The organism is Gracilibacillus sp. YIM 98692, assembly GCF_010993965.1.
Classification (GTDB): Bacteria; Bacillota; Bacilli; order Bacillales; family Amphibacillaceae; genus Gracilibacillus.
Window position 1 is genome coordinate 1 of the sequence record NZ_WIXM01000010.1, and the last position, 57,671, is coordinate 57,671.

Sequence of the window (57,671 nt, forward strand, 5' to 3'; positions counted from 1 at the left end):
GATATTCAAAGAAAAAACTGTTCAAAATTAATGAGCAAAAAGTGTTCAATTTAACTTGACGGTTACATTACGATAAGTGTTCCGCTATTTTTACTTAATTTTACCGTTGCACAAAACTAATAAAACCGCTATAATCGTTATTGTTACAATGTTTTTATATTTTTGTTTTGTGATTCCGTAGCTCAGCTGGGAGAGCGCCACCTTGACAGGGTGGAGGTCGTTGGTTCGAGCCCAATCGGAATCATACCGTAGAACCCTTGATATGAGAGGGTTCTTTTGTTTTTTCTCACAAAACTGTTAGAGTAAGAATACCTTTAATTTCCCTCGCCTGTCACTTCCCGCATTTTGTTGAAAGGGGAGGGGGTGAGTGGTTAGCGATTTTAAGTACAGACTGTACACTTACTGACCATGAAATCATTCGTATTTATCGTATGCGCTGGGATATTGAAGTCTTTTTCAAAACAACAAAATCTCTTTTGAAACTCCAAAAAGAGTTCCAAGGTCGTTCGTATGACTGCCTAATTAGCCATACAACCATTGTTTTCGCACGTTATATTGTCCTCTCATGGCAAAATAGATGTAGCACAGACGAGCGAACACTTGGTGGCATGCTTTATGAATTATGTGATGAAATTAATGATCTCGATTGGGCTCTGGCATTACAGCAATTAATCGAGCTTCTTGAAGATGCCTTAAAAAGAGCAACAAGAAGGTACAAAAACTGATCAAAAGTCAACTACAACAATGGATCGCAGGATTACCCAACTACATCAAGGCGTACCTGCCTGTTTCAGTCTGCGAAAGTTGAGGAAATATGTTAAATTAAAAATGACACTGTACAGGTGACAACTGTATGTTGATAATCTATAATTAAGCTTAGAACCTTAAAAAAGGGTGGAATCATGAGCTTAATAGATGTATCAAGTTGGGAAGTTGATGAAAAAAGACAGGTTTCAGGAACTAGAGAGAAGTATTGGTTAGTCCACCCTGAGACAGAGCAACGTTTTCTTTTTAAAATTCCAAAAGAGAATACAGGAGAAGCCTGGGCTGAAAAAATTGCATCTGAAGTAGGAAAGGCTATGGGTCTTTCTACTATGGATGTCAATTTAGCGAAAAGAAATAACACAGTAGCAGTATTAGCAGCAAATTTTATAAATAAACAAGAAGAGTTATTTGAAGGTGGAGACCTTTTTTTTACAATTGCTGATGATTTCGATCGCTACAATCTCAAGTATTATGATTTTTTTAACATTATGAAAGTTTTATCTGAATTTCAATTAGAGCGTGATTTTATTAAAATTCCTGTTTTTGATGCTTTTATAGGAAATCAGGATAGACATTGCGACAATTGGGGAATAATAGATAGTAAAAGTGGATATAAGATTGCACCTATTTATGATAGTGGTGCATCCCTTGGCTTTCAGTTGAAGGAAGATAGAATCAACTTAATGTTTCAAGATCCAAATATGTTTAAGGCATTTAGTAATCGTAGCTTTTCATTAATTGGATTACCTAACAAAAAGAAACCTCGTTTTTTGGATTTGTTGGATGTTATTAAACAGCATTACCCTTCAGAGGTAAAAGAGACAATCCATTTAATTAATAAAGTGAATGAAAATTTACTTGAAGGAATAATGGAGTCGATACCAGAAGAAGTAATGGGTGTAACTTATAAAAAATGGGCAAAAAAGTTATTACTATATCGCAAAGAATGGTTATTAGATTGGTATAGAGGAGGTGTTTAAATGGAAAAGAAACCTTTTGTCTTATGGCTTATCTGGCAAAACCAGGAGACTAGGCAACGTTATCATGTAGGGAATTTATTTCATGAAGATGGTAAATATACCTTCACATATGAGTTGAGTGGTAAACGCCGAACATTAACTGAAGCAATGGAAAATGGATATAAGCCACATCTGTCATTTCGTGATGTAGAAAAGACATATGTTTCTAACCGTTTATTTGGACCATTTGCACGCCGATTACCAGATAAAAGAAGACCAGACTTTCATGAAATTTTGAAAGGTTACGGCTTACCTTTGGATTATACAGAAATGGATTTATTGCGTGCGACAGGTGGACGATTAGCAACTGATCCATACGAGTTTGTAGCTCCAATTAGTGTTATCGGAGACCATTTCTATTTTGACTTTTACATTGCAGGTTGGCGCTACTATGATGGAGATAAAATTGAGAGTCAGTTACAAGCAGGTTCTAATGTAAACTTTCAGTTAGAGCCTTCGAACAAAGAGGACAACAAAGCAGTAATTGTATTGTCTGATAATCAAGGACACAAGTTAGGGTATATTCCAGCCTTTTATAGTGAATTTATGTTCGATGTAATTGAAAACAATCAAAAATACGAAGCAAAAATTGAGAAGGTTAACTCGTATGCAAAGCCACAATTAAAAATCAATATTTCCATTGTTGGTCAGCTAATGAAAGGATATACAACGACTAACAGTGAAGATGTTGAACCATTACAATATGTTTAATCATTCTGAGTGCCTGTTAGTATAGGTTGCCTGTGGTCAATAACCCACCTTTTAGACAATAAATATTTCGACACAAATATTTCGACACATCTAGCTTAATTGGCAATTGAATGGCAGGTATTCTATTATGTGGTGCACTTCATTATGAGCTTGACATGGAGCCTCAACGAGAATGATTTATTAGCCGATGCACTAGGATATTCATTACATTGGTGCGCTGGAGAGCGTATCATTCCCGTCTTTCCATATAAAGTTGCTCATCGCTTGTGTAAGATCGATTGCTAGACTTCGTTCTATGCCACCATCCAATTGAAATATTGAGCAGGAGACATTCCCATTAGTCTCTTTTGATATCTTTGATTATTATAATAATCAATGAATGTTGATATCGTTTTGTAGGCTCCCTTAACTGTTTCACAAGGGAATAGAATAAAGGTCTCTGATTTAAAGTGTGAAAAGAATCCTTCTACGCATGCGTTATCTAAGCATGTACCTTTTCTTGACATGCTTTGGCGTAAGGTTATACTCTTTGATTAATTGATTATATTTATTGGAACGATACTGCATACCTTGATCACTGTGTAGAATGGTATCTGTATTCGTTCCTCCTTTTTTGAAAGCTTTCCGCATGGTATCCACTACTAGTTTGATATTGTTCTCCTGGCTTGCTTGATAGGCAACAATTTCGTTATTAAACAGATCCATAATGACAGATAAATAGATAATCTGATTACCTACCTTAAACTCTGTGATGTCTGTAACTAATTTTTGAAATGGTGTATCCGTATAAAAATCTTGTTTCAGTAGATTATCATAAACCCTTCCTGCGGTTGATTGACGATATATCTTCGTGTGTTTTTTCTTCCGAATCACAGCCTTTAATCCAAGTTTTTTCATAATCCGATGTACCTTTTTATGATTGATAACCCAACAATAATCTTGACGCAACCTTAACTCAATCCCACGTACACCAAGCACACCCTCATATTGGTGATAAATATAGGAAATAAGCTCTTCTTCATCTTTGTCCCTATTAGGACGCTTAAGATATTCATAGTAACCACTTCTGGAGACTCCCAATACTTCGCATAAAGAAGTAACAGGATAGTCTCTTTTAAGCTGATCAACCACTTGATACTTCTTTATCACCCCTTTTGGCGCAAGATTTCTAAATACTTTTTTAACGCATCAACCTCTAGCTGCAATCGATTGTGCCATGGCTAGCTAGTGCGTGGAACTAAAAGAATGGCACACATCCTTGATTCTGCCATATTGTTTTTTTATGATGTAGGGTGATTCTAAATGTTGTAAAAGAATAGAATATAGGATTCCATGCACTACTTGAATCTTATCGATAAATTGTTGTGGTAGTGGTTGTGTTTAAACATTGTCACATATGTACTTGATCATGCATTATTTCATTCGGTGTTTGTAAGCAGCACTATCCCAATCGCTCAAATAATACTTTTACCATTCCGGTTCTGTCATACTGTTTTTTCATAGTGTGGTGGGATATAGGGTATGTTTCCTTCTTTCCATTAACAAAGTGGATGACTAATTGTTGAGGTTCTGTTTGGTTAATAGATGCAATAGCATGGAAGAAGAGTCAGCAACATGTAAAGGATTTGGGTGATTCTGTTGGGAATGCATAAATACCTTTTGTAGGGTTAATGGGAATGGGTGTCTTTTGCTGAAAATCTAAATAATATTTTACGGAGGCTTGTCGCCCTTCATAAAATGCACCATAATGCAAGCAATTATCTTTGATAATGCTGATGGCAGAGGAAGTATGATATACTACTTCCTCTTGCTCGATGATTTTGACTTGATAGTGGATGTCTCTGCGGTGTCCGAGTGGAAGACATCGAAGACCCACACCTTTGATCAAAGCCCCCATGTATTTTTATTTAGGTTGCCTGTCACTTCCCGCGAAATGACATATTTTGTCGAACGAAAAGGGAATATAAGTTTGGTTAGTCGATGTAATTTTAATGGATAAATAGTATACTAGATTAGTAACTACATGGTGGGCGGTTGGCCATCTTCCTTGTGAAAGGGAGGTGGTATGAGTTCGAACAAATGAGTGCTATAAAGGAGCGTTCACAAATTATGTTGAATATTCCGTGTAGATGTGGAGGTTATGCAAAGCACCGGATTGGAAATGTAAAGCACTATATTGGTTCTAAGGTGATTACTGTAAAAAATGTTCCTCATTATTATTGTGAAACTTGTCAAACTTCTTCCTATGGCACTGATGTTAATGTTACCAACCTCTTAAAAGATGCTATTGTAAATGAACTTGATGTAATAACATATAACTAGATTGATTTGGGGTGTCTGTCGCCTCCCGGCTGCAAAGGCGATGAAAGAGCCGATTCAATCTAAAAAATTGCAGCGTCCCACTCGAGTTAGAATCTACGGTATTTGACGGATATTGAAACTTCTTTAAGTGAACCAAATCGATGCTGGCTTAGGAGGAGAATGCCGATCTTATGATGAGCTTTTTAGCCATACAACGATTGTTTTTACATTCTCCGTGTATTGAGCTCAAAAGTTAACTATATACTTGGTTGGCATCTTCACCTAATATGTCAAAGGTTGCTTAAGGGTTTCTTTGTGCGAAAGTTAAAGTGATAAGTATTAGTTTGGGTCAGAATAAAAATATTTTAATACAGTCTTAACGAACAACACAGTTGACAATGAATTATTGATGTAATATATTGTACTTCATTGTAAGCGCTTTATAATTTGGGAGGAGGCAATCATATGGAGGACAATATTTTAGGTACAAAATTTATAACCCAAGTTGCTATTGTTGTAGAAAATATTGAGAAAACATCGCAGGAATACGCAGATTTTTTTGGACTTAGAAAACCACCTATAAAAATTACAGATGTAGTAGAAAAAGCAGAAACAGAGTATAGAGGAAAAAAATCTCCAGCAAGAGCAAAACTAGCATTTTTTGAAATGGGATCTATACAGCTAGAGTTAATCGAACCGGATGAAAATCAAAGTATCTGGAGGGAATTTTTAGATGAAAAAGGTGAAGGGTTTCATCACATTGCCTTTGTTGTGGATGGGATGAAAGAAAAGGTGAAAATAATGGAAAAGAAAGGTATGCCCTTAATACAGAAAGGTGAATATACTGGTGGGCGTTATGCATATATGGATACCCAAGCTGATTTAAAAGTTTTGTTCGAACTTTTGGAAAATGATTAATTTAATTCAGATTTTACTTATTTTGATAACCCTTAGTTAAAATTATGAATTATCGTGGGAAAGAATAGATGTTCGGAAGATAATATTTTTCATGTATAAAATATGTAAGGATAATCATTGATTTTATGAAACCGATATTCATTTAACGCTTTAATATTGTTTTGTATAACAGTTATGAATATCGGTTCCATAATTTATTTTTTTGATCTATTGTATTAATTTGTGTTCGAGGGGTTTTTTATAAATAAAAAGTATAATTGTAGTATAAATGATTTGAGTAATTATGAAACCGGTACCGGATATCATTTTTTAGTGATTATGGGAAATTACTATTGAATAGTATTTGAATGCGTGTTATCATATTAATTAATAGCTTAATCGAGAGTTTAAAGATTTAAATTTTATGAAACCGGTATCAGTTTTGAAAGAAGGTTGAAGTGTGTGGTTAGTATTACAGATGTTGCAAAATATGCTGGAGTTTCTAAATCAACCGTTTCTAGAGTGCTCAACGGAAAAGTGCATGTTAATAAGGAAACAGAGCGTAAAGTTCTAGATGCAATTGATTTATTAGGATATAGTCCGAATGCCGCGGCAAGGACTCTATCCACAAAGAAGACAAATAGTATTGGGGTTGTCTTAGAGCGGCTACATGATCCAATTTTTGCTGAGCTAATTCAGGGAATAGGAGAGCAAGGTGGTAAGGATAATTACTATGTCATATATTCTGATGCTCAAGGGATGTTGGATGAGAAAAATAAATATATTGAGTTTTTAACGCATGGTCGTGTAGATGGTGTATTAATCTTTGGTTCGTATTTAACAGACAAAGCATTAATAAAAAAATTATCAGATCGTAACTTCCCATTCGTGCTAATTGAAAATGAATTCGATGATGTACCTACTAATAGCATTTTAATAGATAATGTTGGTGGTGCGCAAAAAGGAGTGAATCATCTTCTAGAATTAGGACATAAAAAAATAGGTCACATTACAGGGAATATGAATACAAAAGCAGCTTTGGATAGATTGAATGGATTTATTCTTGCAATGCAAGGTAAACAACTAATTATTGAAGGTGAACATATTGCATACAACTATAGCAAAAAGAGATTCGAAGATGGCTATAGAAGCATGACACAATTACTAAATGCATCAGAGAGGCCTACTGCTGTATTTATTTCAGATCAGATTCGATCTTATGGAGCAATCCAAGCAATTTATGATAAAGGGCTAACAGTACCTAATGATATAGCTGTTGTAGGTTTTGATGATCAAAAATTTTACGATAAACAGTATAATGGACCTGCATTGACTACAATTAGCCAGCCGTTTTTTGATATAGGTAAGGAAAGTGTTAGGGTACTCATAGATGAAATTGAAGAAAGAAATGAAAATCTAGTCAAAAAAACCTTTGATACAGAATTGATTATCCGACAATCTTGTGGAGCAAAACAAAAAGTTAAGTGATTTTATTTTTGAAAATGAGGAAATTTAGTTACTTAATTATAATCTAGTGATTTTATTTGCAATTGAAATTTTATAGATAAAAAAATTAAGCGCTTACAACATCTTGGTGATTTCTTGAAAGGGGTGAGGAAATTCTTTTAAGAAATATATTTGTGTCATCAAAAATTATATTTGAAGGTGTTTTCAGTTCATTAGGATGACAGCTATTTTAAAAAGTGGGGGGAAGAAAACATGTTTAAAGGGAAAAAAAGTATAGTAATGTCATTGGCTTTTTTACTATTGTTTTTGATTATAGCAGGATGTAATTCAAGCAGTAATAATGAATCCTCAGGTTCTAATACAGGATCAGATACAAATTCCGACGAGGGATCAGGTTCATCATCCAAGTCAGAGGAAGTAGTTGAACTAACTTATTGGGATGCGGATTGGAACGAGTCTATAGCACCAGAAGTAATAGACGAATTTGAAGCTGCTAACCCTAATATTAAAGTTAATGTTGAATTTTTCTCAATTGATGGAATGTTTGATAAATACTTAATTTCTTTAAGAAGTGGAAACGGTCCAGACCTTGTTAATATTGCAGCTGATTGGACTACTCCATTTGCAGCTGTTGGTGGCTTACTTCAATTAGATGATTATATTGAAAGTGACAATGTTGATTTAAATGATTTCTGGGAAGGTGCTTTATCAACGGTAAAAGTAAATGATGGGATATACGGATTACCATATCGAAGTGAAACACATGGCCTCTATTATAACGCAGATATGCTTGAACAAAGTGGTATTACTGCCCCCCCTGAAACATGGAATGATGTACTTGAAGCTGCCAAATTAATGCAAGAGAATGGTAATAATGGTATTGCTCTTGTTGGGGATCAATCTGGAAACTTGTCATATCAAGTTATTAACTTCATTAGAAGCTTTGGTGGTAGTGTTCTAAATGAAGATAATACTAAATCTTTATTACATGAACCAAAAGCATTAGAAGCTGCTCAATATTATGTAGATCTATACAAAAAACATCAAGTTACTCCTCAAAGTACAATGGATAATGATAACACGGACAACCGTAACCTGTTCTCAGCAGGAGAAGCAGCAATGTTCTTTAGCGGGAACTACGATATTCAGCCGATTAAAGATTCCAGCCCGGATCTTAATTTTAAAACAGCTTTGTTCCCGCATAAAGAAGGAGAAGACAAAGGTGTAATTCTTGGTGGGTGGAACATTGCTGCTACTTCATTCAGTGAACATCCTGAAGCAGCATGGAAGTTTGTCAATTTCATTGCATCTGCAGAAACTTCTGTAAAATATAGTAACACATTTTCCTCAAGAAAATCAGCTCTAGAGAATCCAAAATATCAAGATGAACTAGTTAAGCCATTTGGAGAGATGTTACAACACGGTAAACCTCTTACTCCTATTCCTCAAATGGGTCAAATAAGAAATATTATATTTAATAGAATTCAAGCGGCTATGGTAGGTGATGCTACCGTTGAAGAATCAATGAAAGCTGCTTCAGAAGAGATTGATGCATTACTACAAGAGTAATAGCTCAATAGTCTAATATTTCAGCTTGCTCTTTTAAGAGCAAGCTGTAAAAAGGAGTGAGCAAGGAAGAATGATCTCCAATTCCAGGTTAAACCGTAATTTAGGACTATCATTAAAACTTAAAAAACATAAAAACCCCGGAATTTTATTTGTTTTACCAGCTTTAATTGCGATCGCTTTTGTTCTGTTATACCCATTATTATATACATTTTATCTTAGTTTTTATAAAAGTGATTTGTATTCAGATAGTTTAGAGTTCGTTGGTTTTACGCAATATATAGAGTTATTTCAAAACGAATTATTTATCAATTCAATAAAGGCAACCTTTATTTGGACGTTTGGGAGTGTGTGCTTTCAGTTTCTAATAGGTCTTTTTGCGGCTGTCGTTTTGAGTCAAGAATTTATTAAGTATAAGACTCTAATTCGAATTCTTATCATGCTTCCGTGGGTTATACCGAGTATCATAGGTGTGCAAATTTGGGAATGGTCATATCATCCTGATTTTGGTATTATTAATCATTTTCTTCAGTCTGCCGGACTAATTTCAGAGGATATTAAATGGTTGTCTTCACAGAATACGGCACTGTTATCAGCGATTATTGTTAATGTGTGGAAAATGTTCCCTTTTGTGATGTTAATGATTGAGGCATCGTTGCAAAGTGTTCCTAATCAATTGAAGGAAGCAGCCCGAATAGACGGTGCTAATATTGTAAGGACATTTTTTACAGTTACGGTACCACATATATCGACAACGTGTTATACAGTAATACTTTTACTTGTAATTTGGACACTTAATGCATTTACGTTTATTTTTGCTCTTACTGAAGGAGGACCAGCCCATAGTTCAGAAATTTTATCCATGTTCATTTATATCTTTGCGTTCCAAAATTTTGAGTTTGGTAAAGCTTCGGCAGCTAGTGTAGTGTTGTTCTTATTTACTACTATGTTTGCAATTATCTATATAACTATGTTGATGAGAGGGGATGAGAAAAAATGAAGAAGCAAAAGCGTACTGACCTATTCATACGTGGTATAAGCTATTTGTTTCTAATAGCCATTCTATTTTTTGCTCTATTCCCAGCTTTTTGGATGTTTGCAACATCAATCAAACCAGAAACGGAAATATTTACTAATCCCCCTAGGTTTTTTACGGAAAATCCAAGTTTTTCAGGTTACAAGAGCGTAATATTTGAAAGTGACATACCAAGAGCTTTTATTAATAGCTTAGTTGTTTCAATTGGCACAACATTTTTTACATTAGTATTATCTGTTTTTGCGGCGTATGGTTTTGCTAGATTTAAGTTTCGCGGGTCAGGAGCATTATCAACTGGGTTATTATTTGGGCAAATGATGCCTACAGTAGTTATCGTAATGCCACTTTTCATGATGTTCAGTGAAATGAGTTTAGTTGATAATTATGGCGGTTTAATTCTAGCTAATATGGCAGTTACCATTCCGTTAGGTGTTATCATGTTACGTTCATTTTTTATAACCATTCCTAAAGAGCTAGATGAAGCAGCTTTAATAGACGGGACATCCCATATAGGTGCATTGTTTAGAATAATTTTACCTAACGCTATACCAGGGGTAGTTGCAGTAAGTATTTACACATTTTTACATTCGTGGGAAGAGTTTTTATTTGCATTAATTCTAACTAGATCCAGTTCATCCCAAACATTACCAATTGCAGTAAATGATTTCAGTGGAGAATTTGTCATAGATTGGTCGGGATTGATGAGTGCATCAGTAGTTGTTTGTATACCAGTTCTTTTGCTATTCCTATTGTGTAACAAATACTTTGTTAAAGGGTTATCAGAAGGTTCAGTTAAAGGCTAATTAGTAATAATTGAGTTTAAAGAGACTGGAGAAAAAGTAGGAGGAATTAGAAATGATTAAAAGAATAGGACATACAGCATTTACGGTTGAAAATATGGAAAAGTCGTTGGAATTTTATTGTGATCAGTTAGGATTTAAAAAATTGTTTGAGTTGAACAACCGAAATAATGAACCATGGATTGTATATGTAAAAGTATGTGATGGACAATTTATTGAATTATTCCATGGTGGTAAAAAGAAAAAAGAAATTAATGAAAGTACTATTGGATATCAACATTTGTGCTTAGAAGTAGAAGATATTAATGATATTGCAAATCATTTAAAAGGAAAAGGATTAACTTTAGATGTGGAACCGAAGCAAGGCTTAGATAAAAATTATCAATGTTGGGTGAAAGATCCTGATGGAAACCGAATTGAGTTTATGCAATTACATCCAGAATCTCCTCAATTAACTAATTAAAAACTTACCCTCAGTTGATTCAGAAAGGAGTATTCAATTGATAATAGAGAATGTGGAAACAATAGTAATTAAAAATCATAATCCTGAGCAAGGGGGAACATATTGGTATCTTGTTAAACTAACGACAGATGATGGCATTATTGGTTGGGGCGAAGTGAATATGCATTTTATCACTCGTAATCCAAAAGCTTTTCGTGCCATGCTCCTTGATATGGCAGAACAATTCTTAATTGGAAAGGACCCTTTTAAAATCGAATTAATGTGGCAGAACATTTTTCATAGATATTGCTATCAGCATGCAGACCTGTCAAAGATGACAATACTAAGTGCTTTAGAAGTGGCTTGTTGGGATATTATTGGTAAGTCACTGGATAAGCCTGTCTATGAATTACTTGGTGGATTGTATAACGAACGTCTTCGTTCATATACTTATCTCTATCCTGAGAATCCGATGGAGAACCACATGGAGTTATGGAAGAAACCAGAGGAATGTGCAAAAAGAGCACTTCATTACTGTGAACAAGGGTTTGACGCTATTAAGCTGGACCCTGTGATTGACTTTGATGAAGGGATTAATCCACCGTGGCAGCCATCTTTTAAAATATTGGATAGAGCGGAAAAAACAATTCGACTAATACGTGAGGCAGTAGGAGACCGCTGCGATATTATTATAGGAACACATGCCTTTCATACACCAGCTGGTGCACTTCGATTAGCAAAAAGGTTAGAGGCTTATGATCCACTCTGGTTTGAGGAACCCATTCCTGCAGAAAATCCAGAACAAATGGCGCGGGTAAATGATGCTACAAGTATTCCGGTATGTACAGGAGAGCGATTATCTACCAAATTTGAGCTAGGTGGTTTGTTAACGAGTGGTGCTGCTGAAATTGTTCAAGTAGATTTAGGTGCGGTAGGTGGAATATTGGAGTCCAAAAAAATAGCAGGTATAGCAGAAATGTTCCATGCTCAAATTACGCCACACTTTCATGGTGGGCCAATAATGTATGCTGCACAAGCACAAATTTCAGCGTGTTCACCTAATTTTCTTATACAAGAAATAATCGAACAAATGGATGGTTTTCATAAACAGCTTGTTAAACAACCGTTTGAGTTCGAAGATGGTTATATGATTCCATCTAAACTACCAGGTTTGGGGATTGAATTAGATGAAGAAGAACTCCAAAAACATACAGTTAATAGTTTATTTTACGAGTCTATTTAATGGGAGAAATGGAGGTTTTTTATTTGCGTTTAGGCGGACCGATTCAAGCGCAAAATCCTGAAGATTGGGCTGCAGAGGCATTGGAATTAGGATACAGTGCGGCTACATTACCTAAGAACGTAAGTGTGAATGATATAAGTTTGCAAAATGAATATGTTAAAACTGCTAATGCTGCTGATATTGTTATTGCTGAGGTTGGAGCTTGGAGCAATCCATTAAGTACAGATGAAAAGAAAGCTAAAGAAGCACTTCAATTTTGTAAAGATCAATTAGCGATTGCGGATAAAGTGGGTGCAAAATGTTGTGTCAATATAGTAGGTTCTAAAGGTGAAAAGTGGGACGGACCGCACCCTAACAACTTGACTGAGGACACATTTGCACTAATTGTAGATAGGGTTAGATCAGTTATTGATGCAGTAAAACCAAAGTATACTTATTATACATTAGAGCCAATGCCTTGGATGTATCCAAATGATATCGAATCGTATTTTCGATTAATCAAAGCAATCGATAGACCTCAATTCGGAGTTCACTTAGATCCAATTAATATGATTTCGAGCGTAGAAAGGTACTATAACAATAGTGAATTTATAAAAGAATGTTTCCGTAAATTAGGTCGATACATTAAGAGTTGTCATATAAAAGATATTATTATCCAAGATTCTTTGACCCTTCATCTTGATGAAGTACGACCTGGCCAAGGAACGCTTGATATTAATGTATATCTAGAGGAATTAAATAAGTTACCAAAAGACATTCCATTACTGTTAGAACATCTTCCAACTGACGAAGAATATAGACTTGGAGCAGAGTATATTCGTAAACTTGCAAAACAGAAAAATTATACCCTTTAGTTAAAAGATATTTTGTTTTTTAGAATTAGATTTTTTCGAAGGAGGTAAATAATTGACAACATTAAAAATACTGGTTACCGGAGCCAACAGAGGACTGGGTTATCACTTAACTAAAATGGGCCTCGATAAAGGCCATATTGTGATTGCAGGTGTTAGGAATTTGGATCAAGCGGATCAATTGACGCAATTAAAAGAGCGCTTTAAGGATTCTCTGCACCTAATAAAGCTAGATGTTACTTCTGAACAAAATGTAATAGACATTTCAAATCAATTAAAAGAAAAATATGGTTCACTTGATGTAGTGATTAACAATGCAGCTGTACTGTTAGAGAGAGAAAAGTTTATCGATGATTTAGATATAGATCAAGTACTAACTTCTTTTGAAGTGAATACTATCGGACCAATGAGAGTCATCAAGTATTTGTTACCACTCTTATATGCAGGCAATAACCAGAGTATTATAAATGTCTCTTCTGAGGCAGGGACAATATTGAATGCATTCCCAACAAATTATGCCTATAGTATGTCAAAAACGGCTCTTAATATGTTTTCGGAGAGATTAAGGGAATATCTTAAAAACAAAGGTATTCAAGTATATGCCATTCACCCAGGTTGGATGAAGACCGATATGGGTGGTGAAGATGCACCTTTTGATCCAATAAACACCGCCAACGGTATATACGATATCGTTGAAGAGAAAAAGAAAATATATAGTAAAATTGCGTTTATTGATACAAATGGCCGGCCTATGCCACTTTAAGTAAGAAAACTAAACTAGTGGTGTTGCTAGAATAGAATAATATATAAAGGTAGGAGGAGAAAAATGGAGACAATATCAACCAAGAAAATTATGAAAATTGGGGTTGTTGTTGAGGATATTGAAAAATCAGCCAAAGCTTATGCGGAATTGTTTGGTCTGGAAGAACCGGTAATTAAAGTACCAGACTTAAGTGTACCGTCAACTCCTGATGGGCCACACACTATTTATAAAGGGGAGTATCGAACAACAGGCTGTAAAACAGCCGTAATTCCAGTAGAGCCCATATACATCGAGTTAATTGAGCCCTTAAATCATCCAAGTCCATGGACGGAATTTCAAGAAAAACATCAACAAGGTGTGCATTATCTTGCATTTAATATCGATGGATTTGCTGAACATGCAGCATTTATGGAAAGTAAAGATATGCCAGTAGTTCAAAAAACAGAGAAAGGGCATGAAAGATATGCTTATTTTGACACGGAAAAAACATTGGGAGTAACGATTGAGTTTAAAGAGACTGGAGAAAAAGTGGGAGGAGTTAGAAATGATTAAAAGAATAGGACATACAGCATTTACGGTTGAAAATATGGAAAAGTCGTTGGAGTTTTATTGTGACCAGTTAGGGTTTAAAAAATTGTTTGAGCTAAACAATCGAAATAATGAACCATGGATTGTATATGTAAAAGTATGTGATGGGCAATTTATTGAATTATTCCATGGTGGTAAAAAGAAAAATGAAATTAATGAAAGTACCATTGGATATCAACATTTGTGCCTAGAAGTAGACGATATTAATGCAATTGCAAATCATTTAAAAGGAAAAGGATTAACTTTAGATGTAGAACCGAAGCAAGGTTTAGATAAGAATTATCAATGTTGGGTGAAAGATCCTGATGGAAACCGAATTGAGTTTATGCAATTACATCCAGAATCTCCTCAATTAAACAATTAATCAGTTTGAAAAATGTACTTTTGAATATAAGGAGATTGTATGAGTGATTTTCAAATAGGTTTAGAAATGTATTCACTACGCGAGATACGGAAAAAGATTGATTGAACTTAGTAGTTTTGACGGTATATTTACAGTAAAAATAAAAAGGATATTTAATGACATAGAATTGGAAGCGCTTAGTATTCACAGTAAAGTACTACTTGATTCAGAACAGTTAGAATATAAAGAGAAAAGGAATAGTGGAATACAATTTTGATATAGGAAGCAAATATATAATCACACTATGGGAACCATCTGTAGAAATTACAACAAAAGCGGATTTGGAAGATTTAATGTCTAAATTTCAACACTTGCTGAAAGTGCAAACAATATAGCCTGAATTATGAGTATCAATTTGATAAAATTGATTACCATTATAAGATGGACCTTATAGTCAAAGTATCTTTGAAAGTTAGATTTTGAGTACCTTCACTTCCCAAAATTTTGTCGAATGATTGGGGAGGAACGGGTACTTATTCTTCTGTTTGAATTAAGTTTCGGGTGCCTGTCACTTCCAGTTAGTTCTAGCAAAGCTTTGTGGATTGGGCTGAAACGCATCAAAGGAGTAAGAACGTGACTGTAGTGATTTCTCGGACTTTTTTACAAAGGTAGGGTCGGATTGTATTACGGTTCATGAATTGAATTATCCAGAGGAGATCAAGCGAACCGGTGTAGTAGAAGTGGATGATCACGGAGTAGTGACTTCTTTTGAGGAGAAGCCTGCAGAGCCGAAGTCGAATTTGGCTGTTCCGACGTTTTATATTTATCAGAAAGAGACTTTACCGATGATTAAGCGATACATAGAGGAAGGGAATAATTCGGATGCTCCGTGGCATTTTGTTCCTTGGTTGATTAAGCACAAGGATGTGTTTGCCTATTTGTTTGAAGGTACGCGGTATGATATTGGGACGGTGGAGAGTTATGAGAGAGTGCAGGAGAGGTTTTGATTTGCTCGAGCCATTACCCTTGTTACTTCTTGTGAAAGATTTTAGGAGTGGCAAGGGGTTTTCTTTTTAAAGTGTCATGTGAAATATTGAGCAAATTTTTATTATGTATTTTTGTTAGGAATGGAGTAGATGAAAATCACCAAAACGAACATTCGTTCTTGTTATTGGTGTATTATTGTTATATAATGGGATTAACATAAACAGAAGGTAGATAGAAACAACATCTCCGAGCTACTCCTAAACACCAAGAGGTATTAGAGCCTTCTAAGCGTAAAATACAATGTACTATCAATATGCTTTTTATATTATATGTAATTGTATAGAAGCAACTTATTAATAATCCTCTTCAGATTTAAAATCAATGATTGCTCGAATATCATGAATATCAAGAGCTTCCGCAATTTTTTCAATATGTTGAAAGTTAATATTCTGTCGTTTTTGATTAGATAGTTCACTAAGTGTTGCGTGTCTGATATCTGTTCTTCTAGAAAGTTCTCTTAATGAAATATCATATTTATTTAAAATACTGTTAATTTTCACAACCACTTTTTTTTGCATAATTCACCTTTAAATATAAGTATTAGTTGACTTTAAGTCGAATTTACCATAGTATTAACATATAAGTGGTACGCTATTAAGTACCAAGGTAACAATCATATTTATCTAGTGGTGATTGTGGATAATATTTTATGTGTGGATAGAGCTTAGTAAAATATGGACTTCTTAATATTACCTACTAGAGATTTTGTATATATTAGCTGTTAGATTCTTGTGGAGGAGATTCGAATATGAGTAAAAGTGAAAGAAATGTTATTCCAATCTTAAAACAAATTGAAAATATGCGAAGAGAATTAGTAGATATTGGGTTGCGAGATGGTTTGAATGCACCCTCTACATTAAAACATAGTGAATTATTAGATGAACAAATAAAAATTTATCAAAAACTGAAGAGGAAAACTTAAAATGAATTTGAAATAGTGCATGAATGAGTATGGTTTTGGGTGCCTGTCACTTCCCGGTTACGGAGCACATGCCTGATCGATTTATTGTTTTTGAATGGTGTAGAGTGATTGTTCTAGTTGGATTTGGGTTAATTGTTGAAATTGGATGATGCTTTTCTGTGATGTGGTGTCAGGCCTGATGGCGTTGATGTTGTGTGGGAGGATCCATATACAGTCGGGTTGCTCGGGTGATTTAGTTGGAAAGGTATACAGGTTCTTTTCGTTTGGAATGAGCAAGTCGCTTCAGTTGCTAGAAAGCATAGTGAAGATATGGGGGGAACGCCATTATTTTGCCCATGAGTCGCCAGATAACTTAAATGCTGGAAATATGATTTTGCCTTAATGTGGTGAAACAAAGGGACGGTTCTCGTGTTTCATTTTTCGATCGTTGTGGAGGATTGTGAGAGCAACCTCCATTCATAGTTGGAATGAAACGGTAGAAACGTCCCCGTGTTTTAGCAAGTTATTTGTCTTTCCATTTTCTTTTTAGCTCTTTTAATTTGGCTTCGATATCATGTTCTTCTCCAAATTCAGTCTGAAAGTTTCCTTCCAATTGATTCTTTTTCCTTTTCTGTCGAATCTTTGCCAGTTTCTTTTCCAGTTTTTTTATTTCGACGGGTTCTTTTCCTAATGCCTTCAATATAGCGATACTCATCATTAGCAAGACTAACGTTAATGGTAAAGCGCTGACTATGATCGCTGTTTGTAATCCGGCCAAGCCGCCTCTTCCCATCAAAATTAGAGCAGAGGCTGTCAGAAATAAGCCCCAGCTGATTTTGACAAAGTTTGGGGGATGCAGGCTGCCGTTTGTCGTTTGCATTCCTAAGACGAATGTAGCGGAATCGGCTGATGTGACAAAAAATGTTGCAATTAGTATTATGGAAATGGTGGATAAAATAGCGCTCCCTGGCATCTCGTTAAACGTAGCGAACAAGGCCGTTTCTAAGCTTTGACCTGCAATATTTGCACCTTGAAACAATTCATAATAAATACCCGTGCCACCAAAGACACCAAACCATAGGATACAAACAGCTGTCGGTACAATCATGACGACAATAATAAATTCTCGGATCGTCCGTCCTTTGGATATACGAGCAATGAACGTACCAACAAATGGAGCCCAGGCAATCCACCACGCAAAGAAGAAGATTGTCCAATTTTGGACCCATGATGCATTCTCCTGATTAAAGGGGGCCATTCGAAATGACATCATCGGTAAATTCTGTAAATATCCCCCGGTCGTTGTCATTAATAGACTGATGACAAATTCTAGAGGGCCAAGTAGTAAGAAGGTAATAAACAATACTACCGCAAGACCCATGTTAGCATTACTCAAATATTTGATTCCCTTATTAATGCCCGTACTTGCTGAAATAATAAACAATACAGTGGTGATTAGAATGATAATTATTTGTATCCAAAACTCGTTGGGAATCCCTGTTAAATAGGAGAGTCCGCCATTAATCTGGGCAGCGCCGAGACCGAGCGAAGCAGCAACTCCAAATACCGTTGCAAAAACGGCAATGATGTCAACTGTAATACCAATGGGTCCCTTGGTTTTTTCACCAAGGATGGGATACAATGTGGCACTCATTATACCTGGGGCATCTTTCCTGAATTTAAAGTAAGCTAAGGCCAATGCTACTACGGCATAAATCGCCCAGGCATGAAGCCCCCAATTTAAATAGGTATATTGAAGGCCTACCATTGCCGATTCTGTTGTCCCCCCTTCTCCAAAAGGTGGATTCGTCATGTGTGCAATCGGTTCTGAAATACCATAAAAGAGTAAACCAATCCCCATACCAGCACTAAATAACATCGCAATCCAAGTTGCTCGGCTGTATTCAGGTTGATCTTCATCTTTGCCTAATTTGACTGATCCATATTTACTGAAAATCAAATAAATCGCAAAAACCAAAAAGAAAAAAGCTGCTAACAAATAGAACCAACCGAATTTATCCAATAAAAAGGCATTTGAACTCGCCATGACGTTAGTGATGTTTTCAGGAAAAACAACACCCCAGGTTACAAAAATAACAGCGATTGCCATACCTATCCAATAAACGTACGTAACTTTCTTCATAAAAAACCCCTTCCTTTCGGTGAACTTATCTTTTCCAGAAATTGAAGGTAATATTTATTTTTATTAAGAAATTTTTAACGTTTATAGTTTTGAGTGCCGGTCACTTACCGGTTAAGAAGAGGAGTAAGATTCCTCCGCAAAGGGTAAAAGATACCTATGCAAGGACCACCTTGGCTCAAGTGTTTGTTTGTTGGTGGCGGACACTTGTTTAGAAAGTGGTTTCTTTTTGGGATGGAGGCTATTAGGGGATGCTGTTTACCTATATGATTCCTTTATGTGATGTGGGAATCGGTTATCGATTTTAGTGATTGATCGTATGGTGTGGGAGGCCTGTAATAGGTTTATTGCTGTTGCAGAGTATCCCACTTGCTATTTTCTAAAAAATTACGTTGGATATGTTATGGAGGAGTAAGGGTATTGAGTAAAATAGCTATTTTTGATAATATCCTGCCTGTTCCTTTACTCCTTTCAAGTTATTTAGGGTATTCATCTAGTACATATGTGTATATAGTAGAGTGATTTTTATTTAAATATTGACAAAAGTATTATATTGCTATTATATTAATAGTTACCTAGTAAAATTTTATAGTGTGATTCCGTAGCTCAGCTGGGAGAGCGCCACCTTGACAGGGTGGAGGTCGTTGGTTCGAGCCCAATCGGAATCACTAATACAGAAACGCCAAACATCTTTTGTGATAAGAGGTTTGGCGTTTTTTATATTAGTACAGATCATCAATACGTGACTACAGATGATATAAGAAACCGTCAACCTTTTATACGTGCTAGTCACTAGTAACAGGTACAGGAAAATTTGTTGTGTTCCACAATAGGAACAACATGCTTTTAACGTTGCACATAAACATCCTTGCACAGAAACGCTATTATCGGAAGTACCTAAGGCTGAACCAGAGCTAAAAGTGATCGTATCATTTTTGAAGGAGAAGTTCCAAATCCAGGAAAACCGCCAGCGGATGTGAATTCCATCCAAGATGTCCTTACGCCACGAAAAAGTGTCAGACAGAAATACCAGAAATGAAGGCGGTAAGCAGGGGTAAAAGACATTTTTCGGCATGCCGCTGTGCGGAAGAATATTGAGAGGTGTTGATTATGGAGCTAGGGCGCAATAAGGAAAGGGAAAAGAATATCATTGTATTTTTAGATGTTGGAGACACGATTGTCGATGAAAGTACGGAAATACGTGATAATCAGGACATTGTAATTAAGGCTGACTTGATACCGGGAGCAGATATGATGGTAAAGACGTTAGCGGAACGTGGTTATACGCTTGCCGTTGTAGCGGATGGATACGCACAATCGTTTAAAAATACATTAACCGAACATGGGTTGTATGATTATTTTTCTGCTATGATTTATTCAGAAAACATTAAAGAATTAAAGCCTAGCCCTCGAATGTTTAAAGCAGCAATTGGAGCCTTAAATCTTAGTGAAAAGGATATTCCTAGAATTGTGATGGTTGGTAACAATTTACGAAGAGACATTTCCGGTGCCAATCGAATGGGAATCACGAGTGTTTATCTAGATTGGACAACGAGGTATCCAAAAGTGGCTCGCGATGAAGATGAGGTGCCAGATTATACGATAAATCTTCCGGTTGAGTTAATTGATTTGATAGAGGAACTTAATCAGCAGCTGGATGTTGTTTAGGGATCTGTCCTTTCCCACAGACCAATTTAATAAAGAGTACTCTTATTATGGGGCTTTCGGTGATTTTGATACATCTTTAATTGGATCAGTATATAGCAGGTCAACAAGTGAATTTACGATTTAATCCTGAGTATTGTCATATGTTTGATATAGGGGCAGGAAAAAGAGTAGACTTATTATAGTATACATAATATTAGGAGGGGAAAATGGTGGGAAATATAGATCGTGAACAAATAACACAGGAGATACCCGAAAAAATGAAAGCGGTTAAGGCTTATGGTGCAGGAGATTATCGTCTTGAAAATGTCGATGTACCAAAGATTACAGAAGATGAGATACTAGTGAAAATCGAAGCGTGCGGAATATGTGCCAGTGATGCTAAAGCGTACTCCGGAGCACCGATGTTTTGGGGAGATGATTTCCAGCCAGCCTATATCAAACCACCTGTCATACCAGGGCATGAATTTGTTGGTCATGTAGTGAAAATGGGGCATAACGTTACTGACTTTGATATAGGTGACCGCATTATTTCAGAGCAAATTGTACCATGCTGGAATTGTCGTTATTGTGATAGAGGGGAATATTGGATGTGTGAAAAGCATGATATTTATGGTTTTCAGAAAAATGTAAATGGTGGGATGGCAGAATATATGAAATTTACCAAGGAAGCCATCAACCATAAAGTTCCTAGTGAATTACCCTTAGAAGAAGCTGTGCTAATCGAGCCCTATGCTTGTTCTTTACATGCTGTACAACGGGCAAAAATTGAGTTAGGGGATACAGTAGTCATTTCAGGGGCAGGTACTCTTGGTCTAGGTATGGTCGGTGCAGCCAAACTATCTGGGGCCGGCACTCTGATAGTATTGGATTTACTAGATAATCGGTTAGAGTTGGCAAAAGAGTTTGGAGCGGACATTGTTCTGAACCCATCTAAAATGGATGTAGACGCAGAAGTAAAAGCATTAACAGATGGTTACGGATGTGATGTCTATATAGAAGCTACTGGACATCCAAAATCAGTAGAGCAGGGGATTTCCATGATCCGCAAGTTGGGAAGGTTTGTGGAATTCAGTGTATTTAAAGATCCGGTTACCATTGACTGGAGTATTATCGGTGACCGTAAAGAATTAGATATTTATGGTTCACACTTAGGACCGTATTGTTATCCAATCGTTATTGATCATATCACTAAAGGCAAATTACCTACAAAAGGAGTAGTAACGCATAAACTCTCATTGGAAGAATATGAAAAAGGCTTTGAACTTGTAAAAAATGGCGCCGAATCTTTGAAAGTGATTTTGACGCCATAGGGAATAGCTGTTACTTCCTGGAAAAGGTAGAAGGGGCTGGCCAAAAGGTGTGTAATACCACCTTTCATTTTTGGGTGCTTGTCACTCCCCGCTATAGTGCAAATGGAATTAAAGCCTATGTTAGCTAATCCCAGCTTGGCATAGGCTTTTTAATGCCATCCTTGATCCATAAAAATTTTCCGTTCACGTTGTTTGATTTAGGTTTTAACAAATCTAATATAACTTCGACTGTTTTCTCGGGGGAATCACCGCCTGATTCATCAACCATTTCAGCCCACTTTGTCACACCCTCAATTCCTGATTTTTCAGCATCATCCTTTATATTTGACCACATTTGTGTTTTAACTTCACCGGGATGAATGACATTTGCTGTGATACCAGTCCCTTCTAATTCAGCTGCAAGTTGTCGTGTAAAATGGTTAAGTGCAGCTTTACTCGTCGCATAGGCGCTATTTATGCCGTTCGGTTTAACAAGAGAAGCAGCGGAAGTAATATTTACAATTCTCCCCCAGCCTAGCTCCATCATTTGGTTTATAAAAGCACGACACACAAGGTAGGGACCTCCTGTGTTAATCATTATCGTTTCCATCCACTGTTGTGGGTCGCTATCCTGTATCCATTGCATTTCACCATGAACCCCAGCACAGTTAATCACAAGGGAAGGAGCGCCATGTTTTTCTATAACAGTTTCAGCCATCTGATTGACACTCTCTATACTGTCTAGATCTGCTCGAACAACCATGGAATTTCCCTTAAACTGATCTATCTGTTCAGATGTACTTTCTAGCTTTGCAACTGACCGCCCTACTAGAACAACCATCGCTCCTTCTTTCGCAAGACCAATTGAAACTGCTTGACCAATGCCGCTTCCTGCACCTGTCACCACTGCAATTTTTCCTTTAATAATCGAATCGTTAGACATATGCACACCTCATTTAGTTCTGTATGTAGTAGACATTATCTATATTCTGTATTTCATGACAGACTCCTTCTATAAACATAAAAAAATTAATTTTCATGCCTGTCACTTCCTGGTTTATGTCGAAGGCACTTTTGTTTGATTATGTGAAATGTTGAGCAAAATTGTGTAATTAAGTAACCTCCGACATGATGACATAGCGGATTATATATAATTTGTACATAAGTATGGGATTTGGGGTATGAATGGGGAGTTTTACCTGGAGGTTATGATTGCGTTTTGACGGGATTGGGAGGAGCATATGGTAAGGGAATGATTCGAGGCATAAATGGCCACTAAGGATGTTTTTAGATCGGTTTAAATTCACTAATGATGCGATGGGGCTTGAAGTTGGCGATTATTTTACCTTATCAGAGTCTATATCGTGTTACAGAAGAAGTGCATTCTACGTAGATAAGCTAACGAAATAGATTATACTTATCATTTTTTATTGAAAATAACCCTAAATCACATATGGTTCATATGATTTATGAAGATAGCGTTCTATAAACTCTGCCAATCCATCATTTTCGTGGTGTCCTGTAACAAAATCAGCTGCTGCTTTAACTTCATTGCTAGCATTCCCCATTGCCACTCCAGTACCAACATGGCGAAGCATCGCTATATCATTAGGGCCATCTCCAATCGCCGCGACTTCATTTGGACTAATTCGAAATGCGAGAAGTAAGCTTTTGATAGCGGACCATTTGGAAACATTAGGAGCAACCATCTCAAATCCGTCATTCCAATCGGTGACTTCTGCTTCCTTTTTAAACAAAGCGGATAATGCAGGACTTGGTGCACCTGTTCGAACACTATATTTAAGAACATCTTGATAATTTGCCTGTCTTAAATCTCCAATATACCGTGGTGGAACTTGTCCAACTTTTGTCCAATAATCAATTTCTTCATTTGTTTTCTTACAATAAAGCCCATTTGCAGTATGAATAATAACATTACAAGGATTTTCAGCCGTCAAATGGTGAAATCGTTGTTCGTTTATTCTGACGTTTTTCATTTGTATAGCTCTTCCTGTATCTGCATCGTGAATAGCGGCACCATTCAAACAGATCATCGGAGTTCGTAATCCAATTTCTTTATGGTAGGGAGCGGTTACTTCATAGTGTCGACCAGTGGCTAGAAATACCTTGACACCTTGGTTAATGAGTATATTAATTGCTTCCTTATTTCGTCTGGAAATGTTGTTTGAAACGTTTAGTAGTGTACCATCCATATCAATAAATATTGCGCGCACATTCATGTTTAATTCCTCCTTAATCGTTGCTAACCCCATCATATCATCTGAATATTAAAGCTAAGTAAACTCAGTGTTCAGATTAAATGAAGTTGTTTAGGGTGTCTGTCACTTCCTGCAAAAATACCAAGCAATCTGATGAAGGAATAAAATCGAAGTTACATGTAAAGAGTTTGGTAGAAAATAAAAAGATGGCTCAGCCCTGCAAAACGGTAGCGGGGAAAAGCCATCTTATCGCATCAAAGTTTCCAGCCCTACAATCGATAGCGGGGAAAGAAACAATGTTTATATATAATATCTACATAATTAGATTATAACTTTTATATCTTATTGTCAAAAACAAAAATTGTTACCTTTTCTTCGATGGTTTTATACTGTATTGTATAGAAGAACAAGATCTTAAACCAATAGATAGCTACAATCCGAGTGATCTCGTGTTAATTTCTTTGAATGATGTACATTATAAATTTGTGAAGGAGAGACTTTTGAACAAAGGGTTAAATTCTAATCGACTTTTGTTATCTCTTTGACCTCTTCTTCCCATTTTTTTATAGCTTCGAGTCGTTCTTTATGCTGTTTTACTAGAATGTCTTTCATATTTGGCAGTTCTTTTGTTGTTATTGGCAAATAAAGAATTTTTTTGTCACTCATTTGTTCGCCTCCTTAGTTGCAAAGAATACATTATTTGTATTGTTTTTGTATGTTCCTATTCACTTCTAATTTACCCTAATTTTTAATGTTTAAAACGTTGCTGTCTACCGTAGAGATAAATGACGTCATGTCCTTTGATTAAGTTTATTTATAGTTTAGCTTTGGAAAACGTTTTAACTATGTATGAGGATTCATTTTTTGACGGGGTAGGTTGTATGAGCTCATCTTTTCACTTGTTTTTCTCCTAATATTTTATGTTTTAAATTTAAAAAAATACATTAATTTCCCTTGCTTGTTACTTCCACTTTGTCGAATAATGGTGATCACTTTCAACAGTACGTGGATAGACGATTATGCATCAACTAAAAATCGCTAGACACTTCTTCCTATAAATTTCGATTATAGTATCGAAAAAATCTATTATTTTTAGGGAGGGTGTCTTTATGGCGAGACCAATGAAGCAGGGTGTGGATTATTTTCCGTTGGATGTGCATTTGGATGATAAGTTCAAGTTTGTGGAAATCAAATTCGGATTAAAAGGATTTTCGATGGTGATTAAATTAATGCAGAAGATTTATTCACAAGGGTATTGGTGTAGGTGGACGGAGGATGAGGTTTTATTATTTGCGCATGAGGCGAGAGCGGATGTGGAGTTCGTGGAACAAGTCGTGGAAGAATGCTTGAAGCGAAATATTTTTGATCGCAGCAAATATGAAACTTTTCGCATTTTGACATCTAGAGGAATTCAAAAGCGTTATAAAGCAATGGTGAAAAGAGGAGAAGGTGTTGAAGTAATAGAGGATTATTTGTTGATGGAGGAGAGGGTGTCGCAAGAAGCAAAGAGTAACAAGAATGGTGAGGAAACAGAAGACATGAGTATTGAAAAAGTTAATGACGACATAAATAAACAAAGTAAAGAAAAGGAAAGTAAAGGAAAGCAAAGTAAATAAGAACAAATTAAAGCAAAAGAAAGTAATGATTTACATAAGAAGAATAATACGCGCACGCTTTTGGTCTAGAGCAATTATCAGATGATGTTTCCTTCTATAAGATTGCTGTATGTGATGAGGGAATCGGATATGGATTTTAGTGGTTGATCGTATGGGGTGGGGGTTCTGCTTTTGGTGGATTGGTGTTGTGGAGCGTGCGGCTAGCTCTTTTAAAAAAACAAAAAACTCAAGACAAAGTTAGTGGTTAACTTTTATCCTGAGTCTTGTTTTTGAGTGGGAATTGTTGAAATCAGCACTGAAGAATTACACCTATGTTTGTTAAATAATTTATTGGAATTAAAAGATTCTACTATTTACTCGAGTTTCATAATAATCTGGATTTGAGCCTAATTTGTCTAAAATAGGTTTTGTTATTTCATTTAAGCGTTGAATTATTTTATCATCCAATTTTAAATAAGCAGCTTGAACATTGAGGTCTAAATGTTTTTTTGTACGTGAACCGGCAACTACTGTGGAGATTCTTTGATCTGATATAGTCCACGCCAATGCCAATTCAATAATATGAACACCCAATTCATTTGCAATGTCTTGTATTTCAGGAAGAGCTCGTGTTATTTCTTCTTCAGCTCCTTTCTCCCTATGTCTAGTCCCTTCACCACGTAGATAATGGAAATGTCTTGACCTTGCTTGCATAGGTTTTACTTCATCTAAATTTTTATATTTTCCCGTTAATAATCCTTGCTGTAACGGCATGTAACCAATTACACCTACATTATTTTCTTCACAATTTGGTAAAATATCCTTTTCAATTCCTCTAGAAAAAAGGTTATAAGGAAGTTCATTGCATAAGAAAGGAATATTGGTTGACCGGACTTCTTGCATTTGATTTATACCGTGATTACTAATACCTATATATCTAATTTTCCCTTCCTTCCTTAATTGATTTAATGTTTCAAAAGCTAATTGAATATTAGGAGAGGTATTTATAATCTCTTCATCGTCAGTAAAATGACGAATAGAATGTGAATGAATGGGCCAATGTAACATATAAAGGTCAATATAATCGGTTTGTAATCTTTTTAAACTATTTTCACATGCTTTCTTAATAGAAGATGGATAAGCCTGAGCAGGATTAAATTTAGTTCCTATAATAGCTTGTTCTCTTTTGTTTTTTAAAGCAATACCTAGAGATTTTTCACTCTCGCCATTATTATATACTTCTGCTGTATCAAAGTAATTTATGCCAAGATCAAGCGCTTCACCAACAATTGTATTGACATCATTTTGACTTTGATCTCCCCAATATGTTCCACCGCCATATTGCCAACATCCCATACCTAAAACACTAACCATTAAGTTTGAGTTTCCAAGTCGCCTTTTTTCCATGACACAACCTCCTTAAATTTTTCCATGATAAATCATAGAAACAGTGATAAAATGATAATTAATAATGAAAGTGGGGAAAAAAATGGTTGAACAATTAAGAGACAGTCACCTTCGTACATTATGGATTTCACGGATAGATTACCGAGAAAATAGTGGCGTTAATACACATACCCATGAAGATTTTTTTCAATTAATTGTAATTATAGATGGTGAAGGTTCTATCAATATTGGAAACAAAGAATATTCGATTCTATCTAAATGTTTGTATTTTATTCCTAAGGGAGTACATCATAGTTTCCATTTTACAAAAGATTCAACAACTATAGATTTTAAATTCCAAATACTTTCTGAAAAATTAGAATCACTTGTATATGAAATAGATGTATCTGAACCTTATCTAGTAGGCAGCTTATTAAATAATGTAAAAGAAGTCTTTAAGCTTTCCATTGATCATTTGCGATACCCAGATCCAATTCTTTTATATAGAATTGAGGTTGAGTTTAAAGCTTTTTTTCTTTCTTATTTACAGGGTAATTCCATGATGAAAGAAGACAACGATGGAAAAACTCCCTTAGTTAATCAAGAAATTCATTCTGATTTTCCAATTATTGAATATCTAAATGAGCATCTTCAATCCAAAATTAGCTTGGAGGATATTGCGAATCATTTTAACTTTCATCCTCATTATTTAATAGAATTGTTCAGAAAAAAATTAGGAACAACACCTATGAATTTTTTACAACAGTTACGAGTTGAGAAATCAAAAGAACACCTTGAATTTACAAATTATACAATCAGTGAAATTGCTGATCTAGTTGGTCTTACAGCTCCATATTTTTCAAGATTATTCAAAAGTGTAGAAGGTGTTTCTCCAACAGAATATAGAGAGCAATCAAGAAGTGTAATAGGTAAAGACATAGTTCTTGAACAAGACTTCCTTTCTTATTTAGAAAAGCAACCACCAGTGTTGTAGCAATATAATGAATAGCATTAGATTTTAAAAGCTCTTATGAATAGACATAAGAGCTTTTAAAATAAAAGTAAGCTATTTCGATCCGTTAGTCATTTTCTCATAATAATTTCTCAACTTGTATACGCGTTCTTTCATAATTTCTTCCTTTTCTTTCACCTTGAATTCTGGACTATTAATAAAAGCCTCTCCCCATTCTTTTTTACCTTTATATTTTGGCACAAGATGAAAGTGTAAATGGGAAACTAAGTCACCATAAATAGCATAATTAATTTTATCTGCATGAAATATTTCTTTTATTGCTCGCGCAGCATTCGAAATACTTTTCATAAATTGTTTAAGCTCATCATCTGATAGCTCGAAAAGTTCATTTTTATGTTCATTTAAAGCAACTATACATCTTCCCTTATGTGTTTGATCCTTATTTAAATATAAGGTTGAAATATCATTTGAGTATACTTCTATCATTAGGTCATGTAATTGTTGGTTTTTGATACAATAAAAGCAATCATGTTGCTTATTCATTTTTATTCGAATCCTTTTCACTGCTGCTATCTGGTTCGCAATCAATCATAACGTGAATGGTATCGCCTTTATGACTATTACGTGTTTTAAAAGCTTCATTTACACGACTTAATGGATAGATATGTGTAATAGTTTCTTTAGTATTTACAAGGCCATCTAATACAAGTTGTAAACCTTGGTCAAAGTATTTACGATTGTCAATATCACGCTTCGGCTCTGTAGATAGAATTTCTAAACGTTTCTTATGGACTTTAAAGAAATCAACGGGTTTATGACAAGTGCCAATACAACCATACATTACAATACGTCCATTTTGTGCGGCTGAGTCAATGGCGTCGACCATTCCATCACCTTCAAGTAAGCAGGGATAAACAACATCAAAACCATCTGGGAAATCCTTTCCTACAATGTCCATTGTATTTGCATCCTTTGAAGGTAACTTATAAGTATGCGTTGCACCATACTTTTTGGCTAGTTCTAACTTTTCGTCAAATAAATCTGTCACAACTAGATTACGAGGACTATATAGGCTGAGCACTTGTGTCAATGCAAGTCCACTTACCCCTTGCCCCATTATCAGGACAGTTTTGTTTGGCGAAATATCCCCTAGTTCAGCTGCAGAAACTAGTGCTGGTAGAACTTCCACTAAGGAACCTTCAATTAGAGGAAATTCTTTTGGAAGAGCCTTTACTGAGAACGGATTACAGCAAACATATTCAGCAAATGCCCCCCATACATATCGTAAAGCAACATGATCCCCTTCTTTTAATCCAATTACATTCTCTCCAACTTTATCAATAACTCCAGCAACCTCATGTCCAAGTCGAGTAGGATAAGATATAAATTCAGGATCACGTTCACCACGATAAACTTCTACGTCACTACCACAAATCCCAACCCATCTTACTTTAATTCTAACCTCTTCTGGCTTAGGCTCAGGAATTTTGGCATATTTAACATCAATTTCCCCTGGATTTTCCATTACAGCACATAACTGTGTTCCCGGTCCATCATGGTCAACCAGTTCCATAGATGGAACCATCATTTTTCGTACCATATATAAATCCCTCCAGTTCTTCAATTATTGGTTAATAGTTGGATGGTATCGTTACCAACTTGTTAGTAGTGTAAGTGAATTTTTTAAAAACTTCTATGACTGAAATACACTTTGATTTGTCGAAAATTCATATAATCATTTTTAAAAGTATCGTTACAGTTATAAATGTAACGTTGATTTCCCAAGCGAATCTATATAATATTCCGTAATAATAAACGCTTTTAATTCGGTTTATATAAAGATCATTATTAAATAATAGATAAGACTTATATTTAAATATGAGTTAATAAGTAGTTCACTTGAATATGCCCTAATAAAGTGATTAAAACCATTATCCATATGCATTTTTAAAATAAAACAATTTGTATAGGCTGAATTTTAGATAAGAGTAAATGTATTTTCGATATAGATTTTTGTATACGCTTTCTTTAAAATACAAATTAACTTCAACGAAAAAAGGAGGTAAAACATGATAACAAGAAAAGAGTTTACTCAAACTCGTGATGAAGCAATAAGTTATCTTTCAAAAACAGGAGTTGTACTTAGAAAAGATGAAATGGATAACTTTGAAGTTGCTGATTTTGGATTAGGTAGAATTCGAGAAATTGGTTTGCAACTGATTGTTTATGTTAATACTGAACGTCATTGTGCAAAAGAGCTAGTGTTATTACCAAAACAAACATGTCCGCAGCACTGGCATCCGCCAATTGGGGAGTTGCCAGGTAAAGAAGAAACATTTCGGTGCCGTTATGGTACAGTGTACTTATATCTTCCGGGACCAAAAACAGAAAATCCTAAAGCTATTGTTCCAAAAGGTAGAGAAGATTACTATACAATCTGGAATGAGGTTATATTGAAACCGGGAGAACAATATACGATCCCGCCAAATACTCCTCATTGGTTTCAGGCAGGAGAAGAGGGGGCGGTTGTATCAGAATTTTCTACAAAAAGTACGGATGAATTGGATCAATTTACTGCTCCTGATATAAATAGAGTCCCTGAAGATTTGAATTAATAATAGAATAGGTATTTTGGAAACGCTTTTTGGTTCGTAAAGCACAGTTTTTAGAACTTCTACTAATATTTATGGAGGGGAAAATAAATGTTTAATAGAAAAAAATTATTTATCTTTATGATCTTAGGTTTATTAATGATTGTCGCAACAGCTTGTGGATCTAACGCAGCAGGAAATTCTGATGATACATCTAATAAAAATGATAGTGATTCACAAAATGAACAGAACGCCGATGAAAATGAGCAAAATAAGCAATCGGATAATGGCGAAACGTATACGATTAAAATGGCTACACCAAGTACTCCAAAGGATTCAAATACAATGGCGTTTTTAGAATTTAAAAAGATCGTAGAAGAAGAAACGGATGGACAAATTCAAGTTGATGTTTTACACAGTGGCCAGTTAGGTGGACATTCTGATTATATTGATGCACTACAAATAGGGTCTATTCAGGCTGCAGAGCTTAGCACGTCTGTACTTTCAGGAATTCATGATAAATTTATGATCTTTAGTATGCCATATATCGCAAAGAACATGGATCATATGACGGAAGTTGTAAATGGTGAAGTTGGTAATCAATTAAGCGATGTACTAGAAGACGAAACAGGCATTCAAATTACCGGTTGGATGGTTCGAGGTGCTCGTAATGTCTATAGCTCCAAAGGACCGATTGAAACAGTAGAAGATTTTAAGGGACTAAAAATTCGTGTTATGGAGTCTCCAGCTATGATTGAAGCAATGAATCTCTTAGGCGCAAAACCTACACCGATTGCTGCGGATGAGCGTTATATGGCACTTCAAACAGGTGTTGTTGATGCAGCAGAAAATAGTGTTGCACTTGTATTAACCGAAAAAGAATATGAAGTAACAGATTATATTTCTTTTACGGAACACTTCCTTACACCAAATGTGATTGCGATGAGCTCACAGTTTTTGGATAAATTGCCTGAAGATTTAAGACAAACGGTGCTGGATGCAAGCCAGAAAGCCGCAGATTATGCTATTGAAGAAGAAAAAAGACAAATAGACGAATCTGTTGAGAAGCTAAAAGAAAAAGGCATGAAAATAAACAAAATTGATGATAAATCTGCTTTTATCGAAGCCGTAAAACCAGTCCATGATGAATATAAAGAACAAATCGGTCAGGATCTATTTGATGCATTTTTAAAATAGTTGTTTATTAATACAAGGCTGAAATAGGTTCAGCCTTGTGTTAATTTAACAATAAAAACTTTAAAGGAGTGACCACCATGAAAGCTTTTATTTATGTTTTATACGAATTAATACTTGGAAACATCGTAAAAATTTTAGGAATAAGCTTAGTTATAACGATCTTACTACAAATAGCAGGTCGATTTATTCTCCCGCATCCATTGTCATGGACAGAGGAATTGGCTCGATTTTTGTTTATTTGGTTTGGTTTTTTAGGTAGTGTCATTACATTAAAAAGAAAGATGCATCTTGGGATTGAAATTCTTTATCAAAAATTTACGGGTAGGAATAAAAAAATGCTCGATACAATCATCCAAATGTTTATTATTTTGTTTGGTGTGATTCTTTTCATAAACGGCTTGAAATTAGTGGAGATTGGAAACATTCAAAAGTCACCGGTAATGAGATGGCCGATGTCTTATTTTTATTCAGCAATTCCAGTTACAGGGCTTTTAATTTTGATTTATAGTTTGTTTAGTCTTGTTAAAATTTTTCAAAATACATCTGAGCAAGATAAAAAGGTTTAATACCAATATATTTAAGAACGCTAAGAGTTTACATAAAAATGAAAGAAGGGATAAAAAATGATTGCCTTTACTGCCTTTATTGTTTTAATCATTTTACTATGCATAAATGTACCGATAGCCATTAGTACGGGCTTGGCTGTTTTAGCTGGTATAGCGTTATCTGAAAATCTATCATTAATTGTCATGGCACAACGAATGTTTGCAGGAATTGATAGTTTCACTTTAATCGCTATTCCATTGTTTATTTTAACAGGAAGATTAATGGCTCTTGGTGGTATCACCAAAGATTTAATTGTACTTTCGAGGGCGTTGGTTGGATTTTTACGTGGAGGGTTAGCCTATGTAAATATAGTAAGTAGTATGATTTTTGCAGGTATTACAGGTTCTGCTGCATCCGATTCTTCATCTGTAGGATCCATTTTAATTCCAGCTATGACAAAAAGAGGGTATGAAAAAGACTTTAGTGTAGCTGTTACGGCTACCTCATCTACAATTGGTGTAATGATTCCTCCTAGTATTCCAATGGTTATTTTCGGTGTTTCTGCTGGTGTTTCCATTGGACAACTATTTATCGGTGGAATTGTTCCAGGATTACTAGTCGCTATTGCACTATGTACAGTCACCTATTTCATTGCAAAAAAACGCGATTATCCAGTGGAAGAACGCTTGCCCGTAAAGGATTCTATCAAAGTTTTATTGCGTAGCATTCCATCACTAATGACTATTATTATAATTATCGGTGGAATTATTTCGGGAATATTCACTGCGACGGAAGCAGCTGGTGTCGCTGTACTATACTCATTTTTATTAGGAGTTTTTTATTATAAAGAGCTAAAATTTAAAGATATTCCGGGAATCATAGTTGATGTAGGAATAACAACAGGTATGGTTGCTTTAATGATATCTACAGCTTCAGCGTTAGGTTATCTTTTTGCAATAGAAGGAATCCCACAGATGATAGGGGATTTTATACTATCTATAACGGATAATAAGATTTTAATATTAATTTTATTAAATATTTTGCTTTTATGTATTGGGTTCTTTTTAGACTTAAGTCCGGCAGTTATTATATTCACTCCTATTTTGTTACCTATCGTTACCCAAATCGGGATTGACCCAGTACACTTTGGTGTGATGATGATCATTAACTTAGCAATTGGCTTATTTACACCACCTGTTGGTGTCGTACTATTTGTCTCATGTAGTATTGCCAATATTTCTGTAACAAAAGCGATTAAAGCAATAATGCCGTATTTTATTTCGATGATTGTGATTTTATTATTGATTACTTATGTTCCTCAGCTTGTTACCTTTTTACCAAATTTATTGATGGAATAATATTTTATTTTGGAAGCCTGTCATTTCCCGCAAATATGAAACTTTTCGCATTTTGACATCTAGAGGAATTCAAAAGCGTTATAAAGCAATGGTGAAAAGAGGAGAAGGTGTAGAATTAATAGAAGGTATTTTTTGATGAAGGAACTTGATTGGTAGATATTGAAACGATAAAGAAGGTTGTTAAACGTACTTAAGCATGGTATAAGTGTATAAGAAGCAGAGATATCTTTGCTTCTTATTTTTGGGGTCTTATCCTGATGCCCCGATAATGAGAGGATTTGAACAATATGATCGATAATTTTTGGCGTGATTTACCACGACCGTTTTTTATACTGGCACCAATGGAAGATGTGACGAATGTTATTTTTCGCCATGTAGTAAGTGCGGCAGCTAGACCTGATGTGTTTTTTACAGAGTTTACCAATACGGAAAGTTATTGTCATCCGAACGGGCACCAAAGTGTTCGTGGCCGTTTGACTTTTACAGAAGATGAACAACCGATGGTGGCACATATCTGGGGCGATAAACCCGAATTTTTCCGACAAATGAGTATTGGCATGGCGAAAGAAGGGTTTCGCGGTGTGGATATCAATATGGGCTGTCCTGCACAAAATGTTGCAACAAAAGGGAAGGGCTGCGGGCTAATCCGTCGTCCAGATGTAGCAGCAGAGATCATCCAAGCAGCAAAAGCGGGAGGATTGCCTGTCAGTGTGAAGACAAGACTTGGTTACACGGATGTAGAGGAATGGCGCGACTGGCTTACACATTTATTGAAACAAGACATCGTTAATCTTTCTATTCATCTGCGTACCAAAAAGGAAATGAGCAAAGTAGATGCGCATTGGGAACTGATTCCGGAGATTAAGAAACTTCGTGATGAGGTGGCACCAGATACCCTTCTCACGATCAATGGGGATATTCCGGATCGTCAAACAGGCTTGGAACTCGTGCACAAATACGGTGTGGATGGGGTGATGATTGGGCGCGGAATTTTTAAAAATCCATTCGCCTTTGACAAGCAGCCAAGAGACCCTAGCAGTAAGGAATTGCTGGATCTTTTACGATTGCATCTTGATCTTTTTGACCATTACACACAGCATGAAGCACGTTCATTCAAGCCTCTGCGTCGTTTTTTCAAGATCTATGTCCGTGGTTTTCGCGGGGCGAGTGAATTAAGAAATCAATTGATGAACACAGAGTCAACGGATGAGGCGCGTACATTGCTTGATAACTTTGGGTGAAAGAATGATGTTGCCAGCCTACTATAGTTAAGAAATTCAGCCTATTAAAATGGAATAAATATGTACGCTTTTTTTGTTAATCGGGTGGCATTTGTTGTGTATTATTTATAACTTGGGGACGCAGGGACAAGCTCTGCGTCCCTTTTTGCTTTGCACGATAGGAAAATATAACATTTTAGCAGGAAGTTACTCGGTGTAGTAAAAATTTTTAGGTGCGAAGTACAATATACTGCCAGAATTGGAAGTGGCGCAAAAAGCTAAATAGTGGCTCGAATCACTTGATTTGTGGCGCGAAACCGGAAGATTGTGGCTCGAAAAGCAAAAAAAGTGGCGCGAAAACACTAAATTGTGACGCAAAAAGGTGGGAGGTTTTAGGTCCCTGTCGCTTTCCGTATTATATCCAAAATTCCACCGATACGTTTCTGAAAGTGCATGAAAAATGTATTTTCATTAATAAAAATCGCATTTTCATTAGGGTTTTTTCGATTTTCTAAGGATGTACCTTACATACGCAGAAGTGCAGGCTGCGTTTTTTTATTTAACATGAGAAATAAGCTTTCTTAAAAAAATCTGAGGTGATCCTAATGGCAAATCCGAAAATAGAAAAAGGTTACATTCGTATTGCAAATGATTTATGGAATGAGATTTTACGACGAAATTTTTCGAAGCGACAGTTGAATATCATTTTATTTATTTGGCGCCTATCTTATGGCACAGGACAAAAGGATTGTGTGATTCCAACCCTTCAAACATTTGAACTAGCAGGTTTACATAAACAAGATGCCCGAAAAGAATTAGAATTTTTAACGGATTGTGCTGTTTTAGATTGGGATAAGGAATCTATGGTATTTTCGATCAATAAAGATTATCTCCACTGGCAAATCACACCTAATACGAAATGGAAATCAGAACCATTTGATCAATTAATTTATATGAATATTAAGCGCAAAAATCAAAGGCAAACCACCGTTAATCATGAAAAGAAAGTTCGTGAATTACGAACACCAACAAATATCAAGGTTCGTAAAATACTGACCAATACACGAAAAAAGGTCAGTAAAACACGAACCTTCACCTTCGTAAAACACTTACCGCAAAATCGCCAAAACCCAATCATCGCAAAGGATCCAGCGTCCGTAAAGACATATTTAAAGACATTAAAGATTACAGACAATAAAGAAATATATAATAATAATGACGAACTGTTTCGTGAAGTCATGCATTTTTATCGCAATAATTTACAAAAAGGAATCACAGAATCTCCGTTTAATCATGAATTATTGACACAGTGGTATGACGAATTTGGTTATGATTTATTACTTGCAGCGATGAAAGTAGCCGCTAAACGAGAAGCAAAAGGGGTGAAGTATATCGAAAGCGTGTTGTTAAACTGGAAGAATGCTGGTGTAAGAACCCTGGAAGCTGCTAGACAATTTGAGAAAAAATTTTCGTCCAAAAAGAAAAACAGCCAACAACGCTCGTCAAAGAAAAACATTGTACCAGATTGGTATACCAAATATCGAAAAGAAAAAACGCAAAAACAGCCAGAACTCACGCAAGAAGAAAAACAAAGAAAAGCAGCAGAATCCGATCGCCTATTAGCAGAATATCTGAAAAATACGTCGAATTAAGAGTTCTGTTACTTTCCTGGTGTGCCACGCATTAGGCTGACAAATTTCGAGAGGATTCTAGACGAGCTTAGGTTCGTAATCAGGCATGAAAGGTTGCTTATTATATGTGTAGGGTCAATGTAATGGGGGAATCAGGTATGGATTTTAGTGATTGATCGTATGGTGTGTGCTATTAGTCAGTGGATTTGTTGATGTGGGGGACATGCGTCTGACTCTTTACATTCAAGAATCATTATGTCTGTCCTTCGAAAAAATTGTTAAAGCACCTTCTTCTTTGACTTCATTTTCTACTTCTGAAATTAAGAATTTAATTCTTTCATTAATAAGATACTTAACCAAAAAAGCCGTATCATAACTGAAGGAGGTAATCATTATAAAGTTACCTTTCCAACTATACTAATATACAGAAAAAAAGTGGGGATAATTTTGAATCAAAAACATATAAAAGCGTATGGCTTGTTTTTGTTGAGTATTTTTACCATGGGATTAGGGATCAGTCTAGTCACATTTGCTGAACTTGGAACGACGGCTATTACAGTTCCTGCGTATGTGCTTAGTCTGCTTTTTCCGATTAGTTTTGGGATGTTAACGATGTTGTTCAACATTCTTTATATTTTCATTCAAATGATACTTATGGGGAAGGACTTTCCAAAAGCACAATACATGCAATTGCTGGTTGGCGTTGTTTTAGGTCTATCTATAGATTTCTGGTATTTTCTCATTTCCTTTATTTCGAAACCGTATTATTTTGTACAATTGTTGATGGTCCTTATCGGTTGTGCGGTTATTGCAATTAGCATTGTTTTGCAATTGAAGGTCCAAGTTGTCCATAATCCGGCAGAAGGTATTGTGAAAGTCATTTCGATGAAAACAAAGAAAAAGTTTAGCAGAGTAAAAGTTTTATTTGATATTGGCTTAGTATTACTTGCTGCCATCATTTCATTTGCAGGATTTGGAACCATTTATGGAATAGGAGAAGGAACTGTTATTTCTGCTTTTCTCATTGGTCCGCTCGTGAAATTGTTTCAAAAATTAAGCGATTATCAGGGAAACACTGCTTCCCTCACAATGTCACAAGGAATGAATGTTTTATGTAAAAAGGTCTATTTATTATGGATGAACGTTTATTTGAAAATGTATATGTTGCCTTAACATTACAACGTTCCGAGATGGCTTGACTCCTTCCACATTCTGTTGAGGCGCTGATAAGAAATAAAGGGGGCACTATTTCAAGAAAAGGGGCCACTATTTAGGAGAAATGGGCCACTTTTCTTTATAAATGGGCCATTATTTTTATGAAACGGGGCACTCTCCAAAAAGGGATAAGTACTCCAGACATCCGCAAAGTATGAGGGTTCAAGGATAAATAGATAATCAATTTAAATGATTATCCTACTATTTGTTGTTAATTTAGTAACGCATTTGGATAAAAAATTAACTACTCATTTGATTGGGAATTATACGTAATTCTCCTCCCAGGAATTTTATATTTTCTCATTTATAAATACCTGCCTATGTGGGGAGTTAACTTTCACTTTAATGATAAATATGCTTCTGTCTTAAAAAATAGTTATTTTAAGTAACTCCTTCTGCTAATTGAGCGGTATTTACTTGGAGATATCCCTACTTTTTTGGTAAATAAACGTACAAAATAGTTATAGTTTGATTGTCCTACTGCCTCGCTGATATCTTGAATAGACAGTGCTGTATGCTCTAATAATAATTTGGCTTCACCTAGTTGAATATGATGTAAATACTGAACAGGAGTCATACCTGTATGTTTTTTTAAACAACGAGACAAATAGTCATAATGAAAATGGAATTCCTTTTCTAATTTTTTGGAGTCAAAAGGTTCATTGAATCTCCTATATAAATAAGAAGTAATCGATTCAGCCAATGTTTTGGAGCGAGATGAATCTTTGAGCTGAAGAAGAGACTGTAATTGAACAAATAAATCAGCTAATAAGGAGTGGATTTCTATTGCGTTCCCTTGTGTAAAGTGCCGGTGAACACTTATCATTCTTTCTAATATCGGAAAAACAAGTCTTAAGTCTAGTTGAGCAAATTTCGGTATATACATATACTGCTTCAACGGTTCAAGATCTGCATCAGTCCCGTTTGGGTATATATAGCTCCAGGATATATCATCCCTTTCAACGTGAAGGGGGTTCGTATGTTTAAAATGAACCCAAAAAATCTCCGTTTCTTCTTTACAACTTTCATGTCCCCAGTGCAACTTTCCTGATTCAACCACAAGCATACAATTTTCTTTTATTTCATATTCCTTATTTTCTTCCGTCATATATAAAGCACCTTTTCTGACAAAAATCATGTCAAATACATTAAATGATCGTTGAACATGCTGCATGCCAGGTTTCCAAAATGCATGTCCTACTGTGATTAATGTAGGTAGTGGAGGGATAGAAAATTGTAGACATTTCATTTTATACATCCTCACTTTACACTGATTTCTAACTTCCATCTATATATTGTAATCATAACAGACTTAGTCGAAATTGTGCTATTTAAGGTCGTAATTATCTATACTCATATTTCCGTAACCCTCTTAAAATGAAAGTATAGTGATAAAAACACTTACTAATTAGGAAAGAGGTGTAGTTATGTCCATTACTAAGCAATTACAACACTATGCAAGTAAGGTCGTGGATACAGGATTAGTAGTAGGTGCAGGTGGGAATTTAAGTATGAGAGAAGGTAACCTTATGTATCTCTCGCCAAGCGGATTTGACTTAAAAGAAATTGAAGATCATCAGTGGGTAAGGGTAGATATTGAAACAGGTGAAGTACTAGATGACTTAAAACCTTCTTCAGAAATTTTAATGCACTTAGCATGTTTCCGAAAACGTCCAGATATTACTGCAGTTCTTCATACACATCCTAGCTACTCGGTCGGCGTGTCTTCTTCTGGTAAAGATATACCTCCAATGTTCCCGGATTTTCCAGCAATGATTAAAAATGTTCGTTACTTGGACTATATCATCCCAACAAATGAAATTTTAGCAGATGCAGTGGGAGAAGTTATTAAAGATACGAATGTTATCGTCATGAGAAATCATGGAGTACTTACGGTAGGGAAAACAATGAAAGAAGCATACTTCTTTATGCAGTTAGTAGAAGAAGCTGCGAAAGTTTTCACTATTTCTTCCACTGTTGGTACCCCAAATATTTTAACGGACGAGCAAGTGGATGATCTAAGAAATCTTTCGTCAGAACAATATAGATCCAAGTTGTTAAAGGATTCTAAGTAACTTATTTCCGTTTGGGAGGTGTAGGTCTTTGAAAAAAGTGTTGGCTTTTGATTTAGGAGCTTCTAATGGACGATTGATGTTATGTTCCCATGATGGAGAACGGATACGGTTACAAGAGCTTCATCGTTTTCCTAATCATGCCATCAATGTTTGTGGTCATTACTATTGGGATATTCTTAGAATTTTCCAAGAAATGAAGGAAGGTATTCGAAAAAGCATCCAAGCAGGTCATCATGATGTTTCCAGTCTAGCAGTGGATACATGGGGAGTAGATTTTGGTTTGTTATCATCAAGCGGCGAATTGCTAGGGAATCCGTATTCCTATCGTGATTCTCAAACGTCCGATGGAATGGAAGCGCTTAACAAGATTGTTACTAATACGGAATTATTTCATCGTTCTGGGGTTGAGCCAGCTGTCATTAATACAATCTATCAGCTTTATGCTATTAAACAGAGGCAGCCAGAAATTCTGGATCAAGCAGAGACATTATTGCTAACTCCTAATTTAGTAAGCTATTTTTTCTCTGGTGTGAAGGCCAATGAATTTACGATTAGTTCCACGACTTCTCTGATGAATTATAAAAATGGTGATTGGGATGATGAGTTAATGGAGCTTCTAAAGTTGCCATCATCTATTATGGCTCCCATTGTCAAACCTGGCACCATTTTAGGACCAACATTAGATTCGATTAATAAGGAATTGGAAATGGACCCCATTGAGGTTGTAGCAGTAGCAGGTCATGACACAGCTAGTGCACTAGCTGCTTTACCAATAAAAGATGAAAACGCAGTGTTTATGAGTTGTGGTACTTGGATTCTTATTGGTACTCAAGTAAAAGAGCCAATTGTCACAGAAGAGTCGTTGGATTGGGGATTTACGAATGAAGGCACTATTGATGGTGAATACCGTTTGTTAAAAAACAATATGGGATTATGGTTAATCCAACAATGCAAACTAATGTGGTCACGAGAAGACCAGCAAACAACTTACGAAGAAGACAACCAACTTGTCAGAGACGCAAAGCCATTTAAGAGCTTTATTAATCCAGACGATCCATCATTTTTTCATCCAGAAAATATGTTAAAGGAAATTCAAAATTTTGTTGAGAAGTCCGGTCAACAGTCTTTAGAGACAAAAGGGGAGTTCTTAAGATGTATATTAGAAAGTTTAGCTTTAAAGTACCGCTGGGTTATTGATCGATTAGAGCATTTAACAGGGAAGCCTATTAACACTATCCATATGGGCGGTGGCGGTATTAAAAATGAGTGGCTATGCCAATTTACCGCGAATGCTACGAATAGAAAAGTTATCACTGGACCAGTAGAAGCAAGTTCTATTGGCAACGCCATTGGACAATTCATTGCGCTTGGAGAAATAAAAGACTTAAAAGAGGCTAGAGAAGTTGTCGGACGTTCCTTCCAAACGAAAGAATATGAACCTCAAAATCAGAAAGAATGGCAAGATGCGTATGAAAGATTTGTAAAGTTTGTTAAATAAAAGAGGAGTGATTACGAAATGGAACAAAGATTTCATGGTAAGTTACCTAGAATTGGTATTCGTCCAACGATTGACGGTCGTAGAAAAGGGGTACGAGAATCTCTTGAAGAAACAACAATGAATCTAGCAAAATCTGTAGCGAACCTATTAACGGAGAATTTGAAGTATTACAATGGTGAACCTGTTGAATGTGTCATCGCTGATAGTTGTATCGGTGGTGTTGCAGAAGCATCAAAAGCTGCCGAAAAATTTGAACAAGAAGGTGTAGGTGTTTCGATTACTGTAACGCCGTGCTGGTGTTATGGTACAGAAACAATGGACATGAATCCGCACATTCCTAAGGCAGTTTGGGGGTTTAATGGAACAGAGCGTCCTGGTGCGGTTTACTTAGCGGCTGTATTAGCGGCACATAATCAAAAAGGACTTCCGGCTTTTGGTATCTACGGGGAAGATGTACAAGATGTAGGCGATACAACCATACCGGAGGATGTAAAAGAGAAATTATTGAAATTCTCTAAAGCTGGATTAGCCTTGGCTATGATGAAAGGTAAATCCTATGTATCTATGGGTTCTGTTTCCATGGGGATTGCTGGTAGTATGATCCAAGAGGATTTCTTCCAGGACTACCTAGGCATGAGAAATGAATATGTAGATATGAGTGAATTTGTAAGAAGAATAAATGAAGAGATTTATGATAAAGAGGAATATGAAAAAGCATTAGCCTGGGTGAAGGAAAACTGTAAAGAAGGCGCTGATGATAATCCAGAAGGGTATGTTCGCACGAGAGAACAGAAAGATCAAGACTGGGAAACAAGTGTGAAAATGACGTTAATTGCTAGAGACCTTATGGCTGGTAATCCAAAGCTTGAAGAACTTGGTTACGGAGAAGAAGCATTGGGTCGAAATGCCATTGCAGGTGGTTTCCAAGGTCAACGCCAATGGACAGATCATTTTCCTAATGGGGACTTTATGGAAGCAATGCTTACTTCCTCCTTCGATTGGAATGGCATTCGTGCACCGTACATGTTTGCGACAGAAAATGATAGTTTAAATGCGATCACGATGCTATTTGGAAATTTAATTACGAATACAGCGCAGATTTTTGCAGATGTTCGTACGTACTGGAGTCCAGATGCAGTAAAAAGAGTGACAGGCTATCAACCAGAAGGTAAAGCAAAAGATGGGTTCATCCATTTGATTAATTCTGGTCCAGCTGCATTAGATGGAACAGGACAACAAACACAAGACGGCGAACCAGTCATGAAAGCCCATTGGGAGATTACAGAAGAAGAAGTTCAGAAGTGTCTTGATGCAACCCAATGGCGACCTGCTTCTACGGAATACTTCCGAGGTGGTGGTTTCTCCAGTGATTTCTTAACTAAAGGGGAAATGCCTTTAACAGCAGCAAGATTAAACCTTGTAAAGGGATTAGGGCCAGTATTGCAAATAGCAGAAGGTTATACAGTTGATTTACCTGAAGAAGTTCATGATAAGCTTGATCTAAGAACGAACCCTACTTGGCCAACAACATGGTTTGTACCGAATATCACAGGAAAAGGCTCTTTTAAAGATGTCTATTCGGTCATGAATAGCTGGGGAGCCAATCATTGCGCGATGAGCTACGGCCATATTGGAGCTGAGCTAATAACGCTCGCCTCTATGCTTCGAATTCCGGTAAATATGCATAATGTTCCTGAAGAAAAGATCTTTAGACCAAGTGCATGGGGAATGTTTGGAACCAATGATTTAGAAGCAGCTGATTACAGAGCTTGTCAGAATTTTGGTCCGTTATATAAATAGTAAGACAAATATATTGATAGATTTTGAATATTTAAGTGGGCAAGCTGTCAATTATCGATTAATTTGTTTAAGACACTGGTTGAACAGTTAATGACATCGATGATGATATGCCCACTCTGTCTTTGATGAGTAATAATTAGTCAATGATGGATGCTTTCCAATAATCTGATTGGTTAATTGCGAAGGATTGTCTAATCTGTTTTTCCATTCTAATGAGCTTACTATAAATGGTCCTGTAGTGAGGAGTTAAAGCAATAGTTGAATTATAGTTGCATGAAAAAATTAAAAAAGTGAGGAATTCAAAAATTTTGAAAGGTATTCCAGAAATAATTTCCCCAGAGTTATTAAAAGTGTTAATGGAGATGGGACATGGAGATGAAATCGTATTAGCTGATGGCAATTTTCCTGCAGCAAGTCATGGGAATAAAGTTATTCGATATGACGGGCATGGAACAACCGAGCTTTTAGATTCCATTCTCCAGCTATTTCCGCTAGACACTTATACAAAACACCCTGTTTCATTAATGGAAGTTGGTTAAAGGAGATCCTGTTGAAACACCAATCTGGAAAGAATACGCGTCCATAGTTGTTAAACAAACTTCAAAGGAAAGTCCTTTTGATTACGAAGAGAGATTTGCTTTTTACGAAAGAGCGAAGAAAGCTTATGCGATAGTGGCAACAGGTGAGAAAGCGCTTTATGCAAATATTATTCTAAAAAAAGGTATAATCTCTCACAATAATAGAAACTAACAGAGGGCTTCTGTGGGTGTGTCAGTAATTGTGTGTAAATTACCATTTCTAGTAGAAAGGTTAGCCAGGTCATATACAAATTGGTTTAGCAGTTGCATTACAAGGCACAAATCCATTTTCTCAGGCATGTCAAATTGCTATTGATTATGGAAAGGAAAAAATCTTTAAGTCTGATTGGAAAGATGTGGAATAATTGGCTTGCCGGGAGGTGGGATGAAGGTTGGGGTGTGCTTTTATATGCTTTGGGTACCGAGGAATAATCGTGAGGGTGCCTTCGCATATAGGGAGTCCCTCCAGTCTTTTTAGGTTAGTTTGGTCACTACCATTATACAAGACTTGGGGAGGTCTCCATTTTTTATGTTTGAAACACTTGAGGCACAAAGGCTCAGACTTATGAAATTCATTCACATACATGTTTTTGACAACGCTTTCACATTCATTTATACTTATTTTAAAACTGTTTACTGGTTCTTTAGAAGTCCAATATTTACATAAGTCTCATAACTTATGTAAATAAAAAGGTGGAAAAATTATGAGATGGTATTATCGCTTTCTATTAACAACCCTTCCTATTTTTGTTATTATTTCCATTTTTTTATTAATTTCTTTTTTTTATATATTAGTTATTAAGACTGAGAATGAAACAGCAGAGGCTAATCGTACATTAAATGAACAGGTTTTAAATATTATTGATAATACATTAAAAGAAATTGATTATTTAGCTACTAAAGAGATTTTATATAGTGAAGAAATCCATTCGTTCTTGAGAGAAGATAAGTTATATACGGATAAAAATGCTACATATACGAATTATAGAACAATTACCTATTTAAAAGAGTTACAATCTAGTGAATCATTAATAGATTCAATATATATTGTTAGATTAAATGACGGAATATTAGCAAGTCCAAATTCCATCACCAGTGTAGAAAGTTATAATGATTCTTCTTTTATTAAGAAAGTAACTGAGAGTAATTTCTTTTTTAAATGGACAACTAAAAGGGACTTTAATGAATCTACTTACCAGGAAGGAAAAGAAGTTGTTTCATTAGTTAGATATGCAACCGTAGCCAACGGTCTTCCAGGGATAATGGTTATAAATATAAATTTAAACAGTATTAAAGAATTAGTAAGCAGCCTTTACAATCATGATATTACATTTATTAACCTAAGAGATCAACATAATAATATCATTTTAGGTAGTGCAAATGAAAAAGAAATAATTTCAAATACAGAATCCGGGTACACCGGATGGAAAATTGAATCCGGGTTAAAGGAAGGAATCTATGCAGCTGCTATTTCAGGAATCTCCTCTTTATGGATTTTAGTTATTGGACTATCCATTGTGCTTGGGATTATATTAATTATATATTTAACTAACCATAATTTTAAACCAATAGATAATTTATTAAGGCGAGTATTTGACTTTAATATGATTACTAATGCTTTTGAGAATGAAGAAAAAAATTATACGGATATTAAAGTAATTGAAAAGACCATTGATCAGATGATTGAACAAACTAATGAGTATGAATTAGACAAGGAAAAATATATTGAAATACGAAGAAAAGATTTTTTTAATGAATTAGTACGAGGTACCTATAAAAAAAATCTTGATATTAACAAATGGAATAAAGAGAAGGAAAAAAATGAAATTCCTATCGATTGGCGAGAGAGTGTTGTTTGTGTATTTGAGATTGATAGTTATACATCATTAGATGCCACTGAACAATCAAAGTTTAAAAACTCGCTTCCTCAGGTTTTATATGAGATTGAAAAACAGAATAAATTAATTTTATGGATGGATTGGGTTTCAGAACATAGACTAAGTTGTATTGTTCAAACAGTAAAAGGTGAAGTTGATTTAGTAGGTACAACCCTTGATTTTCTCACTCATATAATTCATCTGGTTGAGGGTAATTTCCCATATACGGTTACAGTTGGATTAGGTGATAGAGTAAAGAAATTAAGTAGTATTCACATTTCATATAATCAGGCAGTTGAAGCTCTTGAGTTTAAAATGGTAAATGAAAATAATAAGATTCTGTACTACAAAGATTTAACTAATGACGAGTTTAATGAATTATATAATTATTTAGAACGAGTACGAGACATTGTCCATTTACTAATAAGGTTCGATAATGGTTGGAGAAATCAATATAATGTCTTTATTGATGAGATTAAGAAAAAACAACTCACAAGAAGTGAGATAATTAGCTTGATGAATTATATTGGCTTTTATATAGACAGAGAATTGAAAAGGTTAGATATAAATAGTAATAAAAGTTTTTTATCTGATTTTCCTAATCCAGATCAATATGAAATATTGTCTGAACTTGATAATGATTTCAATAAAGCATTGTCGTCATTAGAGGAAAATTTAAAATTGCTACAAGAACAAAAAAGCTCTTTTTATACAATACAAGAAATTAAAAATTATTTAGAGGAAAATTTTGATGATCCAAACCTGTCATTAATACATCTTAGTGATAAATTTCAAATCAGTGATAAATATGTCAGTAAATTGTTTAAAAGTTACTATGGTATCAAGTTTGTTGATTTTTTAATTGGTTTACGTATGAGACAATCTAAATTATTCTTGGAAAAAACGGACTTTACTATTAAAGAAATAGCTGAAAAGGTAGGGTATACGAGTTCAATTTCATTTAGTCGAACATTTAAGAAGTTATATAATCTAACTCCTGGTGAATTCAGGAAAAGAAATAACTAATTGCAAAATCACCCCGTATTCTCGGGGTGATTTTTATTGTCATTTTTTATTTAAAATCAGTGGTTAATTCTAATTTGGTAAGAATAGTTTAGATGAGAATATTGTTTATATTCTCCTATTTAGAAGTGTTTTTAAGATTTGGCGAAATTAGTATATTAAAAGAACTTGGTTTATTGACGGAATAGTCAGAAAAATATAATGTTTGGGTGTAAGCAAAGAAAACTTAAAAAACAGATTGGAGGTGAAAACAAGATGGACACGAATAGGTTACCTTTGCAAAAAAATAAAAGTTATTTAAGTAATCAGTTAACTAAAATAAAATTGAAACAAATCAAAAGGCATTGGCAGTTGTATTTAATCGTTATGCTCCCATTATTGTATTTGTTGATTTTTAAGTACATCCCAATGTATGGAGCTCTGATCGCATTTAAGGATTTTAATGCTGTAGACGGAATTTTAGGAAGTCCTTGGGCAGGATGGAAACACTTTGAAGCATTTTTTACAGCACCAAATTTTTGGCCAATAGTAAATAATACATTACTTCTTGGTGTCTATGGACTACTTGTAGGGTTTCCAGCGCCTATTATTTTAGCTTTAGCATTAAATGAAATAAGAAATGGTATCTTTAAAAAATCTGTACAAATGATAACGTTTGCACCATACTTTATTTCAACAGTTGTTGTAGTATCCATGATTATTCTTTTTACATCACCAAGATTAGGTATTTTCAATCATTTATTTGAATTTATGGGTTTTCAACAAGTTGATTTTATGGGAATACCACAGTATTTTAGTCATATCTTTGTTTGGTCTGATGTATGGCAAAATGTTGGATATGGGGCAGTTATCTATTTGGCTGCATTATCTGGAGTCAATCCACAATTATATGAAGCGGCAAGGGTGGATGGTGCTACACGATTACAGAAAATCATTCACATTGATCTTCCAAGCATAATGCCGACGGTTGTTATATTGCTTATTTTAAATGTTGGTCAATTTATGAAGTTAGGATTCGAGAAAATTTACTTGATGCAGAATAATCTAAACCTTTCAGCATCAGAAGTGTTACAGACTTATGTTTTTAAAGTGGGGATAGAAGGAGCAAACTTCAGTTTTGCATCAGCTGTAGGGTTATTTAACTCTGTGATTAACTTGATTCTATTGCTTTTAGCAAATTACCTTGCAAAGAGGGTATCTGAAAGTAGTTTGTGGTAGGGGGGTGTTATAGCGATGAGCCAACAAACAATTAAGGATTCAGGTTCAGATAGATTATTTATTATATTTATTTATTTATTTTTAACGGCCGTATTAGTAGTTGTGCTATATCCTTTGGTCTATATACTAAGTGCATCTCTTAGTTCTCCTAGTGCAGTTGCAGCAGGGAAAGTATGGCTTTTACCGGTTGATTTTAGTCTGGAGGGATTTAAGGCCGTCTTTTCTCAATCATCTGTCCTTCGTGGATACGCTAATACATTATTTTATACAACTCTTGGTACAACAATTAATATTATATTAACTATTATGATTGCCTATCCATTATCGAGAAAAACTTTCGTTGGTCGTGGAATCATCATGTTTCTACTGGTATTTACAATGCTGTTTGAAGGAGGGCTTATTCCTCTTTATTTGACAGTTAAGAATTTAGGTATGTTAGATAGTATATGGGCAATGCTTTTACCTAATGCCTTAATGGTATGGCAAGTTATTATAGCCAGGACATTTTTCCAAATGACAATACCAGAGGAACTATCTGAAGCTGCTCAATTAGATGGTTGTAGTGATTTAGCCTTTATGTTGAAGATAGTTTTGCCATTGTCAAAACCAATTGTCGCAGTATTAATTTTGATGTATGCCGTATTTCATTGGAATTCATATTTTGAGGCTCTAATGTTTTTAAGTTCACGTGAATTGTATCCTTTACAATTGGTGCTAAGAGAAATTGTAATAATGAACACGGTAGACATTTCTAATATTACGGATGTGGCAAGTTATTCTGCGCAATTAAATTTAGCTAATCAATTAAAGTATTCTTTAATAGTATTAACTACTTTACCTATTTTACTCATTTATCCTTTTGTACAAAAACATTTTGTTAGAGGGATGCTGATAGGTTCAGTAAAAGAATAACAAAAAATAAATTATTTAGGAGGAAGGCAATGAAAATGAAAAGGTTATTTCTAATCGGTTTTCTGTTACTGGTATCAGTTGTGTTATTTGCTTGTACAGATAATTCAACAGATGTATCGCAAGAAGATGGTGATTCAAATGAAGAGGAAAAAACGAGTAATGGTGATTCTGAAGAATTAACTGTTTTTGCCTCACCAAAACCTAATATTGATATAGAAGATAACAAATTTACGGAACATGTTGAGGAAAAATTAGGTGTGAAATTTGATTGGACAATAGTTCCTAATCAAGGTCAAGCTCAAAGGAAGCAATTAATGTTTGCGAGTGGAGATTATACAAATGTATTTTTACATGGAAATCATGCAGAAGAAGGATTAACAAGGGTAGAACAACAACGATATGGTAGTCAAGGGATATTATTACCATTAAATGATTTAATAGAAGAACATGCACCTAATGTACAAACTGCTTTAGAAGAATTATCTTATTTAAAGCCTGAGATAACAGCTCCAGATGGTAATATTTATGCATTACCGGAAATTAGTACTTGTTACCACTGTAATTATTCACAGAAAATGTGGATTAATACAGATTGGTTAGAACGAGTTAATCTAGAAATTCCTACTACTACAGAAGAGCTAAAGGTAGTATTGAAGGCGTTTTCTGAAAAGGATGCGAATGGTAATGGAGATCCATCTGATGAAATTCCGTTAACAGGATCAACGGATAGTTGGCATGGCAATATTGATGGATTTATTATGAATGCGTTTATATATAACAATTCAGAAGATTATTTGTTTATTGAAGATGGAAACGTTAAACTCGCTGCAACAGAGTCGGAGTGGAAAGACGGATTAGACTATTTAAATAGTTTAAATTCAGAGGGACTAATTGATCAAGGTGCATTTACTCAAAATAGAGATGCTTTATTTCAGCTTGGAATGAGTAACCAGCTTGGGGTAGTTGCAGGGGGATTCTATGGAGATTTTGTGGATCGAGCAGATGATTTAGCAAGAAACTATGATACAATTCCTCCATTAGTTGGTCCAGATGGTGTCCAACTATCAGCATATTATGGAGGTGCTGGAGAAGGATTTTTCGCAATAACAAATAAAGCAACAGAGGAAGAACAAATAAAAGCTATCAAACTTGCTGATTACCTATATAGTAAAGAAGGAGCTATTTTTGCGCAATATGGACCGGTTGGAGAAGGGACATTATTAGAAGCTGATGAAGGGGAAATCGGGATTAATGGTGAACAAGCTGATTATAAGCCAAACCCTGAAGTTTCATCCAATGATATAGGAAACTTAGGTTGGGATCAGTTGGGGCCAAGGTATATTCCTGGTGGAATAAATTGGGTTGCTCCTGAAGATCAATATTCGTTAGAAGGAACTGAACTACGTTTGTATAATGAAACGCAAAAATATGATGGGCATGAGCCTGATGAAGTATTTCCATCCGGTGTATTTATTCCTGAAGAGGTTTCAGATGAATATAATCAATTAAAGACACAAATAAACTCATATATTGAAGAAAATATGGTCCAATTTATAACAGGTAGTAAGGATATAGATGGTGATTGGGATTCTTATGTTCAGGGATTAGAAGATATAGGTATTGCTCGTTATTTGGAGATTAATCAAGAAGCTTACGATAATGTAAATTAATTAAATATAGATCACTTGCTTTTGCAAGTGATCTATTCAACTATGAAATCTAATTAGGAGGAATGATGACAAATGGATAAAAATAAACTCCTTTTAAAATATCCAGCCTCTTGGTGGGGGAATATCTGGAGAGAAGGTCTTCCTTCTGGTAATGGAGAAATAGGTGCATCCGTTTACGGTGCTGTTAAAAATGAAACAATTTTAATCAATCATGAAGCTTTAAGACATATGGGGAAAAAAAATCAACTGCCAGATGTTAGCTATACACTACCCGAAGTAAGAAAAATGATGGAGGAAGAAAAGTATTTAGATGCGAGTTGGCATTTATCAAACACGTTAAAAGAAAAAGGATATGATACTCGTTTAGCCTCTTTACTACCACTTGTAGATTTGAAAGTATCAATGCCGTCTATGTACGGGTTTAAACATTATCGCAGGATGCTTGACATGGAGACAGGTGAAGTAAAGGTAAAATGGGAAGATGGACATAATCGATATGAAAGAAACCTTTTTGTTTCACGCGCAGATAATATGATCGTTTATGAAATTCTATCAAATGGTGAAAATATCGATGCAGAATTTGAACTTGCTTTTCATGAAAGTACACAAGTAAGTATGAAAGACAGATGCAGTGAATTAAAACAATCGGTTAAGGTAAAGACTGAAGATAATTATATTTTTTACGCATGCAAAAATGACGATCATACTGATTTTGGTGCAGTGATAAATGTTGTTCCGAAATATGGTAAATTAACAACAGAAGGTAATAAGCTATCCTGCAAAAATTCAAAAAGTGTACTTGTTTTTGTGAAGGTTTTTGTGAAAAGTGAATATGAAAAAGAATGGGATAAATTAAGGGATGAGTTAGAGGGAATTGATTCTGATTATCATACATTGTTTCATTCTCACGCAACGTTGCACGGGGAACTATTCCGTTCATCTTCGCTAGAGCTTGTAGATGGTAATAACAATCTTCGTTCGAATGAAGAACTTTTGCTCGATGCTTATGATGGCGAAGCACCAACTTCTTTGGTTGAAAAAATGTGGACATATGGTAGGTACTTATTTATTTCTGGAACTAGAAATAGTGGTCAACCATTTGGCATGTATGGTTTATGGGGTGGAGAGTATGATTTAATGTGGTGCTTGAACATGGCCAATGAGAATATTCAAATGATGTATTGGCACGTTAATGTTGGTGGTTTATCAAAGTTATCAAATAATTTAATAGATTACTATCATGATATGATTAATGATTTTCGAGAAAATGCCAAAAAGTTATACGGCTGTAGAGGGATATATATTCCAGCAGGTTCTTCACCAGGAATAGGTGTTCCAAACCAAATCGTACCAGTAATTATGAATTGGACTGGAGCAGCTGGTTGGCTTGCTCAGCACTTTTATGATTACTACTTATATACCGGTGATAAAAAGATGTTAAGAGATAAAATATTGCCTTTTATGAGAGAAGTCGTACTATTTTATGAAGACTTTCTTGTAAAGGGTAACGATGGTTTTTATACATTTTTTCCCTCTGTGTCTCCCGAAAATACACCAGGAAATTTTATGCCTAAGGATGGGAATCCTATTGCCCATCCTATGCCAACAACAAAAGATGCAACAATGGATTTTGCAATCATGAAAGAAGTCATTCGTAATTTAATAGAAGGTAGTGAAGAAATTGAACTATATTCTTCAGAAGAAATTAAAAAATGGAGTGCCATGCTTACAAAAATTCCTTCATACCGTATAAATAAGGATGGGGCTATAAGGGAATGGATGGATCAAAAATTTGATGATCGATACAATCATAGACACCTGTCTCATATATATCCAATATTTCCTGGAAGAGAGTATACCGAAGAAAATGATTCAGAGTTATTTAAGGCCTTTGAAAAAGCAGTTAAAAAACGTAAATTAGGGGCACAAACAGGTTGGTCCTTGTCACATATGTCAAGTATATACGCACGTATGAATAATGGAAATAAGGCATTGGAATGTTTAAATATACTATCTCGGTCATGTTTATTAAATAATTTTGTTACCGTTCACAATGATTGGAGAGACATGGGGTTAAGTATGGAAATAAAAACAGCACCTATTCAAATGGATGCTAATATGGGATGGGTAAATGCTGTTCAAGAAATGTTGATTTTTGTATCCCCAACTATGATTAAGTTACTACCAGCCATACCTGATAAATGGCAAAAAGGAAGATTTAATAATTTTAGATTTTGTACAGGTAGGGTTTCCGTTTCCTGGGATATAGAAAATGAAAAATTTGATGCTGATATAATTGCTGAGAGAGATACAGCCATAACCTTGAAGTTACCTAATCTATTTGAACATTATCAGGTTTATAGTCAAGATGGTGCGAAAATTACACCATCATCAATTGGGAATGAGTATTATGATGTGAAATTAAAAGCTAATAATAGGTTCTCTATTACTTCAAATAAACAAATAATATCAAGTAGCCAATTGGAAGACAAATTAGATTCTAGGATGGAGAGAGGGGGTACAACATGTTAGAAGGAATTTCTTCATTGCTTTGATATCCCAGTAATAATGGTTTGTTATATAGAGTTAGGTTGATTAGGAAAACGATGCACCCTATCCATTAAGCGACCATTTGAAGCCCAAAAATCATATACCTATACTTTTTTGATTAGGTGGCCATCAGGGTTTCGCTCTCTAATGGCGGATTTACCTTTCAATTCACATCGAAGAATGAATCTATTATGCGAGGGTTTAGGTTTACCGATGAAACATATACCATACGATGCAGAATATTATACAGAGATTGATTTGGAAATATGGTGTAATCAGAAAGGGTTCACTGATTACTTCAAAAAGAATTATAAACCAACCACTAGGCATTTTATACCGTCTAGCCGAAAAATTATCCATTGTATTATTAAGTGGCGAAGAATTTTTAGCACCAGCATGGTCCATTGCCAATCTAAATGATGAAGCCTACTCACGAATAGGCCGAGGAACTAAAAAATGTACTAGAAGATTATGTAGTAGAATGGACAGAGCAAAAAAGGTAATCATTAATTGATCCCATGTTATTATCAATAAAAGAAATATGATCATGTTTCATTAGAAATCGTCTTTTCGTGGTAACTTACAATTATAGCGTAAAGAGCGATTTCTTTTTATATTTCGTCTAAATATAAAACAAAAAAGAGGCGACCTCAAAAGGACTTGTTAAAGTCCTTTTGGGTCATCCCGATTTATCTTTAGCTTATTTACATTATCCAGTTTTGCACAATTTCAGGCTCTAGCGTATCTTCTAAATCTAAGGTGAAATTTATTTGAATACACCTGGATCTTTTTCTTCACAATCTTGGCCTTGTCCTTAGGATTGGCAACAACCAAACCACTGTCATTCAATGGCTGATAGCTTCCCACAAGAGAATCTGGTACAAATCCAAATAGACCCTTCGGACCTGAAGTACCAGGTGCAAATTTATTAAGGTGAGTGTCTGTGAACAAATAGTACTTGTTTCCTTTAGTTACCATATGTGGACGTTCAAGTTCCTGGTTCACACAATTTGCTTCCACTAAAGGAGGCATTATTTCATATTCTATTAAATCTTGATTGGTTGATTTAGCAATGCCGATGCTGCCATTAAATAATTTGAATTCTCAGGGACTTTATGATTGGCTCGGAATTCTTCTGACCCGATGTGCTTAGGTTCACACTAGCGTTCAGCTGGTGTGCCATTGGAATTCCCTTCAAAAAGAATGTATTTTTCACCAGTTTTCGGATCTTCAAAAAACCACGGGTCACGGAATGCATAAGCAATATCGCCTTGCATGCCTTCTTCCATCGTTTGATAATATTTACCCTCCGGTTCAAGAATCACATCATGATCCGACCAGTTGTTAAATGATCTTCCGTCTTTCTTTGTGATTTCTATATCAGCTGATGCTTTAGCCAAGCGCTGTTCGTAGGTAACATGATCTTCCCCTTTTCTTCCCGTCGCGGTGTAGAAAAAGTGTAGCTTGCCATCATCAACCATAGCTGAGCCTGCCCATTGGCGTGATCCGAGCGCTTCCCCTCCAGGGAACACGGTTCCGTCTGAATCCCAGTCCTTTCTATTTAAGCGGAAAGTGACAGGCACTAGACCTGTTTTTTTCGATACTGGGTTGCAGTCATCCCATAAAATTTTTTGAAAGCATTACTAAACTGCTCCACCGTTGTAAAGCCGATTTGCCTTGCAATAGCTGTCACGGATAATTCTGTTGTCAACAAAAGGTGACTAGCAGCACTCATTCTTGCCTGCTTCTTTTTTTCCATAAAAGACATACCATATTGCTTTTGAACGGCCCGCTCTGTCTGCCTTGTACTTAAACCCAGCATCTCTGCTAGCTGGCTAAGGGTGATGGTTGCATATTGGAATAAGAAGCTGTTCTCGATGATAACCATTCTGCTGTCGTCTAGTGATTTAAGTGGGACAGACGTAGAAGCATGAGTCTCAGAGTATTGCCGGATTGTTTGGATTAAAATCATTTCAAGAATATTGGTTGCCATATGGTGCAATCCAATACGATAATGTGCTAACTCATCAGCTAGCATTTCAAATAACTTCATTAGTCCGCCGTTGTCCGTACCAAACCAGAATGGTGTAGATATCAATAATTCAGAAAGGATGTTATCTCTCAAGATGGAATGTTTATTCATAGAAGCGGAATCGTTCGATAGAATTTCAAAAAAAATGCAGTATTCTGCCATCGGATCATTCGGATTCGTTATTTGCTCATGGGTGACATCCGGCCCCGTCATAAACAACGTACCAGGCTTTATTTGGTAACGATTTCCTTGAGCTATTAATACACCTTGACCACTCGGAATGTAGTGAAGTTCATAGCTGCCTAAACTGTGGCTATGTTCAGGCATTGAACTGTAAAAATAGCCAAATTTCACATACATGACGTTCAACACCAAGCCTCCAATGGTGAGCTTGAAATCTATATTCCCAATGTCTATAGGAGGTAGCTTCATGAGTATTCCCCCATTCTGTAAAAATACGACATCTCAACTGAATTTTTGTCGCCTTAATTGGATTACTAATCTGAGCATGTCTACCTATAATTATACTTATAATAGAAGGATTGGGAAATAAGCAACACAGAATGATTTCATTTCTTTATCTTGATGGATGAAGTCATAAAATGATAAAAGGTTAAATGATAAAGAAGCAGCAGATCAAGAATCAAATATACAAAAAAGGAAACGATGCTTCTTCTTATACGGAAGTTCCCTCCAGCGATCCTGGAATGTAGTGAAAGCAATGGTGGAAGTCATCCGAAAATAGAAAGGGAGGAATAATAACATGTTAAAAGGTATTCCAAAAATAATATCCCCTGAATTAATAAAAGTATTGATGGAGATGGGGCACGGAGATGAAATCGTACTTGCTGATGGTAATTTTCCTGCAGCAAGTCATGGGGCAAAATTAGTACGTTGTGATGGGAATGGAACATCGGAGCTTCTTGAAGCTATATTATCATTGTTTCCGTTAGATACTTATACCAAACACCCAGTTGCATTAATGGAAGTTGTGAAGGGAGACACTGTGGAAACACCGATTTGGAAAGAATATGAATCTATAATAGCAAGTCAGACCTCTGTAGAAAATCCATTTGAATACGAAGAGAGATTTGCTTTTTATGAAAGAGCGAAGAAATCCTATGCCATAGTGGCAACAGGTGAAAAAGCACTTTATGCCAACATTATCCTGAAAAAAGGTGTTATTTCTGAATAAGTAATAAAGGGTGAAGAAGTCATGAGAATAGATGCTCATCAACATTATTGGAAGATTAGTAGAGGTGACTATGGGTGGATAACGCCTGAAATAACTACTTTATATCGTGATTTTCTAGAGGAAGATTTGGTTCATCATCTAAAAAGTTGTGGTATAGATAAAACGATTGTTGTTCAAGCTGCCCCAACTATGGAAGAAACGGAATTCATTCTCTCACTAAGTGAACGTTCTGAATCCATCTTAGGTGTTGTTGGATGGATTGACATAGATAATCCTTCTTATAAGGAACAACTAGAGACATTTAGAAAAAATCCTAAGTTCGTTGGAATCCGTATGATGATTCAAGATATGCCAGATGAAAATATTATTTTAAGTTCTCATTATTTGGAAGCGTTCTCTTATTTGGAGGAGATCGATCTTCCAGTCGATCTTTTAGTTCATTCCAGTCAACTTTCTGCTGTATGTGAATTATTAAATCGTGTTTCGATAAGAGGAGTAATCGATCACATTGCCAAGCCAGAAATTGAACAAGGGAAGTTAGAACCCTGGAAAAGTCAAATGGCTGAAATTGCTAGTCACCCAAATATCTATTGTAAATTATCCGGGATGGTGACAGAAGCAAATCATAAAAACTGGAAAAAAGAAGATTTTATCCCTTATGTGCATCATATTATGGATGTCTTTGGGGTTCGTCGTGTGATGTATGGCAGTGATTGGCCAGTTTGTTTATTGGCTGCTAGCTATGATGATGTCTACCATCTATTAAACGACACACTTCCAAGCTATGTTTCAAAAGAAGCTAGAGAATGGGTATTTGGTAAAAATGCGATAGACTTTTACAAACTTAAACATATAAAAGAGGAGGAACAAGCTTGAAATACAGAAAATTAGGTCACACAGGATTAGATGTATCTGTACTAAGTTATGGTGCGTCCTCACTTGGATCAGTTTTTAGGGAAATCAATGAAGATGAAGGAATTAAGTCTGTTCATGCTGCTGTTGATCAAGGCATTAATTTCATTGATGTTTCACCATATTATGGATTAACCAAGGCGGAGACTGTCTTAGGGAAGGCATTAAGAGATATACCACGTGACAAATATTTTCTTTCTACCAAAGCGGGTAGATATGGTGACAATGAGTTTGACTTTTCTAAGAAAAAAATAACTACAAGTTTGGAGGAAAGTCTCCAAAGGTTGGGTACGGATTATGTAGACATTTTATTGTTGCATGATATTGAATTTGGTTCTTATGACCAAGTGTTAGAGGAAGGAATTCCAGCTTTAGAAGAATTAAAAGAACAGGGTAAAATTCGATTTTACGGAGTATCAGGATTGCCACTAACTATTTTTGATAAAGTTCTTAACAAAGCAGATTTAGATGTTATTCTGTCCTATTGTCATTATTCATTAAATGATACGTCGCTTTTATCCCTAATACCTTTATTGAAAGAAAAGCAAGTAGGATTAATAAAC

The 57,671-nt window shown here is 35.4% G+C and carries 53 protein-coding genes, 2 tRNA genes and 5 pseudogenes (1 of these 60 running past the window's edge); 44 read left to right on the plus strand and 16 right to left on the minus strand.

Features of this window, described 5'->3' with window-relative positions; translation table 11 throughout:
• Positions 1–171: 171 nt before the first annotated feature.
• The 4 genes and pseudogenes from GHD00_RS10650 (at position 172) to GHD00_RS10665 (ending at position 2,495) form a co-directional block, all read left to right on the plus strand.
• A tRNA-Val gene (locus GHD00_RS10650) sits at positions 172–244 on the plus strand.
• 121 nt (positions 245–365) lie between these two features.
• Positions 366–808 (plus strand): annotated as a pseudogene (locus GHD00_RS10655) (IS4 family transposase); the annotation flags it as partial.
• Positions 809–902: 94 nt separating this feature from the next.
• Positions 903–1,745 (plus strand): HipA domain-containing protein, encoded by an 843-nt coding sequence (locus tag GHD00_RS10660; RefSeq protein WP_163538153.1) that lies wholly within the window; start codon positions 903–905, stop codon positions 1,743–1,745.
• Positions 1,746–2,495 carry an HIRAN domain-containing protein gene (locus GHD00_RS10665; RefSeq protein ID WP_163538154.1) on the plus strand — a complete coding sequence of 250 codons (750 nt, stop codon included), beginning with the start codon at positions 1,746–1,748 and terminating at the stop codon, positions 2,493–2,495.
• A 293-nt stretch (positions 2,496–2,788) separates the two neighbouring features.
• Here the strand turns inward: GHD00_RS10665 and GHD00_RS21450 are convergent, their stop codons facing one another.
• The 3 genes and pseudogenes from GHD00_RS21450 to GHD00_RS21095 all read right to left on the minus strand — a co-directional run bounded on the left by GHD00_RS21450 (position 2,789) and on the right by GHD00_RS21095 (position 4,392).
• Positions 2,789–3,001, minus strand: coding sequence for an IS3 family transposase (locus GHD00_RS21450; RefSeq protein WP_163538155.1), 213 nt, complete (start codon positions 2,999–3,001; stop codon positions 2,789–2,791).
• Entirely contained in the window at positions 2,973–3,644 is a 672-nt protein-coding gene (locus GHD00_RS10675; protein ID WP_276208267.1) for an IS3 family transposase, read from the minus strand. Before GHD00_RS10675 ends, GHD00_RS21450 begins: the two co-directional genes overlap by 29 nt.
• 292 nt (positions 3,645–3,936) lie before the next feature.
• A pseudogene (locus GHD00_RS21095) lies at positions 3,937–4,392 on the minus strand (competence protein ComK).
• Between the two features lie 212 nt (positions 4,393–4,604).
• Here GHD00_RS21095 and GHD00_RS10690 point away from each other — a divergent pair.
• The 13 genes and pseudogenes from GHD00_RS10690 to GHD00_RS10750 form a co-directional block, all read left to right on the plus strand.
• Positions 4,605–4,817 carry a YgiT-type zinc finger domain-containing protein gene (locus GHD00_RS10690; RefSeq protein WP_163538158.1) on the plus strand — a complete coding sequence of 71 codons (213 nt, stop codon included), beginning with the start codon at positions 4,605–4,607 and terminating at the stop codon, positions 4,815–4,817.
• A 444-nt stretch (positions 4,818–5,261) separates the two neighbouring features.
• Positions 5,262–5,714 (plus strand): VOC family protein, encoded by a 453-nt coding sequence (locus GHD00_RS10695; RefSeq protein WP_163538159.1) that lies wholly within the window; start codon positions 5,262–5,264, stop codon positions 5,712–5,714.
• A 441-nt stretch (positions 5,715–6,155) separates the two neighbouring features.
• Positions 6,156–7,181, plus strand: a complete 1,026-nt coding sequence (locus GHD00_RS10700; RefSeq protein WP_163538160.1) for a LacI family DNA-binding transcriptional regulator — start codon at positions 6,156–6,158, stop codon at positions 7,179–7,181.
• 231 nt (positions 7,182–7,412) lie between these two features.
• Positions 7,413–8,729 (plus strand): ABC transporter substrate-binding protein, encoded by a 1,317-nt coding sequence (locus GHD00_RS10705; protein ID WP_163538161.1) that lies wholly within the window; start codon positions 7,413–7,415, stop codon positions 8,727–8,729.
• Between the two features lie 70 nt (positions 8,730–8,799).
• Positions 8,800–9,726: a carbohydrate ABC transporter permease gene (locus tag GHD00_RS10710; protein WP_163538162.1), complete on the plus strand. Its 927-nt coding sequence runs from the start codon at positions 8,800–8,802 to the stop codon at positions 9,724–9,726.
• The gene (locus GHD00_RS10715) at positions 9,723–10,565 is read left to right on the plus strand and encodes a carbohydrate ABC transporter permease (protein WP_163538163.1); all 843 of its coding nucleotides are present in this window, start codon (positions 9,723–9,725) and stop codon (positions 10,563–10,565) included. The genes GHD00_RS10710 and GHD00_RS10715 overlap by 4 nt, the downstream gene beginning before the upstream one ends.
• Before the next feature lie 52 nt (positions 10,566–10,617).
• Complete coding sequence (locus GHD00_RS10720) at positions 10,618–11,025, plus strand: VOC family protein (protein ID WP_163538164.1); 408 nt, start codon at positions 10,618–10,620, stop codon at positions 11,023–11,025.
• Between the two features lie 37 nt (positions 11,026–11,062).
• Positions 11,063–12,247: a mandelate racemase/muconate lactonizing enzyme family protein gene (locus tag GHD00_RS10725; protein WP_205600743.1), complete on the plus strand. Its 1,185-nt coding sequence runs from the start codon at positions 11,063–11,065 to the stop codon at positions 12,245–12,247.
• A gap of 23 nt (positions 12,248–12,270) precedes the next feature.
• Positions 12,271–13,101, plus strand: coding sequence for a sugar phosphate isomerase/epimerase family protein (locus GHD00_RS10730; RefSeq protein ID WP_163538165.1), 831 nt, complete (start codon positions 12,271–12,273; stop codon positions 13,099–13,101).
• A gap of 52 nt (positions 13,102–13,153) precedes the next feature.
• Positions 13,154–13,861: an SDR family oxidoreductase gene (locus GHD00_RS10735; RefSeq protein ID WP_163538166.1), complete on the plus strand. Its 708-nt coding sequence runs from the start codon at positions 13,154–13,156 to the stop codon at positions 13,859–13,861.
• A 63-nt stretch (positions 13,862–13,924) separates the two neighbouring features.
• Positions 13,925–14,413: a VOC family protein gene (locus GHD00_RS10740; protein ID WP_163538167.1), complete on the plus strand. Its 489-nt coding sequence runs from the start codon at positions 13,925–13,927 to the stop codon at positions 14,411–14,413.
• Entirely contained in the window at positions 14,406–14,813 is a 408-nt protein-coding gene (locus GHD00_RS10745) for a VOC family protein (protein ID WP_163538168.1), read from the plus strand. The genes GHD00_RS10740 and GHD00_RS10745 overlap by 8 nt, the downstream gene beginning before the upstream one ends.
• Before the next feature lie 644 nt (positions 14,814–15,457).
• Positions 15,458–15,799, plus strand: a pseudogene (locus GHD00_RS10750) (nucleotidyltransferase family protein); the annotation flags it as partial.
• Between the two features lie 333 nt (positions 15,800–16,132).
• Here the strand turns inward: GHD00_RS10750 and GHD00_RS10755 are convergent.
• Positions 16,133–16,357, minus strand: coding sequence for a helix-turn-helix domain-containing protein (locus GHD00_RS10755; protein WP_163538169.1), 225 nt, complete (start codon positions 16,355–16,357; stop codon positions 16,133–16,135).
• 230 nt (positions 16,358–16,587) lie between these two features.
• On the opposite strand from GHD00_RS10755, the gene GHD00_RS10760 reads away from it, so the two are divergent.
• A complete protein-coding gene (locus GHD00_RS10760) occupies positions 16,588–16,761 on the plus strand; it encodes an aspartyl-phosphate phosphatase Spo0E family protein (RefSeq protein ID WP_163538170.1) in 174 nt (57 codons plus the stop codon).
• Between the two features lie 81 nt (positions 16,762–16,842).
• Here GHD00_RS10760 and GHD00_RS21455 read toward each other — a convergent pair whose 3' ends face one another.
• A complete protein-coding gene (locus GHD00_RS21455; RefSeq protein WP_163538171.1) occupies positions 16,843–17,037 on the minus strand; it encodes a competence protein ComK in 195 nt (64 codons plus the stop codon).
• A 226-nt stretch (positions 17,038–17,263) separates the two neighbouring features.
• Positions 17,264–18,883 (minus strand): BCCT family transporter, encoded by a 1,620-nt coding sequence (locus tag GHD00_RS10770; RefSeq protein ID WP_163538172.1) that lies wholly within the window; start codon positions 18,881–18,883, stop codon positions 17,264–17,266.
• A 592-nt stretch (positions 18,884–19,475) separates the two neighbouring features.
• On the opposite strand from GHD00_RS10770, the gene GHD00_RS10775 reads away from it, so the two are divergent.
• The 3 genes from GHD00_RS10775 (at position 19,476) to GHD00_RS10785 (ending at position 21,858) form a co-directional block, all read left to right on the plus strand.
• A tRNA-Val gene (locus tag GHD00_RS10775) sits at positions 19,476–19,548 on the plus strand.
• Between the two features lie 442 nt (positions 19,549–19,990).
• A complete protein-coding gene (locus tag GHD00_RS10780; protein WP_163538173.1) occupies positions 19,991–20,548 on the plus strand; it encodes an HAD family hydrolase in 558 nt (185 codons plus the stop codon).
• 257 nt (positions 20,549–20,805) lie between these two features.
• Positions 20,806–21,858 (plus strand): MDR/zinc-dependent alcohol dehydrogenase-like family protein, encoded by a 1,053-nt coding sequence (locus GHD00_RS10785; protein WP_276208273.1) that lies wholly within the window; start codon positions 20,806–20,808, stop codon positions 21,856–21,858.
• A 124-nt stretch (positions 21,859–21,982) separates the two neighbouring features.
• Here GHD00_RS10785 and GHD00_RS10790 read toward each other — a convergent pair whose 3' ends face one another.
• The 3 genes from GHD00_RS10790 to GHD00_RS10800 form a co-directional block, all read right to left on the minus strand.
• Positions 21,983–22,780, minus strand: a complete 798-nt coding sequence (locus GHD00_RS10790; protein ID WP_163538174.1) for an SDR family NAD(P)-dependent oxidoreductase — start codon at positions 22,778–22,780, stop codon at positions 21,983–21,985.
• A 499-nt stretch (positions 22,781–23,279) separates the two neighbouring features.
• Entirely contained in the window at positions 23,280–24,077 is a 798-nt protein-coding gene (locus GHD00_RS10795) for an HAD family hydrolase (protein WP_163538175.1), read from the minus strand.
• 498 nt (positions 24,078–24,575) lie between these two features.
• The gene (locus tag GHD00_RS10800; RefSeq protein ID WP_163538176.1) at positions 24,576–24,722 is read right to left on the minus strand and encodes a hypothetical protein; all 147 of its coding nucleotides are present in this window, start codon (positions 24,720–24,722) and stop codon (positions 24,576–24,578) included.
• A 443-nt stretch (positions 24,723–25,165) separates the two neighbouring features.
• Here GHD00_RS10800 and GHD00_RS10805 point away from each other — a divergent pair, with 443 nt between their 5' ends.
• On the plus strand, positions 25,166–25,672 hold the full coding sequence (locus tag GHD00_RS10805) for a DUF4373 domain-containing protein (RefSeq protein WP_163538177.1): 507 nt from the start codon (positions 25,166–25,168) through the stop codon (positions 25,670–25,672).
• Positions 25,673–26,008: 336 nt separating this feature from the next.
• On the opposite strand, the gene GHD00_RS10810 is transcribed toward GHD00_RS10805, so the two are convergent.
• On the minus strand, positions 26,009–27,058 hold the full coding sequence (locus GHD00_RS10810; RefSeq protein WP_163538178.1) for an aldo/keto reductase: 1,050 nt from the start codon (positions 27,056–27,058) through the stop codon (positions 26,009–26,011).
• A gap of 82 nt (positions 27,059–27,140) precedes the next feature.
• On the opposite strand from GHD00_RS10810, the gene GHD00_RS10815 reads away from it, so the two are divergent.
• Complete coding sequence (locus GHD00_RS10815; RefSeq protein ID WP_163538179.1) at positions 27,141–28,031, plus strand: AraC family transcriptional regulator; 891 nt, start codon at positions 27,141–27,143, stop codon at positions 28,029–28,031.
• Between the two features lie 72 nt (positions 28,032–28,103).
• Here GHD00_RS10815 and GHD00_RS10820 read toward each other — a convergent pair whose 3' ends face one another.
• Entirely contained in the window at positions 28,104–28,553 is a 450-nt protein-coding gene (locus tag GHD00_RS10820) for an HIT family protein (RefSeq protein WP_163538180.1), read from the minus strand.
• Positions 28,546–29,610, minus strand: a complete 1,065-nt coding sequence (locus tag GHD00_RS10825; RefSeq protein ID WP_163538181.1) for a zinc-dependent alcohol dehydrogenase — start codon at positions 29,608–29,610, stop codon at positions 28,546–28,548. The genes GHD00_RS10820 and GHD00_RS10825 overlap by 8 nt, the downstream gene beginning before the upstream one ends.
• A gap of 469 nt (positions 29,611–30,079) precedes the next feature.
• Between GHD00_RS10825 and GHD00_RS10830 the strand changes: the two genes are divergently transcribed.
• The 8 genes and pseudogenes from GHD00_RS10830 to GHD00_RS21460 all read left to right on the plus strand — a co-directional run.
• Positions 30,080–30,625 carry a D-lyxose/D-mannose family sugar isomerase gene (locus GHD00_RS10830; protein WP_205600744.1) on the plus strand — a complete coding sequence of 182 codons (546 nt, stop codon included), beginning with the start codon at positions 30,080–30,082 and terminating at the stop codon, positions 30,623–30,625.
• Between the two features lie 87 nt (positions 30,626–30,712).
• Positions 30,713–31,798, plus strand: coding sequence for a TRAP transporter substrate-binding protein (locus GHD00_RS10835; protein ID WP_163538182.1), 1,086 nt, complete (start codon positions 30,713–30,715; stop codon positions 31,796–31,798).
• A gap of 77 nt (positions 31,799–31,875) precedes the next feature.
• On the plus strand, positions 31,876–32,364 hold the full coding sequence (locus GHD00_RS10840) for a TRAP transporter small permease (protein WP_163538183.1): 489 nt from the start codon (positions 31,876–31,878) through the stop codon (positions 32,362–32,364).
• A 57-nt stretch (positions 32,365–32,421) separates the two neighbouring features.
• Positions 32,422–33,702 (plus strand): TRAP transporter large permease, encoded by a 1,281-nt coding sequence (locus GHD00_RS10845; protein WP_163538184.1) that lies wholly within the window; start codon positions 32,422–32,424, stop codon positions 33,700–33,702.
• A gap of 287 nt (positions 33,703–33,989) precedes the next feature.
• Entirely contained in the window at positions 33,990–34,943 is a 954-nt protein-coding gene (locus tag GHD00_RS10850; protein WP_163538185.1) for a tRNA dihydrouridine synthase, read from the plus strand.
• Between the two features lie 584 nt (positions 34,944–35,527).
• Positions 35,528–36,574: a replication protein gene (locus GHD00_RS10855; RefSeq protein WP_163538186.1), complete on the plus strand. Its 1,047-nt coding sequence runs from the start codon at positions 35,528–35,530 to the stop codon at positions 36,572–36,574.
• A gap of 426 nt (positions 36,575–37,000) precedes the next feature.
• On the plus strand, positions 37,001–37,726 hold the full coding sequence (locus GHD00_RS10860) for a YczE/YyaS/YitT family protein (RefSeq protein ID WP_205600745.1): 726 nt from the start codon (positions 37,001–37,003) through the stop codon (positions 37,724–37,726).
• Between the two features lie 281 nt (positions 37,727–38,007).
• Positions 38,008–38,118, plus strand: a pseudogene (locus GHD00_RS21460) (hypothetical protein); the annotation flags it as partial.
• Between the two features lie 26 nt (positions 38,119–38,144).
• Here GHD00_RS21460 and GHD00_RS10865 read toward each other — a convergent pair.
• A complete protein-coding gene (locus GHD00_RS10865) occupies positions 38,145–39,017 on the minus strand; it encodes a helix-turn-helix transcriptional regulator (RefSeq protein WP_163538187.1) in 873 nt (290 codons plus the stop codon).
• Between the two features lie 178 nt (positions 39,018–39,195).
• On the opposite strand from GHD00_RS10865, the gene GHD00_RS10870 reads away from it, so the two are divergent.
• The 10 genes and pseudogenes from GHD00_RS10870 to GHD00_RS10915 all read left to right on the plus strand — a co-directional run bounded on the left by GHD00_RS10870 (position 39,196) and on the right by GHD00_RS10915 (position 52,951).
• Entirely contained in the window at positions 39,196–39,843 is a 648-nt protein-coding gene (locus GHD00_RS10870; protein WP_163538188.1) for a class II aldolase/adducin family protein, read from the plus strand.
• Between the two features lie 37 nt (positions 39,844–39,880).
• Positions 39,881–41,341, plus strand: coding sequence for a rhamnulokinase (locus GHD00_RS10875; protein ID WP_240468671.1), 1,461 nt, complete (start codon positions 39,881–39,883; stop codon positions 41,339–41,341).
• Between the two features lie 18 nt (positions 41,342–41,359).
• A complete protein-coding gene (locus tag GHD00_RS10880) occupies positions 41,360–43,141 on the plus strand; it encodes an L-fucose isomerase (protein ID WP_163538190.1) in 1,782 nt (593 codons plus the stop codon).
• A 305-nt stretch (positions 43,142–43,446) separates the two neighbouring features.
• Positions 43,447–43,891, plus strand: a pseudogene (gene fucU, locus GHD00_RS10885) (L-fucose mutarotase).
• Between the two features lie 79 nt (positions 43,892–43,970).
• On the plus strand, positions 43,971–44,084 hold the full coding sequence (locus GHD00_RS10890) for a phosphogluconate dehydrogenase C-terminal domain-containing protein (RefSeq protein ID WP_240468672.1): 114 nt from the start codon (positions 43,971–43,973) through the stop codon (positions 44,082–44,084).
• 339 nt (positions 44,085–44,423) lie between these two features.
• Complete coding sequence (locus GHD00_RS10895) at positions 44,424–46,622, plus strand: AraC family transcriptional regulator (protein WP_163538191.1); 2,199 nt, start codon at positions 44,424–44,426, stop codon at positions 46,620–46,622.
• Between the two features lie 252 nt (positions 46,623–46,874).
• Positions 46,875–47,837, plus strand: coding sequence for an ABC transporter permease (locus GHD00_RS10900; RefSeq protein WP_163538192.1), 963 nt, complete (start codon positions 46,875–46,877; stop codon positions 47,835–47,837).
• Between the two features lie 15 nt (positions 47,838–47,852).
• Positions 47,853–48,749 (plus strand): carbohydrate ABC transporter permease, encoded by an 897-nt coding sequence (locus GHD00_RS10905; RefSeq protein WP_163538193.1) that lies wholly within the window; start codon positions 47,853–47,855, stop codon positions 48,747–48,749.
• Between the two features lie 29 nt (positions 48,750–48,778).
• Entirely contained in the window at positions 48,779–50,419 is a 1,641-nt protein-coding gene (locus GHD00_RS10910; protein ID WP_163538194.1) for a type 2 periplasmic-binding domain-containing protein, read from the plus strand.
• 72 nt (positions 50,420–50,491) lie between these two features.
• On the plus strand, positions 50,492–52,951 hold the full coding sequence (locus tag GHD00_RS10915; protein WP_163538195.1) for a glycosyl hydrolase family 95 catalytic domain-containing protein: 2,460 nt from the start codon (positions 50,492–50,494) through the stop codon (positions 52,949–52,951).
• Between the two features lie 747 nt (positions 52,952–53,698).
• On the opposite strand, the gene GHD00_RS21465 is transcribed toward GHD00_RS10915, so the two are convergent.
• The 3 genes from GHD00_RS21465 to GHD00_RS10930 form a co-directional block, all read right to left on the minus strand.
• On the minus strand, positions 53,699–54,049 hold the full coding sequence (locus GHD00_RS21465) for a glycoside hydrolase family 68 protein (protein WP_163538249.1): 351 nt from the start codon (positions 54,047–54,049) through the stop codon (positions 53,699–53,701).
• Positions 54,050–54,129: 80 nt separating this feature from the next.
• The gene (locus GHD00_RS21275; RefSeq protein WP_205600746.1) at positions 54,130–54,552 is read right to left on the minus strand and encodes a glycoside hydrolase family 68 protein; all 423 of its coding nucleotides are present in this window, start codon (positions 54,550–54,552) and stop codon (positions 54,130–54,132) included.
• On the minus strand, positions 54,552–55,433 hold the full coding sequence (locus GHD00_RS10930) for an AraC family transcriptional regulator (protein ID WP_163538197.1): 882 nt from the start codon (positions 55,431–55,433) through the stop codon (positions 54,552–54,554). The genes GHD00_RS21275 and GHD00_RS10930 overlap by 1 nt, the downstream gene beginning before the upstream one ends.
• Before the next feature lie 331 nt (positions 55,434–55,764).
• On the opposite strand from GHD00_RS10930, the gene fucU (GHD00_RS10935) reads away from it, so the two are divergent.
• The 3 genes in view from fucU (GHD00_RS10935) to GHD00_RS10945 are tightly spaced (at most 21 nt apart) and all read left to right on the plus strand, a layout consistent with a single transcriptional unit that may run on beyond the window.
• On the plus strand, positions 55,765–56,196 hold the full coding sequence (gene fucU, locus GHD00_RS10935; protein WP_163538198.1) for an L-fucose mutarotase: 432 nt from the start codon (positions 55,765–55,767) through the stop codon (positions 56,194–56,196).
• 21 nt (positions 56,197–56,217) lie between these two features.
• On the plus strand, positions 56,218–57,072 hold the full coding sequence (locus GHD00_RS10940; protein WP_163538199.1) for an amidohydrolase family protein: 855 nt from the start codon (positions 56,218–56,220) through the stop codon (positions 57,070–57,072).
• Positions 57,069–57,671, plus strand: the 5' portion of a protein-coding gene (locus GHD00_RS10945; protein ID WP_163538200.1) for an aldo/keto reductase. Its footprint extends 327 nt past the window's final position; only the first 603 of its 930 coding nucleotides appear in the window; its start codon is at positions 57,069–57,071; the stop codon falls past the right edge of the window. The genes GHD00_RS10940 and GHD00_RS10945 overlap by 4 nt, the downstream gene beginning before the upstream one ends.

Excerpts from the sequence above, each read along its gene's own strand:
- GHD00_RS10830 (WP_205600744.1), top strand. The coding sequence starts at position 30,080 with ATGATAACAAGAAAAGAGTTTACTCAAACTCGTGATGAAGCAATAAGT.
- GHD00_RS10865 (WP_163538187.1), bottom strand. The coding sequence starts at position 39,017 with ATGAAATGTCTACAATTTTCTATCCCTCCACTACCTACATTAATCACA.
- GHD00_RS21450 (WP_163538155.1), bottom strand. The coding sequence starts at position 3,001 with ATGTCAAGAAAAGGTACATGCTTAGATAACGCATGCGTAGAAGGATTC.
- GHD00_RS10805 (WP_163538177.1), top strand. The coding sequence starts at position 25,166 with ATGGCGAGACCAATGAAGCAGGGTGTGGATTATTTTCCGTTGGATGTG.
- GHD00_RS10790 (WP_163538174.1), bottom strand. The coding sequence starts at position 22,780 with ATGTCTAACGATTCGATTATTAAAGGAAAAATTGCAGTGGTGACAGGT.
- GHD00_RS10690 (WP_163538158.1), top strand. The coding sequence starts at position 4,605 with ATGTTGAATATTCCGTGTAGATGTGGAGGTTATGCAAAGCACCGGATT.
- GHD00_RS10915 (WP_163538195.1), top strand. The coding sequence starts at position 50,492 with ATGGATAAAAATAAACTCCTTTTAAAATATCCAGCCTCTTGGTGGGGG.
- GHD00_RS10800 (WP_163538176.1), bottom strand. The coding sequence starts at position 24,722 with ATGAGTGACAAAAAAATTCTTTATTTGCCAATAACAACAAAAGAACTG.
- GHD00_RS10795 (WP_163538175.1), bottom strand. The coding sequence starts at position 24,077 with ATGAATGTGCGCGCAATATTTATTGATATGGATGGTACACTACTAAAC.
- GHD00_RS10695 (WP_163538159.1), top strand. The coding sequence starts at position 5,262 with ATGGAGGACAATATTTTAGGTACAAAATTTATAACCCAAGTTGCTATT.
- GHD00_RS10870 (WP_163538188.1), top strand. The coding sequence starts at position 39,196 with ATGTCCATTACTAAGCAATTACAACACTATGCAAGTAAGGTCGTGGAT.
- GHD00_RS10845 (WP_163538184.1), top strand. The coding sequence starts at position 32,422 with ATGATTGCCTTTACTGCCTTTATTGTTTTAATCATTTTACTATGCATA.
- GHD00_RS10665 (WP_163538154.1), top strand. The coding sequence starts at position 1,746 with ATGGAAAAGAAACCTTTTGTCTTATGGCTTATCTGGCAAAACCAGGAG.
- GHD00_RS10840 (WP_163538183.1), top strand. The coding sequence starts at position 31,876 with ATGAAAGCTTTTATTTATGTTTTATACGAATTAATACTTGGAAACATC.
- GHD00_RS10715 (WP_163538163.1), top strand. The coding sequence starts at position 9,723 with ATGAAGAAGCAAAAGCGTACTGACCTATTCATACGTGGTATAAGCTAT.
- GHD00_RS10900 (WP_163538192.1), top strand. The coding sequence starts at position 46,875 with ATGGACACGAATAGGTTACCTTTGCAAAAAAATAAAAGTTATTTAAGT.
- GHD00_RS10895 (WP_163538191.1), top strand. The coding sequence starts at position 44,424 with ATGAGATGGTATTATCGCTTTCTATTAACAACCCTTCCTATTTTTGTT.
- GHD00_RS10825 (WP_163538181.1), bottom strand. The coding sequence starts at position 29,610 with ATGGTACGAAAAATGATGGTTCCATCTATGGAACTGGTTGACCATGAT.
- GHD00_RS10770 (WP_163538172.1), bottom strand. The coding sequence starts at position 18,883 with ATGAAGAAAGTTACGTACGTTTATTGGATAGGTATGGCAATCGCTGTT.
- GHD00_RS10940 (WP_163538199.1), top strand. The coding sequence starts at position 56,218 with ATGAGAATAGATGCTCATCAACATTATTGGAAGATTAGTAGAGGTGAC.
- GHD00_RS10760 (WP_163538170.1), top strand. The coding sequence starts at position 16,588 with ATGAGTAAAAGTGAAAGAAATGTTATTCCAATCTTAAAACAAATTGAA.
- GHD00_RS10835 (WP_163538182.1), top strand. The coding sequence starts at position 30,713 with ATGTTTAATAGAAAAAAATTATTTATCTTTATGATCTTAGGTTTATTA.
- GHD00_RS10910 (WP_163538194.1), top strand. The coding sequence starts at position 48,779 with ATGAAAATGAAAAGGTTATTTCTAATCGGTTTTCTGTTACTGGTATCA.
- GHD00_RS10660 (WP_163538153.1), top strand. The coding sequence starts at position 903 with ATGAGCTTAATAGATGTATCAAGTTGGGAAGTTGATGAAAAAAGACAG.
- GHD00_RS10855 (WP_163538186.1), top strand. The coding sequence starts at position 35,528 with ATGGCAAATCCGAAAATAGAAAAAGGTTACATTCGTATTGCAAATGAT.
- GHD00_RS10705 (WP_163538161.1), top strand. The coding sequence starts at position 7,413 with ATGTTTAAAGGGAAAAAAAGTATAGTAATGTCATTGGCTTTTTTACTA.
- GHD00_RS10815 (WP_163538179.1), top strand. The coding sequence starts at position 27,141 with ATGGTTGAACAATTAAGAGACAGTCACCTTCGTACATTATGGATTTCA.
- GHD00_RS10720 (WP_163538164.1), top strand. The coding sequence starts at position 10,618 with ATGATTAAAAGAATAGGACATACAGCATTTACGGTTGAAAATATGGAA.
- GHD00_RS10755 (WP_163538169.1), bottom strand. The coding sequence starts at position 16,357 with ATGCAAAAAAAAGTGGTTGTGAAAATTAACAGTATTTTAAATAAATAT.
- GHD00_RS10710 (WP_163538162.1), top strand. The coding sequence starts at position 8,800 with ATGATCTCCAATTCCAGGTTAAACCGTAATTTAGGACTATCATTAAAA.
- GHD00_RS10820 (WP_163538180.1), bottom strand. The coding sequence starts at position 28,553 with ATGAATAAGCAACATGATTGCTTTTATTGTATCAAAAACCAACAATTA.
- GHD00_RS10810 (WP_163538178.1), bottom strand. The coding sequence starts at position 27,058 with ATGGAAAAAAGGCGACTTGGAAACTCAAACTTAATGGTTAGTGTTTTA.
- GHD00_RS10880 (WP_163538190.1), top strand. The coding sequence starts at position 41,360 with ATGGAACAAAGATTTCATGGTAAGTTACCTAGAATTGGTATTCGTCCA.
- GHD00_RS10780 (WP_163538173.1), top strand. The coding sequence starts at position 19,991 with ATGGAGCTAGGGCGCAATAAGGAAAGGGAAAAGAATATCATTGTATTT.
- GHD00_RS10785 (WP_276208273.1), top strand. The coding sequence starts at position 20,806 with ATGAAAGCGGTTAAGGCTTATGGTGCAGGAGATTATCGTCTTGAAAAT.
- GHD00_RS10905 (WP_163538193.1), top strand. The coding sequence starts at position 47,853 with ATGAGCCAACAAACAATTAAGGATTCAGGTTCAGATAGATTATTTATT.
- GHD00_RS10740 (WP_163538167.1), top strand. The coding sequence starts at position 13,925 with ATGGAGACAATATCAACCAAGAAAATTATGAAAATTGGGGTTGTTGTT.
- GHD00_RS10745 (WP_163538168.1), top strand. The coding sequence starts at position 14,406 with ATGATTAAAAGAATAGGACATACAGCATTTACGGTTGAAAATATGGAA.
- GHD00_RS10930 (WP_163538197.1), bottom strand. The coding sequence starts at position 55,433 with ATGAAGCTACCTCCTATAGACATTGGGAATATAGATTTCAAGCTCACC.
- fucU (WP_163538198.1), top strand. The coding sequence starts at position 55,765 with ATGTTAAAAGGTATTCCAAAAATAATATCCCCTGAATTAATAAAAGTA.
- GHD00_RS10850 (WP_163538185.1), top strand. The coding sequence starts at position 33,990 with ATGATCGATAATTTTTGGCGTGATTTACCACGACCGTTTTTTATACTG.